Source organism: Nostoc sp. WHI (assembly GCF_015714725.1).
GTDB lineage: Bacteria > Cyanobacteriota > Cyanobacteriia > Cyanobacteriales > Nostocaceae > Nostoc.
In genome coordinates, this window is record NZ_WBKM01000146.1 from 1 (window position 1) to 57,671 (window position 57,671).

Annotated in this window: 51 protein-coding genes and 2 pseudogenes (1 of these 53 running past the window's edge); 24 read left to right on the top strand and 29 right to left on the bottom strand. The window is 40.4% G+C overall.

Features of this window, described 5'->3' with window-relative positions; all coding sequences use genetic code 11:
• The 8 genes and pseudogenes from F8S12_RS15005 to F8S12_RS15040 form a co-directional block, all read left to right on the top strand.
• A pseudogene (locus F8S12_RS15005) lies at window positions 1–644 on the top strand (photosystem II D2 protein (photosystem q(a) protein)); the annotation flags it as partial.
• Between the two features lie 858 nt (window positions 645–1,502).
• Window positions 1,503–1,784, top strand: coding sequence for a 4a-hydroxytetrahydrobiopterin dehydratase (locus tag F8S12_RS15010; protein WP_196516959.1), 282 nt, complete (start codon window positions 1,503–1,505; stop codon window positions 1,782–1,784).
• Between the two features lie 31 nt (window positions 1,785–1,815).
• Complete coding sequence (locus F8S12_RS15015; protein ID WP_196516960.1) at window positions 1,816–2,040, top strand: hypothetical protein; 225 nt, start codon at window positions 1,816–1,818, stop codon at window positions 2,038–2,040.
• Window positions 2,041–2,408: 368 nt separating this feature from the next.
• On the top strand, window positions 2,409–4,118 hold the full coding sequence (locus F8S12_RS15020; protein ID WP_196516961.1) for an iron uptake porin: 1,710 nt from the start codon (window positions 2,409–2,411) through the stop codon (window positions 4,116–4,118).
• A 346-nt stretch (window positions 4,119–4,464) separates the two neighbouring features.
• Window positions 4,465–4,902, top strand: a complete 438-nt coding sequence (locus F8S12_RS15025) for an RrF2 family transcriptional regulator (protein ID WP_196516962.1) — start codon at window positions 4,465–4,467, stop codon at window positions 4,900–4,902.
• Window positions 4,903–4,974: 72 nt separating this feature from the next.
• A complete protein-coding gene (gene cysK, locus F8S12_RS15030; RefSeq protein ID WP_196516963.1) occupies window positions 4,975–5,937 on the top strand; it encodes a cysteine synthase A in 963 nt (320 codons plus the stop codon).
• 15 nt (window positions 5,938–5,952) lie between these two features.
• On the top strand, window positions 5,953–6,657 hold the full coding sequence (locus F8S12_RS15035) for a J domain-containing protein (RefSeq protein ID WP_196516964.1): 705 nt from the start codon (window positions 5,953–5,955) through the stop codon (window positions 6,655–6,657).
• Window positions 6,658–6,772: 115 nt separating this feature from the next.
• Complete coding sequence (locus F8S12_RS15040) at window positions 6,773–7,645, top strand: 6-carboxytetrahydropterin synthase (RefSeq protein WP_196516965.1); 873 nt, start codon at window positions 6,773–6,775, stop codon at window positions 7,643–7,645.
• Between the two features lie 72 nt (window positions 7,646–7,717).
• On the opposite strand, the gene F8S12_RS15045 is transcribed toward F8S12_RS15040, so the two are convergent.
• From F8S12_RS15045 to F8S12_RS15070, 6 genes are all read right to left on the bottom strand, one after another.
• Entirely contained in the window at window positions 7,718–8,275 is a 558-nt protein-coding gene (locus F8S12_RS15045; RefSeq protein WP_196516966.1) for a Uma2 family endonuclease, read from the bottom strand.
• A gap of 32 nt (window positions 8,276–8,307) precedes the next feature.
• On the bottom strand, window positions 8,308–9,276 hold the full coding sequence (locus tag F8S12_RS15050) for a PrsW family intramembrane metalloprotease (RefSeq protein WP_196516967.1): 969 nt from the start codon (window positions 9,274–9,276) through the stop codon (window positions 8,308–8,310).
• Entirely contained in the window at window positions 9,269–10,189 is a 921-nt protein-coding gene (locus F8S12_RS15055) for a class I SAM-dependent methyltransferase (protein ID WP_196516968.1), read from the bottom strand. The genes F8S12_RS15050 and F8S12_RS15055 overlap by 8 nt, the downstream gene beginning before the upstream one ends.
• A gap of 135 nt (window positions 10,190–10,324) precedes the next feature.
• Window positions 10,325–10,537 (bottom strand): hypothetical protein, encoded by a 213-nt coding sequence (locus F8S12_RS15060; RefSeq protein ID WP_196516969.1) that lies wholly within the window; start codon window positions 10,535–10,537, stop codon window positions 10,325–10,327.
• Window positions 10,521–10,796 carry a BrnT family toxin gene (locus tag F8S12_RS15065; RefSeq protein WP_196516970.1) on the bottom strand — a complete coding sequence of 92 codons (276 nt, stop codon included), beginning with the start codon at window positions 10,794–10,796 and terminating at the stop codon, window positions 10,521–10,523. Before F8S12_RS15065 ends, F8S12_RS15060 begins: the two co-directional genes overlap by 17 nt.
• A gap of 67 nt (window positions 10,797–10,863) precedes the next feature.
• On the bottom strand, window positions 10,864–12,546 hold the full coding sequence (locus tag F8S12_RS15070) for a DUF3352 domain-containing protein (protein WP_196516971.1): 1,683 nt from the start codon (window positions 12,544–12,546) through the stop codon (window positions 10,864–10,866).
• 538 nt (window positions 12,547–13,084) lie between these two features.
• On the opposite strand from F8S12_RS15070, the gene F8S12_RS15075 reads away from it, so the two are divergent.
• The 5 genes from F8S12_RS15075 (at window position 13,085) to F8S12_RS15095 (ending at window position 21,158) form a co-directional block, all read left to right on the top strand.
• Window positions 13,085–15,724 carry a M1 family metallopeptidase gene (locus tag F8S12_RS15075; protein ID WP_196516972.1) on the top strand — a complete coding sequence of 880 codons (2,640 nt, stop codon included), beginning with the start codon at window positions 13,085–13,087 and terminating at the stop codon, window positions 15,722–15,724.
• A gap of 497 nt (window positions 15,725–16,221) precedes the next feature.
• The gene (locus F8S12_RS15080; RefSeq protein ID WP_196516973.1) at window positions 16,222–17,946 is read left to right on the top strand and encodes an ABC1 kinase family protein; all 1,725 of its coding nucleotides are present in this window, start codon (window positions 16,222–16,224) and stop codon (window positions 17,944–17,946) included.
• Between the two features lie 29 nt (window positions 17,947–17,975).
• Window positions 17,976–18,356: a hypothetical protein gene (locus tag F8S12_RS15085; RefSeq protein WP_196516974.1), complete on the top strand. Its 381-nt coding sequence runs from the start codon at window positions 17,976–17,978 to the stop codon at window positions 18,354–18,356.
• Between the two features lie 486 nt (window positions 18,357–18,842).
• A complete protein-coding gene (locus tag F8S12_RS15090) occupies window positions 18,843–19,727 on the top strand; it encodes a hypothetical protein (protein WP_196516975.1) in 885 nt (294 codons plus the stop codon).
• Window positions 19,728–20,033: 306 nt separating this feature from the next.
• On the top strand, window positions 20,034–21,158 hold the full coding sequence (locus F8S12_RS15095) for a glycosyltransferase family 4 protein (RefSeq protein WP_196516976.1): 1,125 nt from the start codon (window positions 20,034–20,036) through the stop codon (window positions 21,156–21,158).
• Between the two features lie 33 nt (window positions 21,159–21,191).
• On the opposite strand, the gene F8S12_RS15100 is transcribed toward F8S12_RS15095, so the two are convergent.
• Genes F8S12_RS15100 through F8S12_RS15140 form a run of 9 tightly spaced genes read right to left on the bottom strand, consistent with a single transcriptional unit; the run spans window position 21,192 to window position 31,617 of the window.
• Window positions 21,192–22,226, bottom strand: coding sequence for an Npun_R2821/Npun_R2822 family protein (locus F8S12_RS15100; RefSeq protein WP_196516977.1), 1,035 nt, complete (start codon window positions 22,224–22,226; stop codon window positions 21,192–21,194).
• Between the two features lie 16 nt (window positions 22,227–22,242).
• Window positions 22,243–23,133: an Npun_R2821/Npun_R2822 family protein gene (locus F8S12_RS15105; RefSeq protein WP_196516978.1), complete on the bottom strand. Its 891-nt coding sequence runs from the start codon at window positions 23,131–23,133 to the stop codon at window positions 22,243–22,245.
• Between the two features lie 3 nt (window positions 23,134–23,136).
• Window positions 23,137–24,114 (bottom strand): Npun_R2821/Npun_R2822 family protein, encoded by a 978-nt coding sequence (locus F8S12_RS15110; protein ID WP_196516979.1) that lies wholly within the window; start codon window positions 24,112–24,114, stop codon window positions 23,137–23,139.
• A gap of 3 nt (window positions 24,115–24,117) precedes the next feature.
• A complete protein-coding gene (locus F8S12_RS15115; RefSeq protein ID WP_196516980.1) occupies window positions 24,118–25,077 on the bottom strand; it encodes a glycosyltransferase family 10 domain-containing protein in 960 nt (319 codons plus the stop codon).
• 37 nt (window positions 25,078–25,114) lie between these two features.
• Window positions 25,115–26,326 carry a glycosyltransferase gene (locus F8S12_RS15120; RefSeq protein WP_196516981.1) on the bottom strand — a complete coding sequence of 404 codons (1,212 nt, stop codon included), beginning with the start codon at window positions 26,324–26,326 and terminating at the stop codon, window positions 25,115–25,117.
• Window positions 26,327–26,330: 4 nt separating this feature from the next.
• Complete coding sequence (locus F8S12_RS15125) at window positions 26,331–28,580, bottom strand: ATP-binding cassette domain-containing protein (RefSeq protein ID WP_196516982.1); 2,250 nt, start codon at window positions 28,578–28,580, stop codon at window positions 26,331–26,333.
• A gap of 41 nt (window positions 28,581–28,621) precedes the next feature.
• Window positions 28,622–29,785 (bottom strand): glycosyltransferase family 4 protein, encoded by a 1,164-nt coding sequence (locus F8S12_RS15130; RefSeq protein ID WP_196516983.1) that lies wholly within the window; start codon window positions 29,783–29,785, stop codon window positions 28,622–28,624.
• Between the two features lie 17 nt (window positions 29,786–29,802).
• Window positions 29,803–30,645, bottom strand: a complete 843-nt coding sequence (locus F8S12_RS15135) for a hypothetical protein (protein WP_196516984.1) — start codon at window positions 30,643–30,645, stop codon at window positions 29,803–29,805.
• Window positions 30,646–30,693: 48 nt separating this feature from the next.
• A complete protein-coding gene (locus F8S12_RS15140) occupies window positions 30,694–31,617 on the bottom strand; it encodes an alpha-1,2-fucosyltransferase (RefSeq protein ID WP_196516985.1) in 924 nt (307 codons plus the stop codon).
• 417 nt (window positions 31,618–32,034) lie between these two features.
• Here F8S12_RS15140 and gloB point away from each other — a divergent pair, with 417 nt between their 5' ends.
• The 3 genes from gloB (at window position 32,035) to F8S12_RS15155 (ending at window position 37,246) form a co-directional block, all read left to right on the top strand.
• On the top strand, window positions 32,035–32,808 hold the full coding sequence (gene gloB / locus F8S12_RS15145; protein ID WP_196516986.1) for a hydroxyacylglutathione hydrolase: 774 nt from the start codon (window positions 32,035–32,037) through the stop codon (window positions 32,806–32,808).
• Between the two features lie 182 nt (window positions 32,809–32,990).
• On the top strand, window positions 32,991–33,449 hold the full coding sequence (gene rplI, locus F8S12_RS15150; protein ID WP_196516987.1) for a 50S ribosomal protein L9: 459 nt from the start codon (window positions 32,991–32,993) through the stop codon (window positions 33,447–33,449).
• 128 nt (window positions 33,450–33,577) lie between these two features.
• Window positions 33,578–37,246, top strand: coding sequence for a replicative DNA helicase (locus F8S12_RS15155; protein ID WP_196516988.1), 3,669 nt, complete (start codon window positions 33,578–33,580; stop codon window positions 37,244–37,246).
• A gap of 109 nt (window positions 37,247–37,355) precedes the next feature.
• On the opposite strand, the gene F8S12_RS15160 is transcribed toward F8S12_RS15155, so the two are convergent.
• Together F8S12_RS15160 and F8S12_RS15165 are read right to left on the bottom strand one after the other, a co-directional pair.
• Window positions 37,356–37,877 (bottom strand): FKBP-type peptidyl-prolyl cis-trans isomerase, encoded by a 522-nt coding sequence (locus tag F8S12_RS15160; RefSeq protein ID WP_196516989.1) that lies wholly within the window; start codon window positions 37,875–37,877, stop codon window positions 37,356–37,358.
• A gap of 154 nt (window positions 37,878–38,031) precedes the next feature.
• Window positions 38,032–38,355 (bottom strand): phasin family protein, encoded by a 324-nt coding sequence (locus F8S12_RS15165; protein WP_196516990.1) that lies wholly within the window; start codon window positions 38,353–38,355, stop codon window positions 38,032–38,034.
• 136 nt (window positions 38,356–38,491) lie between these two features.
• Here F8S12_RS15165 and F8S12_RS15170 point away from each other — a divergent pair, with 136 nt between their 5' ends.
• Window positions 38,492–38,797 carry a TIGR03792 family protein gene (locus tag F8S12_RS15170; protein ID WP_196516991.1) on the top strand — a complete coding sequence of 102 codons (306 nt, stop codon included), beginning with the start codon at window positions 38,492–38,494 and terminating at the stop codon, window positions 38,795–38,797.
• 123 nt (window positions 38,798–38,920) lie between these two features.
• On the opposite strand, the gene F8S12_RS15175 is transcribed toward F8S12_RS15170, so the two are convergent.
• Both F8S12_RS15175 and F8S12_RS15180 read right to left on the bottom strand, forming a co-directional pair.
• Complete coding sequence (locus F8S12_RS15175; protein ID WP_196516992.1) at window positions 38,921–39,268, bottom strand: hypothetical protein; 348 nt, start codon at window positions 39,266–39,268, stop codon at window positions 38,921–38,923.
• An 83-nt stretch (window positions 39,269–39,351) separates the two neighbouring features.
• Window positions 39,352–40,839 carry a CIA30 family protein gene (locus F8S12_RS15180; protein WP_196516993.1) on the bottom strand — a complete coding sequence of 496 codons (1,488 nt, stop codon included), beginning with the start codon at window positions 40,837–40,839 and terminating at the stop codon, window positions 39,352–39,354.
• A gap of 211 nt (window positions 40,840–41,050) precedes the next feature.
• On the opposite strand from F8S12_RS15180, the gene F8S12_RS15185 reads away from it, so the two are divergent.
• Together F8S12_RS15185 and F8S12_RS15190 are read left to right on the top strand one after the other, a co-directional pair.
• Window positions 41,051–41,560, top strand: coding sequence for a HugZ family pyridoxamine 5'-phosphate oxidase (locus F8S12_RS15185; protein WP_196516994.1), 510 nt, complete (start codon window positions 41,051–41,053; stop codon window positions 41,558–41,560).
• Between the two features lie 62 nt (window positions 41,561–41,622).
• Window positions 41,623–42,525 carry an alpha/beta fold hydrolase gene (locus F8S12_RS15190; RefSeq protein WP_196516995.1) on the top strand — a complete coding sequence of 301 codons (903 nt, stop codon included), beginning with the start codon at window positions 41,623–41,625 and terminating at the stop codon, window positions 42,523–42,525.
• A gap of 475 nt (window positions 42,526–43,000) precedes the next feature.
• On the opposite strand, the gene F8S12_RS15195 is transcribed toward F8S12_RS15190, so the two are convergent.
• The 3 genes from F8S12_RS15195 to upp all read right to left on the bottom strand — a co-directional run bounded on the left by F8S12_RS15195 (window position 43,001) and on the right by upp (window position 44,467).
• Window positions 43,001–43,261 (bottom strand): YggT family protein, encoded by a 261-nt coding sequence (locus F8S12_RS15195; RefSeq protein ID WP_196516996.1) that lies wholly within the window; start codon window positions 43,259–43,261, stop codon window positions 43,001–43,003.
• 126 nt (window positions 43,262–43,387) lie between these two features.
• On the bottom strand, window positions 43,388–43,741 hold the full coding sequence (locus tag F8S12_RS15200) for a hypothetical protein (RefSeq protein WP_196516997.1): 354 nt from the start codon (window positions 43,739–43,741) through the stop codon (window positions 43,388–43,390).
• A 75-nt stretch (window positions 43,742–43,816) separates the two neighbouring features.
• Entirely contained in the window at window positions 43,817–44,467 is a 651-nt protein-coding gene (gene upp / locus F8S12_RS15205; protein WP_196516998.1) for a uracil phosphoribosyltransferase, read from the bottom strand.
• Between the two features lie 283 nt (window positions 44,468–44,750).
• Here upp and crtH point away from each other — a divergent pair, with 283 nt between their 5' ends.
• Together crtH and F8S12_RS15215 are read left to right on the top strand one after the other, a co-directional pair.
• Window positions 44,751–46,244, top strand: a complete 1,494-nt coding sequence (crtH, locus tag F8S12_RS15210; RefSeq protein ID WP_196516999.1) for a carotenoid isomerase — start codon at window positions 44,751–44,753, stop codon at window positions 46,242–46,244.
• Between the two features lie 539 nt (window positions 46,245–46,783).
• On the top strand, window positions 46,784–47,014 hold the full coding sequence (locus F8S12_RS15215) for a hypothetical protein (RefSeq protein ID WP_196517000.1): 231 nt from the start codon (window positions 46,784–46,786) through the stop codon (window positions 47,012–47,014).
• A 161-nt stretch (window positions 47,015–47,175) separates the two neighbouring features.
• Here the strand turns inward: F8S12_RS15215 and F8S12_RS15220 are convergent, their stop codons facing one another.
• Complete coding sequence (locus F8S12_RS15220; protein ID WP_196517001.1) at window positions 47,176–48,918, bottom strand: ABC transporter permease subunit; 1,743 nt, start codon at window positions 48,916–48,918, stop codon at window positions 47,176–47,178.
• Between the two features lie 44 nt (window positions 48,919–48,962).
• Entirely contained in the window at window positions 48,963–49,913 is a 951-nt protein-coding gene (locus F8S12_RS15225) for an ABC transporter ATP-binding protein (RefSeq protein WP_196517015.1), read from the bottom strand.
• 799 nt (window positions 49,914–50,712) lie between these two features.
• Between F8S12_RS15225 and F8S12_RS15230 the strand changes: the two genes are divergently transcribed.
• Window positions 50,713–51,603 carry a TIGR02587 family membrane protein gene (locus F8S12_RS15230; RefSeq protein WP_196517002.1) on the top strand — a complete coding sequence of 297 codons (891 nt, stop codon included), beginning with the start codon at window positions 50,713–50,715 and terminating at the stop codon, window positions 51,601–51,603.
• The gene (locus F8S12_RS15235) at window positions 51,600–51,998 is read left to right on the top strand and encodes a TIGR02588 family protein (protein ID WP_196517003.1); all 399 of its coding nucleotides are present in this window, start codon (window positions 51,600–51,602) and stop codon (window positions 51,996–51,998) included. Before F8S12_RS15230 ends, F8S12_RS15235 begins: the two co-directional genes overlap by 4 nt.
• Before the next feature lie 240 nt (window positions 51,999–52,238).
• On the opposite strand, the gene F8S12_RS15240 is transcribed toward F8S12_RS15235, so the two are convergent.
• The 3 genes from F8S12_RS15240 to F8S12_RS15250 all read right to left on the bottom strand — a co-directional run bounded on the left by F8S12_RS15240 (window position 52,239) and on the right by F8S12_RS15250 (window position 54,509).
• Window positions 52,239–53,006 (bottom strand): ChaB family protein, encoded by a 768-nt coding sequence (locus F8S12_RS15240; RefSeq protein ID WP_196517004.1) that lies wholly within the window; start codon window positions 53,004–53,006, stop codon window positions 52,239–52,241.
• A 150-nt stretch (window positions 53,007–53,156) separates the two neighbouring features.
• Window positions 53,157–53,696 (bottom strand): Dps family protein, encoded by a 540-nt coding sequence (locus F8S12_RS15245; protein WP_196517005.1) that lies wholly within the window; start codon window positions 53,694–53,696, stop codon window positions 53,157–53,159.
• A gap of 456 nt (window positions 53,697–54,152) precedes the next feature.
• On the bottom strand, window positions 54,153–54,509 hold the full coding sequence (locus F8S12_RS15250) for a hypothetical protein (protein WP_196517006.1): 357 nt from the start codon (window positions 54,507–54,509) through the stop codon (window positions 54,153–54,155).
• 486 nt (window positions 54,510–54,995) lie between these two features.
• Between F8S12_RS15250 and F8S12_RS15255 the strand changes: the two are divergent.
• Window positions 54,996–55,325: pseudogene (locus F8S12_RS15255) on the top strand (Mu transposase C-terminal domain-containing protein); the annotation flags it as partial.
• A 280-nt stretch (window positions 55,326–55,605) separates the two neighbouring features.
• On the opposite strand, the gene F8S12_RS15260 reads toward F8S12_RS15255, so the two are convergent.
• A complete protein-coding gene (locus tag F8S12_RS15260) occupies window positions 55,606–56,265 on the bottom strand; it encodes a DUF2290 domain-containing protein (protein ID WP_196517007.1) in 660 nt (219 codons plus the stop codon).
• 1 nt (window position 56,266) lies between these two features.
• Window positions 56,267–57,671, bottom strand: the 3' portion of a protein-coding gene (locus F8S12_RS15265) for a DEAD/DEAH box helicase (RefSeq protein WP_196517008.1). Its footprint extends 713 nt past the window's final position; 1,405 of the gene's 2,118 nt are visible here — the last part of the coding sequence; the start codon falls outside the window, past its right edge — the gene reads right to left on this strand; the stop codon is at window positions 56,267–56,269.

Sequence of the window (57,671 nt, forward strand, 5' to 3'; positions counted from 1 at the left end):
GTCCTTACAATGCTCTCGCCTTCTCTGCACCGATTGCGGTATTCGTCAGCGTATTCCTGATGTACCCCTTGGGACAGTCAAGTTGGTTCTTTGCACCCAGCTTTGGTGTCGCTGCAATTTTCCGATTCTTACTATTCCTGCAAGGGTTCCACAACTGGACACTCAACCCCTTCCACATGATGGGTGTTGCTGGTGTATTAGGTGGTGCGCTATTGTGCGCTATTCACGGAGCCACAGTTGAAAATACCTTGTTTGAAGACGGTGACGGTGCTAACACCTTCCGTGGCTTCAATCCCACCCAATCCGAAGAAACCTACTCAATGGTGACGGCAAACCGTTTCTGGTCACAGATTTTCGGCATTGCCTTCTCCAACAAGCGTTGGCTGCACTTTTTCATGTTGTTTGTGCCAGTCACAGGCTTGTGGATGAGCGCCGTCGGCATCGTCGGTTTAGCACTCAACCTGCGGGCTTATGATTTCGTCTCCCAAGAATTGCGGGCGGCGGAAGACCCTGAGTTTGAAACTTTCTATACCAAAAACATTTTGCTGAATGAGGGTATCCGCGCTTGGATGGCTCCTCAAGATCAACCCCACGAACAATTTGTATTCCCTGAGGAAGTTCTACCTCGCGGTAACGCTCTCTAATTATTAGAAGCCGCCCCTGACCTAAATAAGAATTGTAATTGGTGAGAATTGACACCACCCAGATGAAATAATCTCCTTGTTATAAGCCAAGAAGGTGTCAATGTTCCCAATTCTCCAGTAGTCTCCTGCCTTTTGGTGGGGGATTTTTTTTGTATATAGTTAACCTCTCTAGATTTATGTGTTATGTTGAGTAAAGGTTATAAACCCAGAGCAGATTGCTCTGCCCTTTTGAAACTAAGACCACTTAGGCAACAAGGAGGTGATGCCCATGATAGAAAGTAGTAAATGCATGGGTCATCAGGTTGTAGTTAGCCGGCTGTGTGCCGGGGCTGTTCTCTAAAAGTCAGCCTTAGTCATCTTGAGAGACTAAGTTAGCTCAAGTAGCTAGGCAAGCTTGGAGTTCCTTCCGGCAGTCTGGTTGCAATCTGAAGACCCGCTAGACCGCTCTGATTTAGATCACCTGATCTAAATCAGAGCGGATAGTTTTTTATAGGTGACTTTTGTTTTATTAATGGTTGCTTTTGAAAGCTTTAGATAGGGATTACATTAAAGTTTTCTTAAAAATAAATATCTTGGATCAAACCTTGGTGACTGACCAGATGTGAGCAATAACGTCTATCTACTAAGTCTGATTTAAATATGCACACATAAGTATTATGCCTTAACGTAAATTTGGTTTAGGAGTAATCATCGCTAGTTAAAGCAATAACGTCTATCTACTAAGTCTGATTTAAATATGCACACATAAGTATTATGCCTTAACCCATACTTCCATACTTTTTATGTGGAGAATAAAACGGGTTGGGCTTTGCAAGATACAAGATGTAACAAATATATAAAAAATAGGAATTTTTTAATATGGCACAACTCTTGACTAACGCGGAAATTCTAGAACGGGCAAAGGTTCTGTCAGGTTGGACTGTTGAAAACTCGAAGTTGCAAACCAGCCGCACATTCAAGAATTTTATCCAAGCAATTGAGTTTGTCAATAAGCTGGTAGAGCCGGCTGAGTCAGCAGGACATCATCCAGACATAGAGATTTCTTATAACAAAGTGAAGATTACACTTACAACACATGATGCAGGTGGGCTAACACAGAAGGACTTTGAGCTAGCTGAGGCGATTTCCCAAATCAAATAACTGATTTCTTCTGACATCTTGCACCAGGCGGTTGAAAGTTACCGTTACACAAACAAAACCTGCCTATCCTTCTGGTGAGATCCATACTGCGCGTACCTTATTTAAGATTAGCGGTACGGGTTATCTATTGAGTGAGCGGCTTTCAAAACTCTTGATTCCTGATATGTTTTTCATCACAATACCAGGCAGATTTCGCTTGTATGGCTCAACCAATGCGTTACAACTGGCTGGCGTGCAATTTGTACTAGGGCTGTGATTTTTCCTAGCAAGCTGCTAAGTGTCTAAAGCTTTCAGCAATTTAGCTTGCGTAGGCAGCGAATGCCCTAAACCCTACTCCCCGCTTAGATATTTAGATAACTATGTGTGACAGTTACTAAGGCGATCCCTTCAATCTTGTCATCTAAATTAAATGTTTTATAATCTTATGATATCAAGATATGTTTTTGCATAAGTTAATCACATAAGTGTTTAACCCTAAGTTAATCGTTTATTAGCTTTGCAAAAACTAGAATTGTAGTATAGGCGGCTATATCTCATCCACAGGTTTCAACGAGATGTCGCATTTTTAAGAATTAGGTGCAACGAAGACAATTATCTAAAAAAGGTGTGAGGAGTAAAGAAAAGATGTCTAATCTCTTGTGGAAATCCTTAGTGGTTAGCCCAGCAGTTTTGGGAGCAACATTGTTAGTTTCGGCAACAGCAATGGCGGCTCCGAACACAACCACTGAAGTATCACCAGCCGAACAACCTGCTGTAACTGAAGTTGTCCAACAGCCAGAAATATTGGCTCAAACAACGATAGATCAAGTTAATCGCTACAGCAACGAAGGCAACCAAAATAACTCTCAGTCTCAAGTAACATCGGTTTCCCAATTTTCCGACGTACAACCTACCGACTGGGCATTCCAAGCATTGCAGTCTTTAGTTGAGCGCTATGGTTGTATTGCAGGTTATCCAAATGCCACTTATCGCGGTAACCGTGCTTTGACTCGTTATGAATTTGCCGCAGGTTTAAATGCCTGTTTGGATCGGGTTAACGAATTGATTGCCACAGCAACAGCTGACTTGGTGACCAAACAAGATTTAGCTACCTTACAGAGATTGCAAGAAGAATTTGCCGCAGAATTGGCAACCCTACGCGGTCGTGTCGATTCCCTAGAAGCGCGGACTGCTGAATTGGAAGCTAATCAGTTCTCCACTACCACTAAACTAGTCGGTGAAGCTATTTTTGCCGTCAGTGATGTTTTTGGCGGTAACACTGGTGATAACAATAATACTGTCTTTCAAGATAGGGTACGTTTAGACTTGCAAACCAGCTTCACGGGTAGAGATGTTCTACATACTCGTCTCGCAGCAGGGAATGCAACAGCCTTTACACAATCTGATGACTTTGGTAATCAGATCGGTACTGCCGAAGGTACACAAACGTTCCAAATTGGTAGCACTGGTAATAACAGCGTCAGAATAGATCGTTTGACCTATGAAGCTCCCATAGGCCCAGCCCAAGTTTACCTTGCAGCTAGTGGTGGACGACATAGCCATTATGCAGCCGTCAATAACCCTTACTTTTTCGATAAAACTGACGGTGGTAATGGTGCATTGTCTACCTTGGCTTCTGAAAGTCCCATCTATCGGATTGGTGGAGGTGCAGGTCTAGCGGTCAATCTACCCCTTGGTAAAGGTGGCGGTATTTTAGGAAATAGCTCAGTCACTGCGGGTTACTTAGCATCGGAAGCTAATAATCCTGGTGTTAGTGCAGGTCTAACCAACGGCAACTATGCAGCTCTTGGACAGTTGAACTTTAGTGTTGGCGATCGCGTGGCTTTAGCTGCTACCTACGTCCACGGATATAGCGCAGGTGGTTCTTTATTCAACTCAGGTTCCACGACAGACGGAGATATTGTTCCAGTAGGTACTGGACAAGCTAACAGTTTACTCGGTGCAGGTGCCAGTAACTCTTACGGTGTGTCGGCTGCGTTTAGACCCAGCGACAAGCTCTCAATTAGTGGCTTCGTCTCTTACCATGATGTCACCGGCTTTGGTGTAGGTGATGATTATGAAGCCTGGAGCTATGGTCTTGGAGTAGCCTTACCTGATTTTGGTAAAAAGGGTAACGTATTAGGTATTTTTGCTGGTGCAGAACCCTATTCCTTTAACCGACCAGGTTTTGGCGGTAATAATGATATACCCTATCACTTTGAAGGCTTCTACAAGTATCGTGTGTCGGATAATATCTCTGTAACTCCTGGTGTAATCTGGTTGACTTCACCTGGTCAGAGCAGCGAGAACGATGATGCAATTATTGGTACGCTCAGAACAACTTTCACCTTCTAGAGTGTTGACTATCCACCGACAATTTTGAAATCTATTGCTCCCCGCCATGAGGCGGGGCTTTTTATTTTTAGTGGCAGCAAATAATAAACCCCAGTATATAACCGGAGTATAATAGAAAAGTTAGGAGATGTGGTTATGGCGGGTTTTATGTGAATAGACCACAGTAGGGTGGGCGTTACAATGCCCAATGCAATACGGTTCAATTAAGGGTTATTGATCTTTGAAGACGCGATAAATCGCGTCTCTACGTGAGGGCTATCGCGTAATATCCTAACTCTGCCAATTTTAGATTTTGAATTTTAGATTGAATGACTCCTAACTCCTAATTCCTAACTTATTGCTGCTTGTGGAACTATCGTGTAAATCGGAATACGCAATCCTGGCCTTATTAGAGATGGCCGCCCATTACGAAAGCGGCGAACCTCTGCAAATTCGACAAATTGCAGCTCAACAAAACATACCCGATCGCTATTTGGAACAGCTATTAGCAACCTTGAGGCGTGGAGGTATAGTTAAGAGTCAGCGCGGATCAAAAGGTGGCTATCTGTTAACGCGAGAACCTCGAAAAATCATCCTTTTTGAGATTTTTGAATGTCTAGAAGGGTTAGAGGTGAATACTTGTGAAGAAAACGTTAACTCCAAAAGGGTAGACAGTTTTGTTATAGAAGAAATTTGGCAAGAAGCAAGTCGCGCGGCAAATTCAGTGTTACAAAAATATACGCTCCAGGATCTTTGTGAAAAGCGAGATTCCCGGCGGCACTTGGATATCATGTATTACATTTAGTCAAGAGTCAGTAGTGAGTTGTCTAATGACTATTGCCTAATAATTAATAACTTAATAAGTAAGGACTAAATTATGCGAATTGCTCGTAACATTACAGAACTGGTTGGTCGTACACCCTTAGTGCAGTTGAACCGCATTCCCCAAGCGGAAGGATGTGTTGCGGAAATTGTGGTGAAACTGGAAAGTATGAACCCATCAGCATCAGTTAAAGACCGGATTGGGGTGAGTATGATTAACGCTGCCGAAGAGGAGGGGCTAATTACTCCTGGGAAGACAGTTTTGGTAGAACCCACCTCTGGAAACACAGGAATTGCCCTAGCAATGGCAGCAGCAGCTAAGGGTTATCGGTTAATTTTGACAATGCCAGAGACGATGAGTGCCGAGCGACGGGCAATGTTGCGGGCCTATGGAGCAGAACTGGAATTAACACCAGGGATGGAAGGGATGAGTGGGGCAATTGGGCGGGCACAGCAGATAGTTAATAGTACACCAAATACCTATATGTTGCAGCAGTTCCGTAATCCAGCCAATGCAAAAGTGCATCGGGAAACTACTGCCCTTGAGATTTGGGAGGATACCGATGGACAAGTAGATATAATTGTGGCAGGGGTAGGTACAGGTGGTACGATCACTGGTGTAGCAGAAGTGATTAAAGCACGCAAGCCTAGTTCTCAGGCGATCGCTGTTGAACCAGCTAATAGCCCAATTTTATCTGGGGGACGACCAGGGCCGCACAAAATCCAGGGAATTGGTGCTGGGTTTATTCCTCAAGTACTAAAGATAAAATTGATTGATGAAGTGATTACCGTCACCGATGAAGAAGCGATCGCTTATAGTCGGCGTTTGGCAAGAGAAGAAGGGCTACTATCTGGCATTTCTAGTGGAGCAGCTTTATGTGCAGCAATTCGCGTTGCCCAACGTCAAGAAAATAAGGGACGTTTAATTGTGGTGATTCAGCCCAGTTTTGGTGAGAGGTATTTGAGTACGCCGTTGTTCCAAGACTTGGAGGCAAGGTTAGCTGCTAGCGTCAGTTAACGATACATTGAATTAATGGTCAATTCTAAGCACGTTTCTAACCACTACGAAACTCTCAAAGTTAGTCCAAGTGCAAGCCTTGCAGAGATTAAGCAAGCTTATCGCCGCTTGGTTAAGTTGTTTCATCCTGACAGTAACGAGGAAACAGCCGATCACGAGCAGATTATCCGTATCAATGCAGCCTATGAGGTTTTAGGTGACAACCAAAATCGCCGCAATTATGACCAACAACTGCAAGATGACTCTCAAAAATTAAATAGCGATCGCCAACAGCGTACAGCATCAGCTCAAAAGCATTATCAGACAAGACGAAAAACGGGACGGGAAGTTGACGAGCAAGTTGAGGAATGGCTGCGCCAAGTGTATCAACCAGTAAATCGCTTGCTTTGTACCATTCTTTATTCGTTAGAAGAACAAATGGAGCTATTAGCCGCCGATCCCTTTGATGATGAGTTGTTAGATGAATTTCAGGAATACTTAAAAACCTGTCGAGATGACCTCAAGCAGGCACAAATTACTTTTCGCTCCTTACCGAATCCCCGCAGTTTAGCAAGAACAGCAGCTCACCTCTACTACAGCCTCGATCAAGCAGCAGATGGACTCGAAGAGTTGGCTTATTTTCCTTTGAGCTACGATGAGCGTTATTTACACACAGGTCAAGAACTATTTCGCATAGCTACGAGATTACACTGTGAGGCGCAAGCGTCTGTAAATAGTTAATAGTTATTGGTCATTAGTCAAATAACAAATGACTAATGACAACTGACAAAGAAATTAGTTTATCCTGGAAGCAGAGAAAGATTAAGAAATTTTAAATTCTGCTCCTAGTGTACTCATGCAATGTATTGTTAATCGCCGCGCCCAGTTTTCGGCAAGTCATCGCTATTGGTTGCCCGAACTGAGTGAAGCCGAGAATATTGAGAACTTTGGTGCTTGCTCTAGATTTCCGGGACACGGGCATAACTATGTCTTATTTATCTCCATAGCCGGAGAATTGGATAAGTATGGCATGGTGCTGAACTTGTCTGATGTGAAACAAGTAATTAAACGGGAAGTTACCAGTCAATTAGACTTTTCTTATCTCAACGATGTATGGACAGAATTTCAACAAACTCTGCCCACTACTGAGAATATTGCACGGATTATCTGGCAACGGTTAGCACCGTATTTGCCTCTAGCCCGTGTGCAGTTGTTTGAACATCCTGAACTTTGGGCAGATTATATGGGAAACGCAATGGAAGCCTATCTCAACATCAGTACTCACTTTAGCGCCGCCCATCGGCTAGCTCATCCTAACCTCAGTAACGAAGAAAATACTGAAATTTATGGTAAGTGCGCTCGTCCCAATGGTCACGGACACAATTATCATCTAGAAGTCACTGTCAAAGGGGAAATTGACCCACGCACTGGCATGATTGTCGATTTAGGTGCTTTGAATCAAGTGGTAGAAGATTATGTGGTAGAGCCATTCGATCACACCTTTTTAAACAAAGACATTTCTTACTTTGCTGAAGTTGTGCCGACTGCTGAGAATATCGCACTTTACATTAGTAATTTACTGCGATCGCCTATTCAAGAATTGGGAGCCAAACTTTACAAAGTGAAACTGATTGAAAGCCCTAATAACTCCTGCGAAATCTACTGTACTGAGTCTGAATCAAATTCAGTCAGCGAAGCCGTGAATCAGCCAGTATTAGCACGGGTTTAGGTGAAAATCCAGGCATAGGACATAGGGAATTGATATCATCCCAATGCCCAATGCCCAATGCCCAATGCCCAGCTAGAAAAGTTTACTAACTAAGCAGCTGAAACCAGGTAGCAAAGGACTTGTCAATTCATCTTGACTAAATAAAGTAACTGCTAACTTTAATGCAGCCTGCTCACGACGATAAACTTCAACTTTCTTCTGTATAAAATCGCAAATCCAATATTCTTGAACCCCTTGCACCGAGTACAGCTTTAGCTTTGTTTCCTTGTCACGGGTTTCATTTTTTGCACCGGGAGATAAAACCTCTACTACTAACTCTGGTGCACCCGTCAGATGTCCAGCTTCATCTAGCAGGTATTTTAAGCGTTCGTGACTTGCCCACACCACATCAGGGATCACATTGTCAGAATCTGAGAAAATAATTCCAGGTGCGATCGCAGGTTTACCTAAATCAGTTTCATCTGACCAAATCTTAAGAACTGTAGCAATATTGACGCAGCTCGTTTGATGATCCCAGTTAGGTGCTTTAGTCACAAATAGTTCTCCATCAATAATCTCATAGCGATTTCTGCGATCGCTAGCAAAGAACTCTAGATCAGCAGTCGTCCAACGCACTGGAGTCGTTTGCATAGAAACCCCCTAGCATTTTCTTAAATCATATTTTAAAAATACCGACGACGGGCGGAATGTCGCAAATAACGATAAATGCCCCAGGCTAAAACTCCAAAAAAGAGATTTAGCAAAAACCGAGTAAGTATAAACCACAAAATATCACTGTCAAACAGCTTCGACGGATTCAAAGGACTAATTTTCCTGGCTAAAAGAAATAGCCCAAAAATAGCATTCCCACCCAGCGCGAGGGCAAACAGTACTAAACTCCTTTGCAAGTAACGGCGCTGGGGTGTGCGGTTTGAAATCAGGGTAATTACAGGTTTACCTTGCACTTTTCGCAGTAATTGTTCCAGTCGCCAAAACATCCACAATAGAAAGGGAAATAAACCATAAGTAAGCAAACCTATGGGTATTGAGTAACGTCCAGCACTAGATAGGACATTAACTAGGGCATGACAGATTACAGAATTTAGCCAAGCCCAAAAAATGAACTTCCTGTCTCGATTTAACCGAGTGTGGGAGGAAATATAAATTCCTAAAGCATACCCCCAAGGTGCAGAGAACATGGCGTGGACTGGCGTGCCGATAGTCCGAGCAAGAATTGATGCGGTATCGTGGAAAAGGTAAATCCAGTTTTCCTCGGCAGTGAATCCAAGGGCAACGGCTATAGTAAACAGGAAAACTGTAGACTGAAATAATCGATATTTGCGTTGCAGATAGCAGGTTGGGACAACAACTGCTGCCAACTTGCAGCCTTCTTCAATTGGGCCTACTTCTACAAGCTGCCGCAAGGCTATACCAGGAAGCGATCGCTTCAACTGCTGCCAGTCTACAAAAGAGTTGGCTACGATTTCAAAAATCCATTCGAGGCTAAGGGCTAAGATACCAAATATTGCCCCGATGATAAAGAAAATCAGTAAATATAACAGAGGTGGAGCAAATGACACCCGGCAATAGTAGTAGCCTAGCAGCAGCAACGGTGGTATTGCTGCCCACAGTAGGAGAGAAAAATCAACCACTCACCTGAGCGATCGCTGTACGATGACGGTGGCTATTGTTAGTGATAGTGGGAGTTTGGAAACCCGCCTCAACAATAGCCTGCTCAATATCCAAAGCGAAATATTCATCTAAATACGGTTCAGTACTTTTAAGCAACGTCAAAATGTAGGCTGGCATTTTCTTGAAAACTTCAGATTTGGGATTCATGTCCATGATTGCCAAATAGCCACCTGGACGCAGTACGCGCCGCATTTCAGCTAAAATCTGTCGGGTTGCTGACTGGGGCAATTCGTGGCACATCAGGAAAATGGAGACTAAATCAAAGGAGGCATCTGGTAGTCCAGTTGATTCAGCTTGGGCATGAAGCCAGTTTATTTTAGCTTGACGTTGTTGGGCGCGGTAATTGGCAACAGCTAAGAAGTAAGAAGATAAGTCCAAGCCGGTAATTTTAGCTTGAGAATAAACTGATTGTAGGGCAAAACTACTCAAACCAACACTACACCCTACATCTAAGATGTCTTGCGGCTCGTTGGGGATTTGACTTTTTAGAATATTGTGGTAACTTTGGCGCAGCATGGGATCGCCCTGTGCTTGGGCACCCTGCCAAATCTTAGCATGGACAGCGTAGGCGGCAGGTTCTACCTCAAAAGCGGCTTGCCAACTGAGATTTCCGGTTTCGTAGGCATGGAATGAGGTGAGGTAATAATCAGGGTAGGAAAGCTGAGGATTTTCTACTTGAGCTAGATCAGCCTTCCAATCACGCGCTTGTAGTGTTTCGACTTCTTGCGTCCAAGGCACACCTATTCTTTCGGCACGTTTAATCATCATTTGTCTAGCTTGATGCTTGGCTAGGTTGGCTAAAGGCTGGATTGCCAGTATGCCATTCACCAAGCGGGAAGCTAAACCAAGATTAGTGTTTACAGCAGCAGTCATAAATCAGTTTACAGTTAACAGCCTTTTGTACTTATGACATACTTACTAGAGGCTAGTCTAGATGCAAATTGAAACTTGACATCTGGCGATCGCCGAGCTTCGCATCTCCAAAGAAAGGCCGATACAACGCGATTGTTAGATCGTGACAGACTTCGCAATCTTCGCAAGCAATCGCAATGCTTCATTGACGGAAGCCGAATCTCGAAATATCTCTGCTACATCTGGATCAAGAACCACAACATTACTTGATTGCACATAAGCTTCATAGTACTTGCCACGAACACCGCCTGAGAAATCGTACTCAGTTCTCATCTCATCATTGGCTGTTATTTCAGGTTCCTGACTCATAGCTTCTTCTTTCCTGTCGAGTGGCTAAACGAGCACTAATTAATCGCACCTCACCCTCCCGTTCCGTGTGGGACACAACCAAAAGCCTTTGCAACCTCGATTGACCCGTCGTAATAACACGGAATTCACCTATTGAGTGGTCAGGGTCAGAAATTGTAACAGCTAGTGGATCTCCGAAAATTGTGAAAGCTTCTTCAAAAGACACACCGTGTTTCTTGGCATTGCTACTTGCTTTGTCTGAATCCCACTGAAACTTCATAAAGCTATTCTACTCTCAAGGAGCAAAACAAGGCGGGCAAGCCGCATTACTGTCAATGCCCAATGCCCTATTTTGCAGTATTCGGCTTGAGAGCTAACAACATCTCCAATTCACTGGTGGATTTATCGCGGCTAGTAGCGGTAACACCAAAACCACGAATGGAACCCAGGATAGTGAGGGTATCGGGGTTAGATGAGATCAAACTATTGAGCATGGGTACAGTTTTAGTTTTATCCATATCCAGGTAGAAATAACCACCGTTGGGCTTTTGCAAAGAACCAGTCACGGCTTTGAAGGCGTCACTACTGTCGAGAGATGGATTTTTGCGATCGGCAACTGCGTCAGCAACTGGGCCACCAACAGCTAAAAATAGAGTATCTTGATCCAGCCAACCATGTGCAAATAAAGCTCCTTGTCGGGGGATTTGCCATTCAGTTACGTCTTTACCACCGATATTTCTGTTGGCGATGTTGATTTGTTGGGTTTTGGCAAGGGTATCCAATTTTGTCAAGGTGGCTTCGGCAGTTTTGCGATCGCTAGTATCAAATACTAAAGCACCTCCAAAACCAACACCTGCTAGCACCCCTTGATTAGATGGAATCGCACCAAAAGCAAATTCTCCATTCATCCAGCCAAAAATGTCTTTATCTAGGTCAATATTGACAAATTTCAGTTGTCCGCGCACTTGTTCCAGAGCTTGCTTCATTTCTGGATAATCTTTTGACTGTTCTACTACCGTTGTCCAACCACGGCTGATCCCATTTCCGCTAATCAGAGCAAAGGTATCAATAGGAAATTGCCCGACTATATTCCCAGGACTTGATTGATACTGAAATTTATTTAGTTGCGGATCTAAATTAGCGATCGCTTTTACTCGCACTCCTGCATCATCAACACCAACACCCGCCACTACAGATTTTATCTGCTTCAGTTGCGTCAAGGTTTGTGGAGGTAACTGCTTTGCCTGTGGACTTCCAGCTATTAATTGCTGTACCATCCCTGCATAGTCTGGTACATAAATTTGGGCGAGACTATTTTTGACATCCACTCCTTTGCTGAGAATGGTACCAGCACCTTCTTTACTGGCAAAAGAAGATTGTCCCTTAAATGTGTCAATTGCTTTTTCTACAGCTTGCTTTTCGGGGGCTAATACCAAGTGACTATTATTTAAAACTACGCTATACGTCGGCTTGCCATTTTGTGTAGTTTCGATAATTTTTTCACTTTGGTAGTCAGATTCCTGGAATTTTACCCCTTTCTGTGACTTTAATTTGTTAGCAAAATTCAAGGCACTGAGTTTGTCCTTGATTCCCACTACTATCAGGATATTTGATTGCTGCTGTAAATTTGTTGGTACATTAGGTGCCTCAGACGGCACAGTTAACTGTGCAGGTTTCACAGGATTTGGTGGCAGTAGAGCAATCATTACCCCACCAGCCCAAGGCTTTATGTCTTTTTCATAAGAAATGTTACTATCACTGAACATTTGCTTATTGAAATCTTCCAGACCTTTTGCCACTAACTTTTGTGCTTCTGGAGTGCCAAACTGCTGTAACTTTGCCCAGGCTTCAGGGTCGCTAGTAATATAAGTTGCCATCAATGCTGTTGAAGGTACTACTTTAGCACTGCCTAGAGCATCTGAGCTACTTACTGATGGGCTTTTGAAATACGTGTATGCAGCTATACTTCCTGCTACAACCACGGCAGCGCCAACAGCAGGAATGAGAAATTTTGATTTACTTTCAGGCATTTTGTTATCCTCTTTTGTTCAGATTGTCACCGAGATTTATACAAGTGTCATTGTAGAGTTTTCGGATTTATGAATAATTTCCGATAATCCATCGGTATTTACTGATAAAATTAGAAGTCCTATAAGTTAGCGGTCTAAAATTACTCTAAAGAATACTTCAAAGGGATGAAGAGCGAATCCGCAAATGATATGCTGTTCATCTTAAAGACAATAGCCTGCTCAACAGCGGCAAGTTATCCTAAGTTATAAGAATAATTAGGAGTATTTGTACTTAAGGAGAATCTATCGAGGTGCAAGAGACTCTTGACCCGATGACAAAAAAGTGCAAATTATCAGGAAAAACGAAGAGTGCTAAGTTCCGTTAGCGATAGCGGGGCGTTTAGCCCGTGCTGAGTTGAAAGACCGCTTACAAGGGGCTAAAACTAAAGTACAAAATCCTGGGTACTTCTTAATTCACTCAGGACTCAAGACTCAGCACTCAGGACTACATCCACCAGCCAAGCCAGACTTTTCAGGATTACAAGGTCAGTAAGGATCAATGTCGAAGTCTTATTTTGATACAGATAATAACGGACAAAAAGCTTTTGAGTTACCGGGAGCAAGACCACACTACAACCCCGATCGCCCCGGACAGGTAGAGCATATTTTTCTCGATCTCAGCTTGGATATTCCAAAGCTTTGCTATCAGGGCAGTTGTAGCATTCGCCTCTTACCAATCCGTAATGGCATTGACCGATTGACTTTGGATGCTGTCAACCTGAATATCGAGTCTGTGCAGGTGGATGAAGTGCCACAAAATTTTGACTACGACGGGGAACAGCTTTCCATTCAACTTTCTGAGGCGACCGAGATTGGTAAAGGCTTGTTGATTGCGATCGCCTACTCGGTAACAAAACCACAACGCGGTATTTATTTTATTCAACCAGACAAGCACTACCCAAACAAGCCCACTCAAGTTTGGACTCAGGGCGAAGACGAAGACTCTCGCTTTTGGTTCCCCTGCTTTGACTATCCCGGACAACTGTCTACTTCGGAAATTCGCGTTCGTGTTCCCAACCCTCTGGTGGCTATTTCTAATGGCGAACTAATTAACACCACAGAAGATGGTGATTACAAAATCTACCATTGGTCACAGCAACAAGTTCATCCTACCTACTTAATGACTTTGGCAGTAGGTGACTTTGCGGAAGTTCGGGATGAGTGGAAGGGGAAACCAGTCACCTACTACGTAGAAAAAGGACGGGAGGAAGATGCTAAACGCAGCATGGGCAAAACTCCCCGGATGATCGAATTTTTGAGCCAAAAGTATGGCTATCCATATCCTTTCCCGAAATACGCTCAAGTTTGCGTCGATGACTTCATCTTTGGCGGCATGGAAAACACTTCCACAACTCTGTTAACCGATAGATGCTTGCTGGATGAACGCGCCGCCTTAGATAACCGTAATACTGAAAGTTTAGTCGTCCACGAACTCGCACACCAATGGTTTGGTGATTTGGTGGTAATTAAGCATTGGTCTCATGCTTGGATTAAGGAAGGAATGGCTTCCTATTCTGAAGTGATGTGGACAGAACAGGAATATAGTCTCCAAGAAGCAGCTTACTATCGTTTATTGGAAGCTCGTCGTTACATTAGTGAAGATAGCAGCCGCTACCGCCGGCCGATGGTAACGCACGTTTACCGAGAAGCTATTGAACTTTACGATCGCCACATCTACGAAAAAGGGTCTTGTGTTTATCACATGATTCGATCCCAATTAGGAGATGAATTATTTTGGCAGTCCATCCAAACATTTGTCCAAGATAATGCCCACAAAACCGTAGAAACAGTAGACTTACTCAGGGCGATTGAAAAGGCAACCGGACGTAATCTTTTGTTCCTCTTTGACCAATACGTTTATCGTGGCGGTCATCCCGATTTTAAAGTAGCTTACTCTTGGGATGGCGATGCTAATTTGGCAAAAATTACAGTAACTCAAACCCAAGCTGCTGAAGATAAAAATGGCAGCAAGGATTTGTTTGATTTAAAAATACCTATTGGTTTTGGCTATACGCAACAAGAAGTGAAGAGTGAGGAGTTAGGCGTTAGGAGTAATGGAAAACTCAGCACTCAGGACTCAGCACTCAAAACTTTCACCGTGCGGGTAAATGAACGTGAACAAAGTTTCTACTTTCCCTTAGAAAATAAGCCCCAATTTATTAGCTTTGATGTTGGAAATAATTACCTAAAAACAGTAGCTTTGGAATATCCAATACCAGAGTTAAAAGCACAGTTAGAATTTGATCCCGATCCGATCTCGCGCATTTATGCAGCCGAAGCTTTGGCGAAAAAAGGTGGGTTAGAAGCTACCATTGCACTTTCTGCGTCGCTAAAAAATGATTCATTGCGAGGTGTGCGTGTGGAAATGGCGAAACAACTAGCCCAAATTAATTTAGATCAAGCCTTTGAGGGCTTAGTTCTTGGGTTAAAAGATAAGAATGCTTATGTGCGACGATCTGTAGTGGAAGCACTTGCTCAAATCAAAACTGCTGAAAGCTATAAAGTTGTGAAAGGGCTGTTACAAAAAGGCGATCCCAGCTACTATGTGGAAGCAGCAGCTTCTCGTGTGATCGGAGCAATAGCATCTGCAAACTTGGAAGAAAAACCCAAGGAAGATAAAGTATTAAAGCTGCTGAAAGGCGTTTTAGAAGAAAAAGCGGGTTGGAATGAAGTCGTGCGGAGTGGTGCGATCGCTGGTTTAGCCGAATTCAAAACTTCGGAAGCAGCTTTAAATCTGCTGATCGAATACACCAAACTCGGTGTACCACAACCCCTACGTTTAGCCACAATTCGCGCTTTAGGAAAGATTTCTGTAGGTCAAAGCCCGGTTAATTTGGAACGGATTTTAGAAAAATTAACAGAACTAGCCAAAGAAACCTTCTTTTTAACGCAAGTGTCAGTAGCAGCATCATTAGGACAAATGGAAACACCCAAAGCAGTTGGGATTTTGCGATCGCTAGTTGACCAAACAGCCGATGGGCGTGTACGTCGCTATGCTGAAGAAGAAATTTCTAAGGTGCAAAAAAACATTGGTTCAGAAAAAAACCTGCGTCAATTGCGTGAAGATTTCGACCAACTCAAACAACAAAACCAGGAATTGAGAAGCCGTTTAGAAAACTTGGAGGCCAAATCTAAATAGCACGACATGATAATTAAAAGTAGCTAATTGGTAATTGGTAATTGTGGCAAAATCACTACCAATTACCAAGGTTTTAGTTAACGCTGTAATTTTTATCGTGGAGACATAGAATATTTTATTTTCCACTTAAATGCAAGGTATAAATAAACATAATACCAAGATCCCGGACTTCTCACAGCAGTCCGGGATCTTATTATTTAATTGACGTTGTACATATAGGTAAATATTTATACTTAACATAAAATATAGTTAAAAAAAGATAAAATCATCGAAAAGACAGGTAAGTAGTTGTAGTTATATAAAGTATAATTAAGAATAAAGATAAACAAATCTAGGCACTAAATATAGGCTCGAATCGCCTCGAACAGTATCCCAAAAGGGTAAAGTTCTAGTTGTTTTAGATAAAAGACTACCGTTATCCTGTAACTGCAACTAATTTGTGGGTCAGGAGACAAGCAATCAATGTAAATTTCCCAGTCGAAGAGGCAAATAAAGGCGTGGGTCAGTATCAACCTGCCGAGCTAAAACTTTATAATCCAGATGCGATCGCTCGCTACTATAGTTACCGTCCCTGGCTAGCCTGGGGGCGATTGCTGAGAATTATCTGGTCTTTTGCAGGATTTATACTCAGTCTCAAGTGGGACGAATGGCAAGATAAAGTTGAGCAGAACAAGGCTAAGAGAGCTATCCAGTTACGAGAACTGCTCACCCGCCTCGGCCCGACTTTCATTAAAGTTGGTCAAGCCCTTTCCACAAGACCAGACCTGATACGCAAAGATTTCTTACAAGAACTGGTGAAGTTGCAAGATCAGTTGCCAGCTTTCGATAATGCGATCGCTTACCAAATTATTGAAACTGAACTAGATAGTCCCATCCACGAAAATTTTAGTGAGCTATCACCTAACCCGGTAGCTGCTGCTAGCTTGGGTCAAGTATATCGTGGTCGTCTGATTAGTGGCGAAGAAGTAGCAGTAAAAGTTCAACGCCCCAACTTACGCCCGATTCTCACACGCGACCTCTACCTATTGCGGTGGGCGGCGAGTTGGGTAGCTCCTTGGTTACCCCTGAATCTCGGCCACGACCTAACTTTAATCGTGGACGAGTTTGGCACGAAATTATTTGAGGAAATCGACTATATTAATGAAGGCCGCAACGCCGAAAAATTTGCTAGCAACTTTCGCAACGACCCGCAAGTTAAAGTTCCAGGCATTTACTGGCGTTATACCAATACCCACGTTTTAACCCTAGAATGGATTGACGGCTTCAAGCTGACAGACACCAAACGCATCCGTGAAGCAGGTTTAGACCCAGAGACGATCATTCAAATTGGCGTTACCTCAGGATTGCAACAGCTTTTAGAACACGGCTTCTTTCATGCTGATCCCCATCCCGGCAATTTGTTTGCTGTACCTGATGGTCGTATGGCTTATATTGACTTCGGCATGATGGATCAGTTGGAGGAAACCACCAAAGAAACACTGGTAGATGCCCTAGTACATTTGGTGAATAAAGACTTCACCGACTTAGCCGAAGATTTTGTAAAATTAGGGTTTTTGACTCCAGACACCGATATTTGCCCGATTGTGCCAGCATTAGAAGCGGTGCTAGGAAACGCCATTGGTAAAAACGTCAAGAATTTTAACTTCAAAACTATTACCGATGAGTTCTCGGAACTGATGTATGAATATCCTTTTCGAGTGCCGGCAAAGTTTGCCTTGATTATTCGTTCCTTGGTGACTCAAGAAGGTATTGCCCTTAGCCTCAACCCAGATTTCAAAATTGTTGAAGTGGGTTATCCCTACATAGCACGGCAGTTGCTGACAGGAGAATCGCCCCAATTACGGCGACGATTATTGAATGTGTTATTCAAAGATGGTAAATTTCAGTGGCAGCGATTAGAAAATTTGATTGCGATCGCTCGTACTGATAGCAACTTTGATGTATTGCCCACAGCGCAGATGGGGTTCCAATATTTAATTTCGGAAGAAGGCAAGTTTCTCCGGCGACAACTAGTGCTTGCTATCACCGAGGATGACCGCCTCCACACCGAAGATATCCAACGTCTGTGGAACCTGGTTAAAGATGACTTAAAACCGGATCGTTTATTAAATATAGCGATCGGTATTTTGACAGAGTTATCCAGAGAAGGCGCAGCTGCTATCCTCCCAAGAGCTACATCCCTTACGCCTTTTGCTGAAAACTACTTAGCAAACAAAAACTAAAAAATCTTTAATATAAATCAGGAGTTTTAATGTACTATTTTCCTCTGCAACCGCCTTATTTTCTATTACTTGTTGGTTTTCTAATAGCATTAACATCTGGTTTAGCATTATCTGGTACTTTAAAAGTAATTATGCAGAAATGGCCAAGCGATCGCGCAGAAAATATTAAACCGCGTTCTTCACTGAAACAATTGTTAGTGCCATTTATCGGTATAACTGGCGGTACTTGTCTATTTCTCTCTTCAGGTTTAGAGATATTTGGCTTTCCTTCCTTCCTCGCTTTAGCAGTTGGTCTACCAATTAGTCTGTTTACTTGTTTATTAGTGTGGTTGCAGTTGGGAAGTATGATGATATTTATAGAACGCGAAGGGATGCAATCTCTAGATTTAGATTCTGATCCTATGGCATAGATTTAAAACAATATGGTTTAGTTTTTATTAACTAGACTGTATTCAAATCTAAGACACTTCACTAATATACAAATCAACCTAAATATTCACCAACAATGGTGAGTATTTATATACAATTAATCATGTCTTCAGACATCTTAAAACTTATATGGAATTTAGCAATCTAATAAAAATAAGTACTATTACAGTAGTCAGTACCCGCATTATATATGTGAATATAGTGTTTGATTGAAATCGGAAGAAGCTGTATAATTCTGCTGTATATAAGAGGATGTTTGAAAAGTCCTCTTGTCGGTATCAAAAGTTTTAGCTCCCTCTAAATCTCCCGATAAATTGGGAGACTTTGATTCCGGTTCCCCCCTTTTTAAGGGGGGTTAGGGGGGATCTATAAAGTGCTTAAAGTCACAGCAAAACACTTTTCAAACAACCTCTAAACGTATTTTTGATGTTAGTTTAAGTTAAATTCTATTTAAAAAATAGACCCTTATGAACCAAGAAAAATCAGAAGTTTGTTTTTGTACTTTAGCTTTGGGTAAAAGATATCGCTCTCATGCTTTCCTCTTAGCTCAAGATATTGAAAAACATTCTCCAGGAATGTACTTAATTGTCTTAACAGATAAACCACAAGAATTTAAAAAACATCCTAATGTTTTAGCATTTAAACATGAACAACAGAGCATTGGTTGTTACCACGATAAAAGGTTTGTAATTGCCAAAGCAATATCACTGTTTAATACTTGTATATTTGTCGATGCAGATATCAGAATATTAGATAAGTTACAACCAGATATAAAATGGCTTCCTGGCATAACAGCAAGAAGTTGTACCAGTATTGTTAAACACAATCAAGAATATATTAATTCCGTAAATGATGCTCATAAAGCAAATAGAATTAGAGATTTGGACATTCTAAGCAAGCTAGCACAAAAGCTGGAACTGGATTTAGAAGATACTAATATCCAGTTTGTGATGGAAATGTTATTTGTAGTTACAAGGCAAAATGGGGATGAAATCGAATTTCTCAAGCACTGGGAAACCATTGCACTTTACTGTGAGTTAAATGGTTTTTATGGTGCTGAGGGTTATGCAATCGGATTAGCTGCTGCTAAAGCTGGATTACCAGTTCGATGGGATGCTATGGAGGGTATTGTTTATTTCAAGGATTGGGTAGAATACCAGAAAATCAAAAAGGGACAAGCAAATCCAGATGAAACGCTGATATATTTTCAGCAGCACGAAGCGATTGAGTACCGCCAAAATTCAATTTTCCAAAAGCTCGTGCGTAAACTGAATAAATTTACTGGTTATTACTATCGTTCTTTATGTTTAAGACTTGCGACATTGAGTAACTTTAATTTTTATTACCGCTAATCAACAAATGCAAGGTATTTATGCTGTAAAATAATTACAGCATTTTTCATGTGGATGGAATACATTAATCTTGCCCCTTTCCCTTATTAAGTAGTCAGACAGAATTAATTACACAATGTCATTGCGAGCGTTAGCGGAGCGTCTCGTAGAGAAGCAATCGCAAGGGTTGGGATTGCTTCGATTCGCTTGCAATAACTGTAAACATTTTGGTTCTATTACTTATGGTGTATCGCACCACAACCAAAAAGTGGTATAAGTTGTACATCTGTTTTTTGAAACCTATTATTTTAACTAAAGATTAAAATAATGAAACTTAAAGTCTTTTTGATATGTACAGGTATGGGTCGCGTTATGCGGGGATATGAGTCTTTTGCTGAACAAGCATTTCAGGCACTATCAAAAGAACCTTCTCTAGATATAATCCTTTTTAAAGGTGGTGGAAAAGCAAAAGCAAAAGAAATTCCTTTGTGGAATTTGCCCCGTCATACCAGAACAGCCTGTAGGATAGCTAAGTACACTAAAACTAGTGCCTATTTAATAGAACAAATATCCTTTTTTTTCAGCCTCATACCACACATCCAAACCGATAAACCAGATGTAATTTACTTTAGTGATAATGATATTGGTAATCTCCTCGCACATTGGCGGCGTTTAACCAAACAAAGCTATAAATTACTCTTTCGTAATGGTGGCCCAGTCCGACCAAAGGCTCACATTTTTAATAACTGTGACCTCATACAACAAATTGCACCTCAACATCTTCAGAATTGTTTAAAAGCAGGGATATCTGCTCAAAAACAGACTTTAGTTACTTCTGGGGCGGAAATAGCTGCTGAATTACAAATACTTTTGCCTTCTGAAAAAGAGGCTTTAAGAAATAAACTAGGACTACCAGAGAAAACACCTTTAATTCTTTCAGTAGGTTATATCAGTAAAAGCCATAAGCGCATGGATTATTTAATTCGTGAAGTTGCTAGTTTACCTGAACCACGTCCTTACCTTTTGCTGCTAGGCCACCAGGATGGAAATTCACCCGAAATTATTGAACTGGGTAACAGCTTATTAGGTGCTGAAAATTTTCAAGTCAGAACTGTAGCCTCTCATGAAGTTGCAAATTACTACAAAATTGCAGATGCTTTCGTGTTAGCTTCCGTCAGTGAAGGATTAGGAAGGGTGTTTTTAGAGGCAATGTCATACGGCTTACCCTGTATGGTTCATGATTATGGCGTTACCCGTTACATCTTTGAAAATAAAGGGTATTTTGGCGATTTTACACACAAAGGAAGTTTGGCAGATTTAATTAGTCAAATACTATCTGAAAATGAAGATAAATCTAAATTTTATCAGCGTCATCACTTCATTTATGAGCGTTTTAGCTGGGATAAATTGCTGCCAAGCTATGTTAAGATGATTCGCATGTTAACTAATTGAACAAAAAAAACTTTTAAGTTAATTTTTGCTCAATTATTGAGTAATTTTATCCTTAAAATTGCGATACTTCAGCTTAATATTATTAGCTCTTTGGTTCAGAAAACTTTTAGTAGTATTTTGTAACCGTGTGAGCAGAGTGGGACGCTTAAAGCTTTGAGGTCTGTCTACTGGAGATTTTAAATACCGATAATACAAAAACAAGTCTCGGTAAGGAAAACTAACATCTTCACCAGTACAAAGTTTAGTAAAACTTGATGAACTTATGCTCATGTAGTGTAAGTATGTTAACCGCCGCCCTTGGTCGTATAAGATATTATCTACTACATCAAATTGAGAACTCCAGTGGTTACCAGTTGCTTGTTCCGAGTCATGGTAAGCAAAGTTATAATATGAGATACCACTTCTCAATACCATGTAGTTAAATAAAGATTGGTCAGGTGCTAAAAAAGCCATGACATCAGCTTCACCTGAGATTAATTTTTCGAGTAAGTCCGCTCTTATCGCTGGAGAAAAAATATTTTTCTTCGTGGCAAACCAACCAGCACAAAATACTTGAGCCTGCAATTTTTCTGAGTTAAAAATTTGCTGTATCTGCTCTGGAGAGCCATCGAAAATAAATTTTAATTCCGACTTATACTGAAAATCATTAACTACCCAATCATAGGTGTCTAATTTATCAAATACATAATCTATGGGCCCCATTAACAACGTATCTGCATCAAAATAAATAAATCTATCAAAAGGGCCATCCACAGCACAAAATTTGCGGTGCATAGGTAATTCATAGAGTTCTGGAAAGCCCCACTCTCGCCAAGTTTTTTGTGCTCTGGGATAATTTTTCCATATCTGGATGGCAAAGTTATCCCAGTAAGCTATGACATCAGAATCTTCAAATAAGGTAACATTATCTCTAGATGCAATCTCTACCTTTACTTTGTCTAGCCGTTCATTATATGGAAGTATACAAATAGGAATTTTCCTACCAGCATTAGCTTCTATACTATTAAGCAACGCAACTAGTTGGTCATAGACAACATCATTTGCTAGGATGTAAATGCCATCAATCATTGGGATACTCCTAATATTAAGTGCGGGCAACAACAAAAGGAAAGAAACGGCGAGTTAGTTTGGAGATGAAAGCAAATTTTCCTTCATGGAGATAGCGATAGTGTTCCCATAATTGCCAATAGGGACTACCAGTTTTCATCCGCGTACCAGCCCAGTGGAGATATTTTAGTCGTTGTCCTCGGTCATATAAAGCGTATTCTTGCTGTTGAAAATTTTGTGAACCTGCCCAACTACCAGGCCCTCCCCCAGGAATTTTGACGAGATTACCACGTTTAGAAATTAGTTTGAGAACAAGATAATTTAAAATTGGTTGGTCTGTAACTCCTTCCGAAAAATCGAAATATTCTCGATGGGCTGCACACTCGCGCAAAGCTTCATCCATCTGTTCTTCGGTAATAATTCCTTTTCTCGAAGCCCAAAAGCCACTGTTGAAAACGTCTTGAAGTTGAGCATCGGAAAAAATTTGCTGCTCTTTCACAAATGGGGAAAAGATATTTCGCAGTTTGTCATTGGCATGATGGTAATCACAACAGAAGAAATCGACTTCTGAAAGTTTGTCTAAATTGTCGGCGATTTTTTCAAAAACGACAATATCAGTATCAATATAAATAAACTCATCTAAAGGGCCAAACCACGCCACCAATTTACGCATTTTGTTGGGTAAGGCAAGGAAATCTTTATCAAAAATTTCTCCTATCCGTTTGGTAAATTTATCAATAAGTTCTAAATCTGGGAAAATTTGGACGTTGTGTAAAGTAGCGAGCTGCTCTGCCACCTTGTGATAATTCTCATTAAAAGGTATGAGATAAATAGTAACTTCTCGGTCATGGAAACGAATGCTATTGAGTAAGGCAATAGCATTATCAATAACACGGTCATTGGCAACAATATAAATTCCCCTACTCATACATTATCCTTGGTTAATTAACTTAAGTTTTCGCAAAGCTCTCGTAAGTAAGTTTGGTGTTAGAGCGTCATTATAACTCTTAGGAGGATTTTTAAAGACTGGACGCTTCTCTGGTTCTTTTAGGTAACGATAATAGAGAAATAAATCTCGATAGGGAAACTCAATATTTTCTCCAGCACAGACTGCTTGATTGATATTCGGAGGAATCCCAATGTAATGAAGGTAAGTTAGTCTATTCCCTTTGTCATAAAGAATTTTATCTTTTTCTTCAAAATGATCAGAAGTAACAGAATTACCTGTAGTTTGATGATTTGGTAAGTTATGGGCAAAGTTATAAACTGGTATGCCAGACCTCATAAACATATAGTTTAGAACTGGTTGGTCTCCTGTTGGATAGAGTATTTCCCTCTCCCCTGCTCTCAAATTAGCTAATAGCTGATTTAATTTGTCTGGTTCAAACAAGCCTTTTTTAGAAGCGTAAAATCCTGAACAAAATATTTCTGTTCTGATTCGATTTTCATCAAAAACTTGTAGTAGTTTAACCGAACTAATGTTATAAACTTTATCTGGATGTTTAAACTGGAAATCGTAGACAACACAGTTATATTCATCTAATTTCTGAAAAATCAAATCTAGTGAATTCATTACTAGAGTATCAGCATCCAAATAAACAAACCGATCAAAGGGTCCATCAAACGCACAAAATCGCCGATGACCACCATAAATTCTGTATTTATTTTTGTTCATACTAGCAGGACTGGCCTCTAGCATAAATTGATCCCAGCGATTGATTGATTCCTGATTATCGTAAAGAAATACATTAGGGCGGTTAGCTATTTCGTCAGCAATTCGCTGTGTCTGATCATCGAACGGATAGATACAAACAGGAGTTTCTGGACCCAAGATAACATCAATACTGTTGAGCAAAGCCACCAGTTGATCGAAAACATAATCATTGCCAAGGGTACAAATACCATTCATAATTTATAAGTGTTGATCAACAAAGTTTGACAACCAGTTAAGTAGGTTTAATTTGTGTAAAATGATTTGACGCGCTTCTGCGATCGCATCTTTAGCAGCATACCAAGCATCAGGTGTAGCTGTCACTTCTTTGATGTAGGCAATGCCTTTTTCATCTAAACTCGGCAATCTTAAAAAACTACCCGGTGGCAATAATTTATCAGCAGCCGGGCCACCATAGTAAATTGGTAGACACCAAGCAAGCAAACTATCCCAAAGTTTCTCGCTCACATACAAATTATTATCAGCATAATTTTCAATCGCCAGATTGTAATAGTATGGTGCCATGCCATACCATTTGTTACCCAGTTCTCCCGACTTTTTAGCCCATTCTGGTAAGTTACGCCCATATAAATCAAACTTAATGCCACTAGATTGTAGGGACTGCAAAAAGTCTAAACGCTGGCGATGGTTGACTGTACGGCTAATTCCAGAAGTAATCCAACTACATGGGGCAACTTTTTCGGGCGGTGGCATTTCATTTAAATCTTGAAATGAATTTGAATGATACCAAATCGCAGGCATATAGTCAGGAGTGGGAGCAAAATCATCTGGGCCAGAAACGTAGCCGCAATACTTTTGGGCTTGTTGGTAATTATAATTAGCTTTTTTTACAACTTCATCTAAAGGTGGTTCTCTTAGTAAATAAATAATCCGCTCTTTATTGACACCACGCAGTAGAGAATCAACATTGACTACTTTTTTTTGCGGCCGTTTGCGTAAGCTAGCTAACCAAGATTTTTGTGGTGATGCTTGGGGAAAATCAAATTGATACATCAGCAGAAAATCTGGTTTGTCTGCTAGTGCTTGCATTTGCATATTGCCCCAAACTCCAAATTGATTTGGGGTTTGTTGCCACAGCCAATCGGCTCTGGTTTCTAAACCTTGATAGCTGCTAATCATACCTACTGTTGTAATAGTCATTTTAGTTATTATTTATCATGAATTATTCCTATTTTCCTTACGCAATCAGTTGGGGCAACAAAGATTTATCAACATAACTAAGGATTTTTGCCGCTCGATTTTCCCAGGAAAATTGCTTGACAAATTCGATACTATCTGGATAACCTTCTATCTTTCTAGGATAAGTTTCTAAAACCCGCTTTAGACATTCGGCAAATTTGCTGGGGTTATCTGGCTCACACCAAGCTGCGATCGCTTGAGTATCTTGAAACTCAATTAATGATTGAATTTCCGTGGAAACAATAGGAGTTCCAGAGGCGAAGTAGTCAAACAGCTTTAAGGGAGATGTGAAAGTTGCCGCTTTTCCCGAACAATGAGGGTGAGCTAAAACATCGGCTGCTTGTAGCAAAGATGCTAACTCATTATGCAAAATATAGCCCAAAAATTTAATATTATGAACCTGTTTTTCTTTTACCAATTGCTGATAATATTCAACTTCTGTTGGCTTACCCCCTGCACAGGCAAATTGCACATTGGGCATTTCTTTAGCTACATCAATTAGGACATCAATACCTTTAAATTGCTGTAGCGCTCCTGCATAAACTACCAATTTTTGGCTTTCGTCTTGCAATAGTTTTTGACGCCATTTTGCCGCTTTTTCTGGTTGTCTCTGCATAAACAACTGATTAAAACCATTATGCAGCTTAATTAATTTTTCTGGTGGCATCCCATTTTTAATCATGCTTTCGCGGATTGTGTCTACAACTGTGACAACAATTTGCAACAACGGATTTGTAACAATTTCTGGCTCAAATGCCTTGTCTTCGTGGTGGTGGTGTTCGTAAATTGCGGGAACGCCATTTTTAATCGCAGCTTTTACAAAATTCCAGTTGCGACTGTGGACAAGTTTAGTAGTTGGAACTATATGAAATGGTAAATAATACTTGCTGGCAATGGTGTTAGAGTTGGTAAATTTGCTCGGAAAATGATCAATCGGCCAAGGCATCGGTAAAGGAGCAACTTTTAACTTGTCATGAAGGTTGTAATATTCAATAAGTTCTATTGGTGTTTTTCTCGGTTGAAAAGGACGAGCTAGATTAGCTATATTCATAGCTTTTGCTCCTTTTTCCGGGTATACCAAAACTGTTGAATATCCCAAGTTGGCGGCGGCGTTAGCTGCATTTGTAGACTGCACTAGGTGAGCCTCTGGCTGCGGTAGCTCTTCACCAATAAAGAAAATATAGTGTTTTTTTAAATTCGGATTTTTCATAATTTTAGACATTAATACTATTTTCAAATTTTTCTAAATTATCGAGCAGATACATAGCAGATTCATAACTTTCAGTAATTAATCCATTTTGTTCTTCTGTGGTGTATACCAAATTATCAGCTAAAGAGCGGAGAGAGCTAAGTATGAGGTTAAGAGAAGTCCGAAACTCAACGGAGATATGATTAAATGTTTGATAATGGTTACTGATAACATTCTGATTTTGGTCAGAAATTGAGAGAGTTTGCCCCTTAATTTGTAAGTTAATAACATCCTCAAAAACATCAATGATGTTGAGAATTCTCCAAGCTGATTTGTAAGAGTCTTCAATTAATTCGTGCCGTTCTTGGGAATCATCTACCAGATCATCAAGCAATAAGCGGATGAATCCAATCATTGAGTTTAATTGAGTACGAATTTCGTGAGAGATGCGGAGCAAGCTTTGATTGGATTTGGTATCAGTTTCAGGACGTTCAGTAAATTGCATTGAGTACAAACGTGAGTAGTAACCCCCCTTTTGTAAAAGTTCTTCATGGGTTCCCACCTCTACTACCTGTCCTTGCTCTAATACAGCAATTTGATTGGCTTTTTGGACTGTGGAAAGGCGGTGAGCAATTACTAGGGTGGTACGATCGCGACTCAAATCATCGAGTGCAGCTTGTACTAAGCGTTCAGAAACGGTATCTAAAGCGCTGGTGGCTTCATCTAAAATCAGAATTTCGGGATTTTGGAGGAGGGCGCGGGCGATCGCTAATCTTTGTCTTTGTCCACCAGACAACATCACACCGCGATCGCCAATAAAGGTGTCAAATCCCTGAGGTAATTTGCTAATAAACTCGTATGCATTAGCCCGCTTGGCTGCTGTCAGAATTTCATTCTCAGTAGCCTCTGGTCGTCCATAGGCGATGTTATTCTGCACCGAGTCATTGAAAAGAAAGGTGTCTTGACTGACAATTCCCATCCGCTTTCGCAGGGATATAACATCGAACTCCCGTAAATCAGTACTGTCAATGGTAATACTGCCAGCTATGGGGTCGTAGAATCTGGGTAAAAGGTCTGCCAAAGTAGATTTACCAGCCCCAGAACCACCTACTAATGCTAAGGTCGTGCCACGCGGTAAATATAAATTTACATCTTTGAGTACTAATTTCTCATGACCAGGGTAGGCAAAGCAAAGAGAATTAAAAGATACTCCCTTTTGTAATTTTGTGTAGGGAAGCTTACCTTTGTCCATGAATGGCTTATCGTGCAAGCTTAAAAACTCATTTGTCACATCCACACTGGCGGCGGTACTGGCAAAGTTGCTACGAATAGTATTTAGCTGAGAAATCAACGGCAGCACTCGCAGCAGCACTAATAAATATGTCAGGAGTACAGTGGAAAGAGAAGAAACCTGTTCATTAAAGAAGGTTTTACTCAAAAGTACAATTAGCAGCAAAGCTGTAATACCCATCACCTCACTCACAGGTGCGATCGCTTCGGAATTAACTTGAGATCGGAAATCTGCTAATTCGCGATCGCGAATCAATTTTTTAATCCGTTGATATTCTCTTTCTTGATTTCCCGTCGCCTTTACCAGCCTAATTCCGTTCAGGGTTTCTAGTACAGAGATTGAGTATGCTTTAGACATCTCACTAAGCTGCTTCCCAAAACTTTTAGACCGAGAAATAGCATACTGATTTACTAAGGTCACCAAAAACAACAAAAATGTAGCGGCAATTGTTAACTGCCAAGAAATTGACAGCAATAAACCGACAAAAACTAAAATTGTGATTATCAGGATAACTATCTTTACTGTACTACCTATAGAACTTGCAGCCCTGCCAATTTCTCCACCAAGCCGGTTGATTAAATCACCAACCTTTGTCTTGGCATAATAATCTATATCAATTTCTAGTAATAGCCTTAATCCGGTTTCTCGCATGTCCGCAGTCAGCTTTCTGGTTAAAGAACTGGATGCTAAGGCGCTGGCATAAGTAGCTAAATTTTTTAAAATAATCGTGAATATAATTGCCCCAGCCATTACTCCTATCCGGTAAGTCTCTGGAGTATTATCAAAGGGAGAAAGCATCGTTTTAAGGATGGGTGGGGCGGTACTTAAATCTACTTCTTGCCCCACAATTTTTAAAACTACTGGCACAATTAAAGCTGTGCTGATCCCATTAAATAAAGCTCCAGAAAATCCTAACAATATTGTCAGCAGAATTAAACCTGGATAGGGTTTCGCGAATCTTAGTAGTAGCTTTCTGGTAGACATTGGGTATTTTTATGCCAATTTCACTTAATTATTAAGATTATTCACAACTGAGCAATTACTGACTTGAGTGTAGAAGCCATAGCCTCTATACTATAGTGTTCTACACATCTTTCTCTTGCCTTAAGGCCTTGCTGGTTTGCTGACTCTAAATTCTGAAATATGAATTGAATTTGTTCAGCAATTTGTTCAGGACAAGCAGGCTCGACTAAATAACCAGTATCACCTAAAATTTGGGGAATATCTCCGACACGAGTTGATAATACAGGTTTAGCCATTGCCATACCATCTGTCAACTTCAGGGGAAATTGAGCACGAGTTTCTGGAGTATCTCGTTGGGGAACAACAACAATGTGAGCAGCTGCTACCAAATCAGGCATAACATCGGCTGGATATTTTGGTAATTTGATAATCCAACGCCCCCATTGTTGTTGAAGTTGCTGATCATAATCATCATAAGGACTACCACCTACAATTACTAGTCTCAAGTCTGGCTGATTAATTTTATCAAGCGCTATGAGAACATCTTCTAAACCTTTATAAGGTCTTGGTGCGCCAGGAAACATTAAAATCCGATATTCAGATAAACCATAACGGTTTCTGCTAGACTCAGCATCATATTGAGCAGGATCAAATAAGGACGTATCTTTGCCATTAGGAACAAATATACCGCCAAAACGCTGTTGCAAAAAGTTAGTATGCACCGTCACAGCATCAGCGCGACTTACCAAACCTTCCATCCATTTCACATATAAAGGATGATGAGGATTTTTGAGTGCACCGTCTGGTTTCAACAAATCCCTAGCTAATTGTTTGGGTGTAGGACGATAATGCCAGTTATCACCACCATGCCAACTGAGTTCCCAATCATCTATGTCTAAAATTAACGGTTTTCTAGTGAATATTTTCTTTAATAGGGCAACTCCAAAACTTGCTAGTTGGGGTTTGATAGCATAAATTATATCTCCATTTATTTTTGGTAAAAATTTGCGAATTTCTCCAAAAAACTCTGGGAAGTCTTTGCCTGGTAAATCATAAACGTTTAATTCGGATGGTAGGTTTCGATATAAGTTATTTCCAAATAAAAACCCCATAATTTCGACTTCATATTCTAAACTCTTTAGGGCTGTTGCTATTAAGTATGCACGCAAAATAGCTGCACTTGATAAATCGGAAACTAACAGCGATATCTTGGAAAAGTTTTTCACTATTTTTATACTGATTTTTATTTAGTGCGCCAAGGATTTGTAACTTGATTCGGTAACAATACTTTAGCGAATCTGTCAAAAATCCTTGTGTATAATGAACGCGTAATATTTTTTGCATATTGAGGGCGATAAGGATAGGTACAGTGAAGAACTTTAATTTGATCCTGAATATTATAAGCATCCTGCCATTTACTGAGATAATTATAGGTAGGTGGTAGGATTTTTAGATGAGGACGTACAGATGCGATCGCAGAAGCAAAAGCTCCTTGGTCTTTTAAAAGTAATTTATCTTGGTTGTTTTTGACAATCTCAAAATAACGTTGAAATTCGTCAAAAAACACCTTGTTAATTTCTGTTTTCCGAAAAGCTATCAAACCGCTATTATATTGCACACTATCTGCTTGCAATGGTAAACCTATAGATTGCAGAATTGGCAAAACATTTGCCAAAAGGTCTTCTTGCTTACCACGCAACAAATTTGTGGCTTTAAGAATAGAAGGTTGCACATCTTCAGTTAATAGCAAATCATATTCATCTAAATACTCAAATACGTCGTTAATATCGGAAAGTAAGCAAATATCTGAGTCTAGGTAAATTGTTTTATCAAACTCAGAGGCCGCATATAAAGCCAGTTTTGCTTGCCTTGATGCTAAAACAGTATTTTCATTTGCCGGGGCTGGCTTTAAAATTACATTTTTGAAAGCCTTTAGTAAAGGATAAAGAACTGTTGGAACCTGGTCAATTAAAATAATGATTGGCTCCTGATGAAACTTTCTAATCGCTGCTAAGAAATGAATACAATCTTGAAAAGGGTAAAGTCCAGTTAAAATTGTAATAAATCCTCTAGTTTCTGTTTTCATAAATAAGTTAAATAATTATTCCTTTTAATCCTAGTCCGTAAATCTAATTTAATGTGTCCATTCCCAGACACCTTTACTCCAGTCTTCGTTAGGGTAAAAAACTCCTTGCCATTGGTAAAAGTGAACAAAATCTCCGATTTCTAACGTTTTATTCACATCCCTAATCATATAGAGGGGTCGCTCACCGTAAAATGATGCCCACATACTATAACTACTAGGAGGGCCAATAATATAATCACATTCAGCTAAAGAATACATGTCCTCAATTATATGATTATTGCCATAAACATAAGAAAAATCTTTGAAAGAATCATCATTGTGCTTTTGATTTGAGCAAATCAAAAATGTCACTTTTTTGTTAGGAAATAGCGCTTGTGCTGATTCCATAACTTTTAAATAGTCTTCAACTAAATAAAAAAATCTGCCATCTTGATGTTGCTGATAATCTCCATGACGGATGTGGACTCCAATGATCACATCCGTCTGGCTACGAATATTGGATATGAGTTTTGCGACATTTAACTGATACTTCTTTAAAGGTTGAAAATAAGCACGAATTTTTTCCCCATGTTTTTTTAGATTTGATATATCATCTACAAACCATCCATCCCGAAACAACCATCCTTGAAAAAAGTTAATTGACCCTGTTTTCAACTCTTTTGTGATGCTTGAATTACTCCAGCTAAAGGGTTGATCACGCTTAATATTAATTGTGTTAAAACGTCCGCTTTCAGCTAAATAACGATTGATATTATAATAGTATTTACGTATCAATTGGTTTCCGGCAATTGAAAATGGTGTAGAAGGGTAGCAACATAAAAAGTCTTTAGCTGTTGAGCTAAAAAAATCAGCATACTCTTCAAATGCTGGGTTTATAACTGTGAAATTATTTTCACTGGCAAATGCTATAAAATTAGCAGATAAGAATAACCTGTTGCCTAGTTGTCCAGATTTTGCAGATATTACTAACATGTATAAAACCTATAAAAATGAACAGTGATAATATTTGCTCAACCTTTCATACATGTATAAAGGAATCTACATAGAATTTAAATGATATTAAACCTAGAAGATGAAAGGAAATATCCACTATAATTAAAGAGATTTTTGGGTATCCGCATAACAGGAAATAACAAAATAAATCTAACTTTGTATTTACGGTTATTTCCAGAGAGAATTCACTGATAAATCCAGATACATTTTGCTGTTTTTCTGTATAGTTACCGTATAACTACGGTTGTATATTATCATAATGCTAATAACGCATTACATTTGTACTGAACAAAGTATAAATACTTGATATAGTTGATGCAGGTAGCCTAGTTACTTACTGAAGCTGAAGATTGCTATTCAATACCAAACATCTATGTTGTAAGGGAGGCAGAGGTAATGCAGGTAATCCGTTTAGAAGCACTCTCAGACAACTACATATTTTTGTTACACGACTACAAACAAAATATCGCTGCTGTTGTCGATCCCGCAGAGGCTCACCCAGTATTGAAGAAACTGGCAGAGCTAAAAGCTGAGTTGGTAGCTATTTTGAACACGCACCACCATAACGATCATGTGGGTGGTAATAAAGAGTTAATGGAACAATTTCCCCAAGTGATAGTTTATGGAGGAGCCGAAGATCGTGGTAGAATTCCTGGACAGCAGGTATTTTTGCAACAAAGCGATCGCGTCGAGTTTGCAGATCGCATAGCTGAAGTTATCTTCATTCCTGGACATACCCGCGCTCACATCGCTTATTACTTTCCCCCTGAAAAAGCTGGAGAGACAGGCGATTTATTTTGCGGCGATACCCTATTTTCTGGCGGTTGCGGTCGCTTATTTGAAGGAACACCGACCCAAATGGTGGACTCTTTAAGCAAACTGCGCTCTTTACCCGATGATACACGCGTTTGGTGTGCCCACGAATACACCTTAAAAAATCTGCAATTTGCCCTAACTGTGGATGGCGACAACCCCAACTTACAAAAGCGCTTCGATGAAGTGAAAGCTTACCGGAGTCGAGGAGAAGCTACTATCCCCTCACTACTGGGAGTGGAAAAGCGCACCAATCCCTTTTTACGTTGGGATCAGCGAACATTACAATCAGCTGTCAAGAGTAGCGATGCAGTGCAAACCTTTGCGCGCATCCGGGAAATGAGAAATAACTTTTAGGCATTGGAATTGGAGAATACCCAATCCTCATCAATTTTTAGCGCTAATAGTTGCGATCGCCCCCTGCCTTTCGCTAGGATCTATAAGCTTTAGGGTTATAGACAAAAAAGCTTGGAATACAGCATTGACATTGTGAGCTATTTTACCCAAACCCAAATTAATCAGATTTTACAGGAAAAACGATGGCGAAACGCGTGCAGTTAGTTTTAAATCAGGATATCAGCAAGCTGGGAAAATCTGGCGACTTAGTGGAAGTAGCTCCTGGCTACGCTCGTAATTATCTAATTCCCCAGAAATTGGCAACCCATGCCACTGCTGGCATTCTCAAGCAAGTAGAACGCCGTCGTGAGCAAGAGCGTCAACGGCAATTAGAACTCAGACAACAAGCTATTGAGCAAAAAGAATCTCTAGAAAAAGTTGGCAGTTTGATAATTGCCAAGCAACTTGGTGAAAACGAAGCAATTTTCGGTACCATCACTACCCAAGATGTTGTAGATGCAATTAAAGCTGCAACCGGTCAAGAAGTTGATCGGCGTGGCATTACCATCCCTGATATTAACCACCTTGGTACTTATCAAGCCGAAATCAAGCTGTATTTGGAAGTAGCAGCGCAAATTAATATTCAAGTCGTCGCTAGCTAACTGCAAAGAAGGAGTCAGGAGGGGGAAGAGGGGGATGAGCTAGCAGGAGAAGCAGGGGTAAATAACAACTCTTAACTCCTAACTCCTAACTCCTAACTCCCGACTAGCAAAATCTCAAAACTACGTTTATGGCTGAAGAATTAAGTTTTCAAGGCGATGGTAGTGGTCGCCTCCCACCCCAAAACATTGAGGCGGAAGAAGCGATTTTGGGGGGTATTTTACTAGATCCAGAAGCGATCAGTCGAGTTAGCGATCGCCTACTCCCTGAAGCTTTTTACATTAGCGCTCACAAAGATATTTATCAAGCAGCCCTGCGCCTTCATGCAGTAGGTAAACCCACAGACTTACTCTCAGTTACAAGTTGGCTGACTGACAATGACATGCTTGCCCGCATTGGTGGGAGAAATAAATTAGCAACTTTAGTAGACCGCACAGTGTCGGCTGTGAACATCGATGCCTTAGCCTCTTTAGTGACGGAAAAATACCTGCGGCGACAGTTAATTAAAGCCGGCAATGAAATTGTACATCTTGGTTACGAGACAGAAACCGAATTACCAATTGTTTTAGATCAGGCAGAACAGAAAGTATTCGGCGTTACTCAAGAGCGTCCCCAATCAGGTCTAGTTCACATTTCTGATACTCTAATTAATAATTTCCAGGATATTGAGGATAGAAATCAAGGCATTGCCTTACCTGGTATTCCTTGCGGATTTTACGATTTAGATGCTATGACCAGTGGCTTTCAGCGTTCTGATTTAATTATTGTCGCTGGTCGGCCATCAATGGGGAAATGCCTTAGTTATGATTCAGAAATTATCCTAGAAGATGGTCGAATTGCCACAATTGCAGAACTATATCAGCAACGTCAAGCCTCACTATTAACGTTAAATAACAACTGGAAATTTAGCTTTACTCAACCATCTGCTTTTGTGGATGATGGCATAAAACCAGTTTTTCGTGTCACAACGCGCTTAGGTCGGGCAATTGAAACTACAATCACTCATCCCTATTTAACAATTAGAGGCTGGCAAAGATTGGAGAATCTGCAAGTAGGTGATAAGATTGCTGTCCCTCGTAAAATAGATGTGTTTGGTACAGAAAACATCCGTGATTGTGAAGTCAAGTTATTAGCTTATTTAATTAAAGATGCTCATATTAAAACTATCCCACCAATTGTATTTCAATTAAAGCGATCGCAAATAGCCTTATTCCTTAATCGTCTCTTTGCTACTGATGGATGGGCTACGCTACTTACTAGCGGTCAATCACAGTTAGGCTATGCAACAGTCAGTGAGAAACTTGCAAGACAAATTCAACATCTTTTATTAAGATTTGGTATCATTGCCTCTCTTAAAAATCGTTCTGTAAAATATAATCAAACTCGCAGACCAGCGTGGCAATTAGATATTACTGATGCATTATCTATCAAAACTTTTATCTCAGACATAGGTATCTTTGGTAAAGAAGAAGCATTAGTAAAAGTTACAGATGTAATATCTCAAAAGCGATATCAAACTAATCGTGACTTAATACCTGTAGAGATTTGGGAACAAATAGCAGCAGAAAAAGGTAATGAAACTTGGAGTAGTTTAGCTAGACGTGCTGGTATTCAAGGCTATACAAATATGCATGTTGGTAAACGTGCTTTAAGGCGGGAAAGACTTTGGATACTAGCCACAGCTTTAGATAATTTCCCACTTCAACAGTTAGCGACGAGTGATATTTATTGGGATGAAATAGTTGCCATTGAGTCGGTAGGGAGCAAGCAAGTTTATGACTTAACAATTCCAGGAACACACAATTTTGTTGCTAATGATATCTGTGTTCACAATACTGCCTTTTGCTTAAACTTAGCTCATAATATCGCCGCTTCTTATAAATTACCAGTTGCTATTTTCAGCTTGGAAATGTCCAAAGAGCAGCTGACGCAACGATTATTAGCTAGTGAGGCGCAAATTGAAAGTGGTTATTTGCGGACTGGACGCCTCATTCAAACCCAGTGGGAACCTTTAAGTCGTGCTATTGGTGTCCTTTCTGAGATGCCAATTTATATTGAAGATACGCCGAATATTACAGTTACACAAATGCGGAGTCAGGCAAGGCGACTGCAAGCAGAACAAGGAACATTAGGTTTGATTGTCATAGATTACTTGCAATTAATGGAAGGAGCAGGCGATAATCGCGTACAAGAATTATCAAAAATTACACGTCAACTTAAAGGTTTAGCGCGTGAATTATCTGTACCAGTTATTGCCCTATCTCAGTTGAGTCGCGGGGTGGAATCACGCACTAACAAACGCCCGATGTTGTCAGACTTACGCGAAAGTGGTTGTTTAGCAGGCGATAGTCTGGTGACATTGGCAGATACCGGACTGCAAGTACCAATTAGGGAATTAGTAGGTAAATCTGGTTTTGCAGTTTGGGCGTTGAACGAAGCTACAATGCAGCTAGAAAAGGCAATTGTTAGCAATGCTTTTTCCACAGGTACGAAGCCTCTGTTTACTTTAACAACTAGACTGGGGCGAAAAATCCGTGCCACAGATAATCATAAATTTTTAACAATTAATGGCTGGAAAAGACTTGATGAATTAACTCCTAAACAACATCTATGTTTACCAAGACATCTCCCCAGCCCTGGTAAACAAACCATGACTTATGCCGAGGTTGCATTATTAGGACATTTAATTGGCGACGGTTGTACATTGCCACGTCATGCTATACAGTACACTACCAGGGAGATAGATTTAGCTCAGAATGTTGCTTTCTTGGCAACAGAAGTTTTTGGAGATTCAATTATTCCTAGAATTTCACCTGAACGTGGGTGGTATCAAGTTTACTTATCCGCAACACAACATCTAACTCATCGTGTGAGAAATCCAATAGCCAAATGGCTAGACTCTCTGGGTGTTTTTGGTTTAAGGTCTTACGAAAAATTTGTACCTAAAGAATTGTTCTCACAACCGCAAGAGTTAATAGCCTGCTTTATAAGACACCTTTGGAGTACAGATGGTTGTATCAACTTGGTTGCAGGAAAAAAGCCAAGACCTATTGCATATTATGCAAGCAGTAGCGAGAGACTAGCTTTTGATGTACAGACGCTTTTGTTAAGGCTTGGTATTAACGCAACACTCAAGATAGTTCCTCAATTGGGCAAAGGTAGAAACCAGTATCATGTAAAAATCACTGGTAAGCCTGACCTTGAGTTATTTATTCAAAACGTTCGAGCAGTAGGAGAATATAAGCTAGGTTCATTGCAACAAATTGCTGAACACCTTGAAAGCTGCATTCATAACACTAATAGAGATATAATTCCGAAGGATGTTTGGAAAATAGACGTTGTGCCTGCGATGCAATCTATTAACTTCACCACACGGATATTGCAAGCCACAATTGGAGTTTCCTATTGTGGCTCTACGCTTTACAAAGCAAATTTGAGTCGAGAAAGAGCTTTAAAAGTCGGCAACGTTGTTCAATCATCTAAACTGGTTACTCTTGCCAAAAGTGATGTTTATTGGGATGAGATACTTTCAATTGAATATAGTGGCGAGGAAGAAGTCTTTGATCTCACGGTTCCTGGTTTGAATAACTTTGTTGCCAATAATATTATTGTTCACAATTCCATTGAACAAGACGCGGATTTAGTAATCATGTTGTACCGCGATGAATATTACTCTCCAGATACTCCCGATCGCGGGATTGCAGAAGTTATTATATCTAAACACCGTAACGGGCCTACAGGGACTGTGAAACTTTTGTTCAATCCACAGTTTACAAAGTTTCAAAATTTAAAAATTTAGCTAGATAAGATAATTAGTAATTTTTTTGATAGAGGATTAGAGATTATAAATTAAAGATTGGGAATTGGGGATTTGGAATAATTTAATCTCCAATCCCCAATCCCAATTCTTACTTAACTCCTAGCAATTCCACGTCAAAATGCAGGATGGCGTTGGGGGGAATCACGCCACCGGCACCACGAGCGCCATAGCCTAACTCCGGGGGGATGATTAACTGACGCTGACCGCCGACTTTCATCGTGCTAAGTCCTTCGTCCCAACCTTTGATTACTTGCCCAAGTCCGATTTTAAAGTCAAAGGGTTGGCCGCGATCGCGTGAACTATCAAACTTAGTACCATCTTCTAAAGTGCCGGTGTAGTGAACCTCAACTGTTTGTCCAGTTTGAGGAGTTGCCCCAGTTCCTTCTTTTACCTCAATGTACTTCAATCCAGAGGAGGTAGTTACAACATTAGCATCAGACATAGTATCGCTCGCAATTAGAGTATTATTTTCAGTTAAAGTTGTTGGTGCTGGAGGCGTTTGGGTTAACTGGGAAGCAATGGCAGTATTCTGTTTACCGCCTACTTGTCCTACAACCAACAACGCAACACACACCAGCATGAACACCACGCTGAGAAAAATTGCTTTCAAAATCAGTTCTCCCTAGTTAGGTCGTCTGTCCATTTGGATCATTTCAGATATCGGGTTTGTTATCAAGCTTTTGTCCTTGCTTTCATCTCATGCCTACGACGAAGTGGTTCAAGTAAAGACTTCCCGCTCGGATTATTAAATCAGAAAAGACATCCTAACGCCAAAGTTTATTTTCCAAATCCCGCAGTTGACGTTCTAAACGGTCAATTCTACCCCGCAGTTCATCCACCTCAGACTGGCGAGCGACCCCCAAATCCTGCATCATATTTCGCATTTGCCGTTGCATTTGGGCATCTAAGTTACCATGTTCCAACTTTAGCTGCTGGGCAATATCATCTATAACTGCCTTGGCTTGCTCAGGATTGAGTTTCCCATCTTTCACTAAATCATCGCTGACTTGTCGCAATTTTTCTCCTACTAAGGACGTTGTGCCAAGACCCACCATCATTAATTGTTGCAACCAGTTGTTGCTGTCCATATTTCCTTCCTTTTAACTTATTTCAAACTAGCGAACTTTTGTTCCTGAGTGTACGCAATCAAGCTATGCTAAAAGCGTAGTTATTCTAGCCTACACTTCTATTTTGGCAAATTGACAAACACAGGGATCAAAGGGCGTGGTTATTGAACTTCTCAAATTTAAGGTTGCCTCCAATTTACGAGAAAATTATATCCAGAAGGACGCACAAATTTGGACAACAGCGCTAGCACAGTATCCTGGATTTCTCGGTAAAGAGGTTTGGATAAATCCCAATGATCTCACAGAAGTTATCCTCATTATTCGTTGGGCAACACGGGAGCAGTGGAAAGCCATACCCCAAAAAGATTTGCAGGCTATTGAAGACAAATTCGTTCAAGCAGTAGGAGAATCCTATCCAATTGTGGAGTCCGCAGAGTTTCAAGTACGGAAATCTCCCCATTAGGAGAAAGTTAAAATAATTCGTAGTTGTCAGTGTAATTTCTTTGCTTGACTGCGTTCCGTTGGCAATGACAAATTATGTTTTTACACATTTTGGATACTCCTCTAATAGACGCAATTGAAATATTCAGCGTGATTCTATTTTATAAACTCGCTCCTCTAATTTGTTAATTTGTTGCTTCAATTCAACTACTAAAGTTGCAAGACGATCAAACATCCGATCTTGCTGTGATAATTTTTGCCTAGAATTAGTTGACTGTCGTGGGGTAAGCGTTGTTCTTGACGATGGAAACTGGAGGTTTTGACCTAGTTGAGACTCTATCTGATTTAACCGCAACTCAACACTATTAAAGTCCGCCTCTAGGTTGTTGATGCGGGACTCCACTTGCTGTGATGAGGCAGTTTTGGAAAATAAGCTGCCCCAAATAATTGTTGCTAAAACTCCGGCGATGACTAGCACCTTGATTTGTTTCATGTCAGTAGATAAACTCTTACAACAGCTTATGTAAGTAGGCTTTTTTAGTACAATTACAGACTAAAAATCTGTATATATTTCATTTATTTATCTGGTTGTAAATTAGAAAATAATTTCTGCAAATTGATAGAATTGACAGTATTTTCTCCCTGCTTAACCTCAAAGGTAATATTACACATTTTTCCTAGTTCTTCTAACGCTTGTACGCAAAGTTCTGCTACATCCTCACGGCTGATTTTGCCCTTAATATTATCGCCTTGCTCAAATATTAATTCCTTACCCCCTGGTTCCTCAGTTAAAGCACAAGGTCTAATAATCATATAAGGAATTCCGCTTTCTCTTAAACTATCTTCTCCCTTCAACTTCCAAGTTAAAATTCCTCCCAATTGGTCATTTAATCTTACCGCAGGGGGTTCTTCATCTAAATTAATGCCGGCACGTCCGGGACGAGTCACGCCTGCTGAACTAACGAGGATAAATTGTGGTAAAGGTGTACCACCATAAGCTTTAATTGATTCTACTTGTAAAGCAAAACCACCAGGTGAAAATTTAGGATTTAAAGCGTTATCATATTCAAATTTGCTCAACATTAGTTGGAATGAACAAATTTTACTCTGCTCAATTGGCGGTGCGTCTTTGACAGTTTTTGCCCGAAATACGGGAATCAAATCTGCAAAAGGTACATAAATATCTATCCAAGTGTTAGCAACTGTGTCGAAAGAATAACCGTAACCAATACCATCCCATTTATCCTCTGTCCGCAGAAATATTTTATAACGCTGACCGTCGCCTTTGATACGCAATTTCACACCTTCATAACCCGATAAGTTGAAGGGTGGATCAAAATTTTTAGTTCTGACGGAAGCAAATCCGCCAGAATTAGCGGTGGAGACATTACCACCAAACAAAGCTGTATTTTCCACTAATTGCATATTACTTGCACTCACGCCGCCCATGACAACATCATCCACCGCGCCCCAGATAGTCTTTAATTCTGCTGATGGCTTTGTGAAATCAAATATTAATTGTTCGTTGGCTTGGGGTAGATATTTTGCTGCCGCTTGGACTAAGTTTTTGACACCTTGATATTCTACATTTTCTGGGGTATCGCCAACAATTTCTGGTTGGTAAAATTTAACACCTTGATAGTATTTGGCTCTATCTTCTGTGTCTCCCTCCACTGGTTGCACGCGTACTGCTGTGCAACAAATTACAGCTTGGATATCAGCCATAACTAAAGGAGTTAAGGTTTCTGGTTTGGTGATATCTGCAACTACCAAGTCAACATCATTACCAAGAATTAACCGTGCTTTGTCAATATCACGTACTAGCGCCCGAACTTTATAACCCCGTTTTAGCGATCGCATTACCACTCGTTTACCTACACCACCTGTTGCACCTGCTACTAATATTACACCCACGTTTCTTCCTCCATTGGGTCGATTTTGATTATCCTTAGGACGACCTTGGATTAACTGCTGTACCCAGTTAAGGAAAGGAATTACCTCAAAGTAAGTCAGGGTTTCGATAAACCTGCCTAAGTCCCATTGAGAACGATTTTTGTCAGTCATATTTCCGTCCTCGCAACTTTCTTAAGTCTAGCCCAATGTCTGTTTCTGCAAATCCTCCGGTACTCATAACTTGGATAATGCTAAGTTGCTTTAATTAAGCGAAAGGAGATACTTGTTACCTATTCCCTTCAATGAGGTAGCCCGTTGTAGACATCGCTCAATCACGCTAGAATACAGAATTAATTGTTACTAATAAAAAGGCAATTTACTTATGAGCCAACTTGAAAACATTCAAGCTGAGTACGAAAAGTTTCCTGAAGGATTTGAGAGTGTAGTTATTAGCACCGTCAGCGCACTGGCAATACCCAACGCTAGTTATGCTCCCATTGTGATGGATGATTCCAAAAATATCTATATTTACGTCAGTGGCCTTTCAACTCATACCAAAAATCTCTATGCTAATCCTCACGTTAGTGTCTTGTTTATCGAGGATGAGAGTAAGAGTAACCTAATTTTTGCCCGTCGCCGTTTGAGTTTTGATTGTACAGCAACTTTGATAGACCGTGAAACTGACAAGTGGAATCAAATTGTTGAGCAATTTCAAGGTCAGTTTGGTCAAATTATAGAGGTTTTGCGCGGCTTGCCTGATTTTCGGATTTTCCAGCTAACTCCTAGTGAAGGTCGTTTTGTAGTTGGTTTTGGGGCAGCTTATAATATCAAAGGTGATAACCTCCATCAACTTGTTCAAATCACAGGAGATAGTGACCAAAAGCAAGGTTAACAATTTAAAATTCAAAAGAGTTTCAGATTCTTATTTAAACTTAAACTAAACTTTTTAATTTTATGATTCAGTTTCAACCTCCTGGCTTTGGGCATAAAGTCATCCATACATCCTTGGGGGCGATGATTTACTATACCCAAACGAATGCACCTTGGGCGTTCGGGGTTGGCGGAGCGATCGCTGATGCTGAAAATTTACCCCCATTACTGTTTCTGCATAACTTTGGTGGTGGTGCATCTGCCTATGAATGGTCTAAAGTTTACCCAGCTTTTGCCTCTAATTACCAAATTTTAGCTCCCGATTTAATCGGTTGGGGAGAATCGGCTCATCCAGTCCGGGATTATAAAATTAGGGATTATCTCAGCACGATCGCAGAGTTTATCATCCAAACTTGTCGCCAGCCGGTGACGGTGGTAGCCTCGTCTCTAACGGCAGCTTTTGCGATTCGCCTATCTATTGTTCAACCCAATTTATTTAAAGCACTGTTTTTAGTGTCCCCCTCTGGATTTGATGATTTTGGGCAAGGTGCTGGACGCAGACTTCCGCTTTCGGTGATCAATATGCCTCTGTTGGACAATTTAATTTATATCCTTGGCGCTGAAAATGAAATTGCAGTCCGAAACTTTTTACAAAGTTTTCTGTTTACCAAGTCAGAACGAGTATCCCAAGAGATGGTGGAGGCTTATTTAACCTCTGCACAACAGCCCAATGCCAAGTTTTCCGCTTTGGCATTTTTGCGGGGCGATCTTTACTTTGATCTGAGTTTATATATTCGGCAACTGACAATTCCCACGGTGATCTTTTGGGGAGAGAAGGCACAATTTACCAGCGTCAAACTAGGACGACGCTTGGCAAATTTAAATACAGGCGCAATTAAAGATTTTTATGCGATCGCAGATGCGGGAATATTACCTCATTTGGAAATACCAGAAGTTGTCATTGGTCTATTACATCGGTATATTTAGGAGCTATGATATGAGTTTGAATTCCGGTAATGGTAAATGTATAGTAAAAATGGAGATTTACTAACTTAAATTATTTCTTTTTAGCTATTTAATTTTTTATGTTTATTTATCTGATTAATAAAAGTCGTAAGGGAAAATTGGTAATAATCTCCCAACTCAGCTTGAGTACTTCAAAGGAAATTCTGGAGTAAACCTAAGAGGTTGTTTGAAAAGTGTCCGGTAATGTATCAAAAATTTCAGATCCTCCTAAATCCTCCTTAAAAAGGAGGAATTTGAAAAGATTATTCCCCCCTTTTTAAGGGGGGCTAGGGGGGATCTCGATACAACCATAGACTTTTCAAACAACCTCTAAAGCCCACATCGTAGCCAATGATCGGGTCGTTGTTGGGTACTTGACGCTGTATAAGTCTGAGCTGGTTAGCCCAGACCTAAAATTCTTTAGTTGAACACGCAGCAAAATGCAAATTCTGTGTTATTACACAGATTGCAAACCACCACCTACTATTTGAAGCAGTATAATCGCTAACATAGGCGAAAAATCAATGCCGCCCAATGGGGGAATAATTCTGCGAAACAGATTCAAATAGGGGTCAGTTATCTGGCTCAAAGCAGCAAATGGTTGGTTATACCAGTTAATCGTCGGGAACCAGGTCAGCAGTACGCGAATCAGCAGCAGAAAAGTATAAATCTGGACAAAAGTAGCCAGAGTAGTAACCAGTAACTCTAAAGGATTCATGGATAGTTTGGTTTCCTGCTAAGTGTTAAACACGGTCTTATCTATTAATTTTAATTTAGTCGCTGTCATAGTGTCTGCGGATTCCGCACTTGTTACACTCGACACTTTTACCATACTTAACAAACATCAGGAGTCTTTAGTGAGGGAGCGATCGCCAACTGTCTGTGGTGAACCACCGTTAACATTCCCCAGTTGCTTTCGCACTTCATCAATTGTGCCATTTAACTGAGCAATTTTGTCTTCGAGCGATCGCCTGGCCGTTTCTATGCCAATGCTCTCACTTTCTGAGGCTTTCATCTGACGCCGCTTTGCTGCTATTCTCTTAGCTTCGCCTTGACTATCCGTCAGTTGTGTTTCCTCCTCTGCTAGCAATTGGGGATCGCGTCGAGAAGCAATCAGTGCGCCTATGACACCACCAAATACACCACCAACAAACGCCCCTGCTAAAAAACCACTGCTAAAACCATCTCGCTGACTCATATCTTTACTGCCTTCAACAAACCTTGCAACTCTTACAGTAGTTATGCTCTTTTTATGCCCTAGCTGCATAGTAGCTTAAGTTCCAAAGATGCGATCGCCTGCATCTCCTAATCCCGGCACAATATACCCCTTGCTGTTAACTTCTTGATCAATAGTAGCGGTGTAAATTATTAAACCTGGATAAGCTGCACTCAGTTTTTGCAAAGCTGGCGGAGCCGCCACCACACAAACAATCCGCGTCAAGGCTGGATCAGCACCCCGTTGTGTCAATTCTGTCATAGCTGCCATAATCGACCCTCCTGTTGCCAACATTGGATCGGTAATTAACACTCGTGTTTGTGGGTCAAATTTTTCTGGTAACTTGTTCAGATAACAATGAGGTTGCAGTGTCTCTTCATCTCGCGCCAAGCCAAAATGGTAAATCGATGCCAAAGGTAGTAAAGTCTGCGCTCCCTCAAGTAATCCTAGTCCAGCTCGCAGAATCGGTACTACCGCCATAGGTATCTGCGGATCAATCACGGTTGCTGGACACGAATCCAAGGGACTTTGCACCATTATCTCTTGAGTCGGCAACCAGTCTCGCGCAGCTTCATAAGTGAGCCATCTTCCCAACTCAGTCATAGCACTGCGAAATAATACTGAAGGTGTGCCTGCATCACGGGCGACAGCCAGCCAGTGTTTTATCAGGGGATGGGGTGGAACGTAAACGCGCAATTGTAGCGTCATAGCCAGAAATAGGCAACTTTTTATTGTACAAGCACTGAAACATCATAATACTCTTTCCTGCATCCGGCTGACAGCTAAAATTAACACTCTCAATTTTATTGATAAAGTTTTTCATTACCAGTTGACATTAATTCTCAATGAAGGCTATAGTCTTAGACAGTGTTCTCCTCTCTTTAAGGATCGGCGGGATTAGCCAGCGACAGCAGGCTCGTCCCTCTTTTTTGTCAAGGGTCAAAATAAGTTACTCTGGACTTTTGCCGTTTCATAAAGTTCAACGTCAAAAATGCAAAATATTGATGTGATTGTAATTGGGTCTGGTATTGGCGGATTAGTCACAGCGACCCAGTTAGCAGCGAAGGGCGCGACAGTGCTAGTACTGGAACGTTATTTGATTCCAGGTGGTAGCGCTGGTTATTTTGAACGTCAAGGCTATCGATTCGATGTTGGGGCATCAATGATTTTTGGGCTGGGACAAAACGGTACTACCAACTTACTTACCCGCGCCTTGTCAGCTGTGAATGTCAGCCAAGAGGCGATCGCAGATTCAGTTCAGATTCACTATCATCTACCTTCAGGTTTAAACTTGAAGGTAGATCGGCTTTATGAAAAATTTTTGCAAAATCTTATTGCTCATTTTCGCCATGAAGAGCAAGGGATTCGTCGCTTTTATGACGAATGCCAAAAAGTATTTAAATGCCTTAATAGTATGGATTTGCTGTCGCTGGAAGAACCTCGGTACTTACTGCGAGTATTTTTCCAGCATCCTTTGGCGTGTCTTGGTTTAGTCAAGTATCTGCCCCAAAATGCCGGGGATGTGGCGCGGCGCTACATCAAAGACCCCGAATTATTGAAATTTATTGATATCGAGTGTTATTGCTGGTCGGTAGTGACTTCTGACATGACACCAATGATTAATGCTGGGATGGTCTTTTCTGATAGGCATTATGGCGGAGTTAACTATCCTAAAGGCGGGGTGGGACAAATTGCTCAAAAACTGGTGGAAGGTCTAGAGAAGGCTGGAGGTAAGATTCAGTACCAAGCTAGAGTCACAAAAATTCTCACAGAACAAGGAAGAGCGGTAGGTGTGCAACTGGCTAATGGTAAAGTATATCGGGGTAAACGCATAGTTTCTAATGCTACACGCTGGGATACATTTGAACAATTATTACCAGCAGAAGAGATGCCGCGTAATGAGAAGAAATGGCAACAAAATTATCAAAAATCACCTAGCTTCTTGAGTTTGCATATAGGGGTAAAGGAGTCAGTTTTACCTGCGGGGACAGAGTGCCACCATATTTTGCTGGAAGAGTGGGAAAAGATGACAGCAGTGGAAGGCACAATTTTTGTTTCAATTCCTACATTGCTTGACCCAGATTTAGCACCAAGTGGATATCACATCATTCATGTCTTCACGCCTCACTGGATTGATGATTGGCAAGGACTTTCTCCGAGTGAGTACGAAGTGAAGAAAGAAGAGGCAGCTTGGCGAATTATTGACCGCCTAGAGAAAATTTTTCCAGGCTTAGATGCTGGATTAGATTATTTAGAAGTGGGTACACCGCGCACCCATCGCCGCTTTTTGGGTCGTGAAGATGGCACCTATGGGCCAATTCCTCGGCGCAAGTTACGGGGGTTATTAAGTATGCCCTTTAATCGCACCGCTATTCCAGGATTGTATTGTGTAGGAGATAGTACCTTTCCGGGTCAAGGGTTGAATGCAGTGGCTTTTTCTGGGTTTGCCTGTGCCCATCGCATTGCCGTAGATTTAGGATTTTAACTTGCATCGCTTATCTACAATAAAACCTAAAAATCTTGACTTTTGTCTCGTGTCTCGTTCCCAGTCTCCGACTGGGAATGCCTAACGGGAGGCTCCGCCTCAAGACTTGCGGCAGAGCCGCTTTTGATTTGCATTTCCAGCCAGAGGCTAGAAACGAGGTTTGAAAGGGATTTTGTCTCGTGTCTCGTTCCCAGTCTCTGACTGGGAATGCCTAACGGGAGGCTCCGCCTCAAGACTTGCGGCAGAGCCGCTTTTGATTTGCATTTCCAGCCAGAGGCTAGAAACGAGGTTTGAAAGGGATTTTGGCTTAAGTTGACACCAATTGCAGCGTTTGCCCGCCCTGATTATGCAACTTAAATGCCGATTAGCTTATCAGGCATTTCGTGAAATGGTATTAGATATTGTCAATTTGAAAATTATGGGGATTTTTCAGGATAAAATGATGATTGTCAACTTTTACCTGTGCAGCGAATTGGTAAACGTTCCTGATAGGCTTTGATAACTAAGAGGTAGAACAAAAAAAACAGGAGATTATACTCATGTTGCCGATTGAAAACTTGGGAGTAACTGTAGAAGAGTATTTGGATGGATTGGCAGCAGGTATTGATATTTTGGAATTGAGGCGGTTAGAAGCAAAGGGAATTCCAACAAATCTGGCTTTGGAAGTTATGGCGATTGTACCAAAGGTAATCAATGGCACGGCTACTCCTGAAGAAATTGTTAGAGGACTAATGATTCTAACACCATCGCTTAGGCAACAAGTTGAATAGTTCCTAATTAGCGATTAAAGGTCATAGTGCCAAAATAGTTGAACGTTATAGCAATCCTAAATGAGTTGTAAACAAGGTACAGTAATCCTAAATCATTTATCAAAAATAAGATCCCCGACTTCTTAAAGAAGCCAGGGATCTAACGTGTCTCAACTACTAAACTAACGTCCTGCTAGCAATGCTTTTGTAGCAGATTCGCCTGCTAATCTCACCTGCCTTGTCAACTGGAAGTTTAACAACGCTAGAACACTCAAATCAGCTAAGAGTGCCATAAAAACTGTTATCACCCCAACGTGTTCTATAGCTGCCCAAGGAGAAGTTGTAAACATCCATACAGTAGGATGTTTCCATGACGAGATACCAATAATTTCTAAAATCATTGGTGGTAAGAACGTTACAGCACCTAAAGTCCCAATTGCCCAAAAAGAACGTTTGGGAGTTTTCAGCAAAAGTATCAATTGGGTGATGGTAGCGTAAATCATCATTAAGCTAATAGACAAAGCTATAACTAAAAGTGTTTTAAACCTGTCAATCTCGTTACTCAGGAGAGTTCTAACACCGTTTGCATCAATAACAGATGTAACTGAAATCCAAACTAACCAGGGGATAGTAACAATTGTAAGATTAATAGCGATCGCTACGAGTGCAGGGCTTTTTTCAGCCCAAATTAAATCCTGCCAAACACTCTTGTGGCTAGAAACTTCCTGATGTCGATATCTTGCCCAATCTTGTACATCTTGACGGTGAGGGGAAAGAACCGCAATTAAACTTAAAATCAACGCCAAGTTATACAGTGCTAGCCAAATGTGATTTTGCCCAACTGCTTCATCCCATCTGTAATTATCTTTACGAAATTGTAGGGCAAATCCCCACATCATCAACTGGCAAAAAGCTACTAGTAAATAACTTTGCTTCTTGTTGATTATTGAGGCTTGAGGATTACGGAAGCAACGTTTAAGAGCTTGCAAAATACCGTAACTACACAATCCAAAGTTTAATAAATGGAAGCCAACAACACTAACAACATTTTTCCCTAATGGTAAATGGAAAAACTGCCAGTTTTGCATGTAATAACTAGTGTATCTATTGAACACATTCGGAAATAGATATCTTGTTGTATCCCAAGGACTAAAGAGTCTAAACCAAGCGGTTGAATTATTCAAACCGTTGCTATCATTCGATGCCAGCATCAGCGTTATGTACAAAAAAAGGAAAACTGCGCCACTACCTAACCAAGGCTGAAAACCGCTAAACCAACGACTCATTAAGCCAAATAGTAGGGCTGCACTATAGAAGAAAGTACAGCTAGCAGCAAGAATTGCGTAGTAGCTCAAAATGTAATTAAAGGCAATTTTAGCAGAAAGTCCAGACCACAAATGTAAAGGAACTGCTACTAAGATAATGAGATAAATTAAACTCGGAACTCCTAGCAACTTGCCAGTCAATATAGTTGTTTCTGATTGGGGACTGAGACGGATGAAATTCAGCGTACCGCGAGTTTCTTCTTTGGCTAAATCGTTGATTAGCAAATAAGTTCCTGCAACTAATAGTGTAAATACAAAAATTACACTAAATGTTAGGAATATATATTCCCAGTGGTCTCGCCACCACAACTGCAAATCAATTTCATTTTGGGGGCAAAAATTAGAAATTTTAGATTTATTTGATTGGTGGTGAACCCGGTTTTGTTGCTGTAGATATACTTGGCGCAAACGGCAGTATACGCCAGTTCGCGGGTATTCATCACCAGGAAACTCGCGTAACTGATATAAAAAAACTACTAGTTGCAGCAGTAAGGATGTTGCAACTACGATCGCTACATGAAAAAACTTGAATCGTCCTTTGAGTTCCCGCAATAGTTGCGGATTCCAATCGCCGATTTTGTCTATCAAATTGGACATCATAGGAAAAAAATCTCCAAAAATGGGGAGTAATATTTATTGACGAATTAAGACGCTTGTTTGTGACCTAATTTTAAGAAAATAGTTTCTAAGTCTTCTTGTGTGCAGTGAAAATCCGTCAGAGGAATTCGTGCTTGAATGAGCGATCGCAACAACTCAGCACTATCTGCTTCTTTGCCCGAAAAATTCACCCGGACACTGTTTTTTCCTGGAATCACTTCCCACTCATCTACTAAAGGATGATGTTTTAGTTCGCTCAAAAGTGTCTCTAGATTCCCCAAAGTTGATAACACAATTTGCTGGTGTGATAAACGTTGGTAAAGTTGCTCTAACGAGGTACTTTCTACCAAAAAGCCGAGTTCCATAATTCCCACAGAAGTACACAGTTCTGCTAAATCACTGAGAACGTGAGAGGAAATTAATATTGTCATCCCAGCTTCTCGCAAAGCTTTGATGAGTTCGCGGAAATGCATCCTAGCAATGGGGTCAAGCCCGGAAACAGGCTCATCAAGTAATAGTAAAATTGGTTCATGGATAATGGTTCGCGCTAAACTTAAGCGCTGTTTCATCCCTCGCGACAGAGTAGTAATCCGGCTGTGGCGTTTATTACCAAGTTGGATTAATTCTAAAACTTCATGTAAGCGTTGAGTGCGGCGCGGTTCTCGCAAACGATACAGACGCGCAAAATAATCTAGGTAGTCCCAGACTGTCAAATCCTCATATAGCGGGTAGTCATCGGGTAAGTAGCCTAGACGACGCTTGAGCTTGGGGTTACTCTTGTCACGGAGTAGGCGATCGCCATTAATATAAATCTCACCCGTAGTTGGTTCCTCAGCAGTTGCCAACATTCGGATGAGAGTTGTTTTACCTGCGCCATTCGGCCCAATCAGTCCATATACTTCCCCCGTCTGAATCTCTAAATCAACATCATTGACAGCAACGTGCCGGTCAAATTGCTTAGTTAATCCACGGGTGCAAATTGCTAATTCTTTTACCATTGCTGCTGGGGTGCGGCTTGTGATTAACATTTAACCTAGCCTTTTCTAAAGATTTTGTCAGGCTGGTTTCAGAAATTGAAACTGGCTTTCAGAAAATAGGTGACATAAAAAAGTAGGTAAGGCATATACCCTAACTACTTTTGCATATATTAATTGAGAAGCGTAAATGCGTTTGTAGTAAGCATTTTAGTGCTTGAATATTTGAGGACTTTAGTCTTCTTTACAAACCTACTCTTTTGCGATAGTTCGCTAATATCAAGTTACTTCCGAATGCTTGTATCCTGAGAGGATGTTTTAAAAGTCCTATTTTAGGTATCAAAACGTTCTAGATCCTCCTAAATCCCCCTTAAAAAGGGGGACTTTGATTCTGTTTCCCCCCTTTTTAAGGGGGGTTAGGGGGGATCAATAAGTGCCTAAAATCACAGTAAAATACTTTTCAAACAACCTCTGAGAGTCGCATCTTGATTGCGTTGGCGAAGTCTTGCCGAAGGCATCGCTCCTTTGACCTCACGCTTGTCTTAGCTATTTTCGATAAACTCTGTTAGCGATACCTTCTCATCCACATTGCCACAATCCCTTTATAGTCGCAAATACTATATCTCTCTTCAGCATTTTCTCGTGAATGATTCAGGATTACTATATAATTGTTCCTCAATGTAAATATATTATAAATAAAATTTATATATATTAAAAAAATAATATTATTTATAGGTGGTAATACTATTTTATAAAATATTGACCACAATTAATTGATATTAACTAAATCAAAGTAGATATTAAATAAAAGGGCAGTAAAGGAGTGGCAAAAAAGCGTCAGAAAAATATGTGGAGTAGCGAGATTAATGACATCATTCGGGGTGCTTGTGGAGGCTTTTTATTTGGCATCCCCTTGCTGTACACAATGGAAGTTTGGTGGATTGGATCATTGGTAAAACCACAACTGATGATGATGGCGATCGCATTGATGTTTATTGTGGTTTGGTTGCTCAATCAGACAGAAGGCTTTCGGAAACGCAGATATAGCGGACTAGCTTATCAAGCCGCAATGGATACTGTGGAAGCGATCGCGATCGGACTAGTTTGCTCTGCCTTTGTGCTGCTACTATTGCGAGAATTGACACCAGAAACTTCCCTAAAGGAATCTTTAGGGAAAATTATCTTTGAAAGTGTCCCCTTTGCTCTTGGTGTAGCTTTAGCTAACCAGCTTTTGGGAGATACTAGAAATAGCAATGCAGAAGAAGGACAAGCAAGCGATCAGGTAAACAACACAACCAAGAACAAAGAGGATGAGTTGCACGCCACCTTCGCCGATGTAGGTGGAACCCTAATTGGTGCAACTATAATTGCATTTAATATCGCTCCAACAGATGAGATTACCATGCTAGCAGCCGCAGCCTCGCCACCTTGGCAATTGGCAATGATCGCCACATCTTTGCTGATTTCTTATGGCATTGTATTCCAGGCAGGCTTTTCTGATCAGCAAAAGCGCAAACAGCAAAAGGGAATTTTCCAAGAACCATTGAGTGAAACTATTATGTCCTACTTGGTGTCACTGCTAGCAGGCGCTTTTATGCTGTGGTTTTTTCAAAAGTTAACTTTTAGCGACCCTTGGACGATGTGGTTAGATCGCACGTTAATACTGGGGTTACCTGCAACTATTGGTGGTGCAGCCGGAAGGTTAGCAATATGACTGAAACCCAACAACAACCAGAGCGCTCCATTGCTGAGTGGGTAACATTCAGCATCGCCTCTCTCATCTTGACATTGATTGTTAGTCTAGTGAGCTACACTTGGATAAACGAAAAAAATCAACCTCCCATTCTTTCTCTCACTAAAAAAGAAACTATTCGGGAAATTGATGGGCAGTTTTATGTTCCCTTTGAAGTCGTAAATACCGGAGGAGACACAGCCGAATCAGTTCAGATTATGGCTGATTTACTAATTAATGGCAAAGTTGCCGAATCGGGAGAGCAACAGATCGACTTTTTATCTAGTGGTGAACGTGAAGAAGGCGCATTTGTATTCAGCCAGAACCCGCGCCAAGGCCAGTTAAATTTGCGTGTTGGTAGCTATAAATTGCCATAGTACAGAATACATAATGCCCCTACCGTGCTTTTGCATCGACCTTGTATTCTAATTACCCAATACGCTTTGGTTAAGGCAAGAGACGCGATAAATCGCCGTCTCTACAATAATCAATCTTTCGTCGTGACGGCGATTTATCGCGTCTTTCCGATCTAGAATTTTCATCAAAAAACCTTAACCGAAGCGTATTGACTAATTACCAACAACACGCAAAGATCATAATTGCTGACACGCAGTAGTTTAAGCTTTGACTTTACCTTTTGACCAAACGCCGTTTTCATCTTCATCATATTGCTGATGAACAGACTCCCAGGCGGATTGTTCAGCCGTAAACTCGTCACTTCTCTCATTTAATACAACGTTATAGCGCTCAATAAATGTATTCTGAGCTTCTTGAGAAAGATGAGCGCGAACCTCAGGAGACAAATCCTCTGGACTGTTGCACAGCCCAGAGCAGGAACGAGCCAGGGTTTTTTCAATTGTGTGAATTTCTTCGCCACCAGCACTTTCAAGCAGCAATTGAAATTCACCGGCGCGATCGCTCGGAACTTCTGCCATCAAGAAAAACTCGCCAGCTTGTAAGCGGGTTTGGTAGATAGTCGCTTTATCTTCTGGCATCCCCAAAGTAGTCAGAACTGATACTAAACCTCCACCAGCACTACCTGCGATCGCTCCACTGGCAGCCCCCAGCAGCACTGCACCTATGGGCCCTGCTGCCACAATTGAGCCGACAAAGGGAATAACTAATAAGCCTACACCCGTGAGCAAGCTGAGGAAGGAACCAAACAAGGAACCAAAAATAGCCCCTGTTCTCAAACCTCCCAGAATTACATCCTTTTTAGTAATAAAGCCAGCGATTCTCGTTTCCGACTGGAAGTTTCTGCCCATTACCGAAATATGGTCTTTAGGCATACCCCTGTCTAACAAACGTCGAATCACATCATCAATTTGCTTCTGTTCTTTGAATACAGCAGATATAGTACGTTCTGCTTTATATACTTCTGGCACTTAAATACTCCTTGTATTATCTTGTTTTTGCAATGAATATGATGAATAGATAAATGCAGACAAATTAATTCTTTTACACCAATTGAGGCAGGAATTAATCCTCCCTCAATTGGTGTAACAGACTGCTATCCTCAACTCAGACGTTATAAGTTACACACCTACAGGTGTCTTAGCCTCTGACGCTGGCTTTCTACCATCTGGATCTAGTGCTTCCCCTTCAATAAATGAACGTAGCATCCAAGCTATCTGCTCATGCTCTTCTAGTAGTCCAGTTAAAAAGTCAGCAGTTCCTTGATCGTGGAACTCTTCACCAGACTGGTCTACATGGTCTCTTAGGTTACGAATAACCTGCTCGTGATCATCTACCAGATTAGCTACCATCCCCGTTGCTGTAGGAACATTACCAGCGTGTTCCTTGAGGGTAGCAATCTTGAGAAACCCTTCCATTGTGCCAATTGGGAAACCGCCCAAAGCACGAACCCGCTCTGCTAATGCATCAATATTTAGAGTCAGCTTTTGGTAGTGTTCTTCCCAAAGCTGGTGTAAAGAGCGGAACTGAGGGCCAACCACATCCCAGTGATACTTTTTGGTTTTCACCAACAGTAGATAGGCATCTGCCAAATCTTGATTTAATAGATTAATCACACCTTGACGCTGTTCTTCCGTCAAGCCAATGTTTATCGCACGCATTGTTTTCCATCCCTAAGCAAACTTATTTATTAACTTCTCAAATTTCCGACATAATCCACATCAACCAAAGGAAATATTGTAAGTTTAAAATAATTATTACATTCAGGATTATACCTATGCCTTAATAGGTAGTATTAAGCTAAGAATCTACTAGTTAGCGAACTTTATTGATTTTTTCAGCTTCAACAATAAAGATATTAAATAATAATTATCAAAACTATGCAAACCTAATTTCACCAAATATCCTCAGGAAGGAACATATTTATACCAATTCTTTGTGAAACTGCACAAAATCAGGCTTGGTGAGACAAGCAACTCAACCCCCTTGCTTTGTGCAACTTCACAGGTAATCGGTATTAATTGAAGTTGCCAGCTTAATATTGCTAATTAGTAATGGGTCACTGCTTTTATCCAATCACCCATTACTAACGAAAAATTACCAAAAGATTAATCTTGTTACTTACCTGTAACTTTATCCAACAAATTCTTTACATTTTCTTCCACTGAGGTTGAACTCTGTGAATTTTCAGGACGCTTCTGCTTGTCAATATCAGCATCCCCTTGAACCTCATTGAGTCCTTCGTTGGACTCCTTTTGAACTTTTCTCAATCCAAATGGTGATGCTTTAGCGGCTTCGTCAGTTTTGCGCTGAATGTCAAGCAGTTGTGTAGTAGCTTCGGTAGAGTCACTTTGGTAGCTATCGATCGCAAAAGCAGGAAAAGCACTAGATAACAATACCAAAGCACAAGTAAAAGCCACAACTAGAAAACGTACTGGACTTAAGATAGATAAAACAGAAGCAATAATCTTCATTGGAAATCCTCGATAACAGCCTTAACAACGTAGAACTTTTATTCAAATAGCGAAGCTTATACCTTTATTTGGCAAATTGGAGCAATAAAATTACAAGCTACACTTCCGTAAGTTCTTCAAAAATGAACCTTACAAAGAAATTATCTTTGCATTTGTGCACTAACTCAGGAGCGGTTAATGAGCAAATGCTCTTGACGAGTTCTTTGTTCAAAACTTTGACTGATCTATTTTTACTTTGATGATTATACAGTGTACATCAATCTGTAGAATGAAATTTTTGTTATCTATAGTTACAAAAACAATCACTCTTTAGGTGTATCGACTTAATATAGTTTTGGCAGGTTAACGGCTCTACTTACTTAGGTTTAGTCCCGTTAGGGAGTTTAACAAAAAAATAATCCCAAGTTAAGGTGCAACCTTAGCTCGACTTTAATGTGTCGCGGAAGTCCCCACCTTCAATGTACTCATAAGGTGGGGATAGGGAGCTTGCCCAAGCAATATGGTTCAGAATATGGGCTTAATGAACAATGGGGTACTTCTGGTTTGCCGCAACACTTTTATACGGATAGGGGTAAAGATTTTCGTTCTAACCATTTACAGCAAATAGGGGTGCAGTTAGGATTTGTTTGTCATTTGCGCGATCGCCCATCTGAAGGTGGTAGTGTTGAGCGTCCATTTAAAACTCTAAATACAGAATTATTCTCAACTTTACAAGGATATACAGGTTCAAACGTTCAAGAGCGACCAGAGGAAGCGGAGAAAGAAGCTTGCTTAACGTTGTGGCAGTTAGAGCAAATGTTGGTGCATTATACCATTTCTTTGTGAAGCTGCGCCAAATTTTCTTGGCTTCTTATTTCTTTCTTTGTGTCCTTTGCGTTCTTTGCGGTTCGTTCCTCATATAGGGCGCATCTTCATACAGAATTGGTATAACGACTATATTTTCGTACCTTATTGCGACTAAAGGTATGTTGATAAGCCAAAGTTGAATTTGAAACTGCCTCTGTCACTGGGTTTCAAACACTAAATCCTTACGGATTATTCACTTGGCCAACAGACTGTATGAGTTGGGCAACCAGCAAAGATTCTCTAAATTAAATTAATAAATAGCTATGTGCAATACTTTCTTCTCTGCAACAGTTATCGTTTTATCGAAAAGGTTACTTGAAAACGTAAGGTCATCTGTAAATTTCCTAAAAGCAGTATTGTAAAAACTACGAATAATAAAGGATATGAAAGTACTCGGTGCGATTGGGGAACAAACAGGTATTCTACAATTTTCAAACTGTCCCAAAGTTAGATGGCATTTGGGGTGATCTAATTCTTTATGATTGTCTGGATCATAATCGAATCTAATTGGTACTGGTAATATATTTTTTGCTATTATATCTGCATATATTTCGTCTGCTTCATAAATAGTAGGCTCATTCTGGAAAACTTCTAAAAATGGTGATGGTAAAAAGGCAAGCCTATGTGAAATCAATTCGGATTGTTTATAAGTATATAAAAGTTGTATTAACGCACCATCAATCATTTTGAAATTGTAGTTTTTACCTCTGTCTAGTTCATTGTATATGTTCTTATATTCAATATTTTTCAGTGCTATTGAGAGATTCTGCATACCAGAATATGCAATTTCATAACTATCTCTACCAAGAGATGTAGATGAGGGAAAATTTTGTTGATCGCATAAACTAACTTCTATTAGTTTTTGAGTAATGTATTCAATTTGTCTATAAATTTCTTGATGACTAGTCATTTTAAAATAGTTGATTTCTGAATTTTTCTATTAATTCTGGTGACAAATCTTCTTTCTGCATAACACCCTTCTCTAAATCCTCAACAATATCTTTGAAATTTCTTTGGTTCTGAATTTTACGCTCACGCTCTTTAGGGCTTATATCTCTATTGATAACATTCATTCTTATTCGTTCCTCTGCTGTAGGATAAGTAAATTGAAGAACAAAGTTTCTTCTTCTCACTTCTTCAAATTCTTTCACCAAACCCCTCATATCTTCGCCGTACCCCAATACTCTTAACCAAGCTTTGCTTCTTGTCATGGCAGTAAACAAGATATTTCTTTTTCTGGAAAGCTCTGTACCAGAGAAGCATTCATGAGCATTTATAACATATATCATCGCAGCTTCATTTCCCTTTGCTCTATAGATACCTGTGAAAGTAACTGCTTCTTCACTAAAAAAATCATCGCGGGAATTTGTGACTCCGGCTAGATTAGAATTAATCTTTTTTTCAAATAGTAAAGCCCTAGAGCTTCCAACGGCATCTTTAGTTGTAAACGGGTTAGAATGAATAATCATTATGTCATCATACTTTAATTCATCTTCCCTAATATTCTTCTCTATTTCCTTGACTAACCATTCATTTTGTTCGCGGTTATTATTAAAGGACTTAAATATAATTAAGTCATCAATAGGTGAGTGAGATTCGAGAAACATTGGACTAGTATTGCTAGTTCTAGTAAGCTTTACAGGCTTTCCATCTTCTAGATTTCCTTCTTCTAATTCATAACCAATATCTCTCCATAACCCTGCATCATCAAACATCTGGATTAATCCTTCATTTCTATATATTCCAAAACCCAAAGCATGTGCAGAAGTTAGGAGTGGGCGAGAATTTCTATAGCATTTCTCTAATATAATGTCTTGTTTTGGTTTTCCTGATCTGTTTTGAAGTTGAACATATGGATTACCGTAAGTATCTTTTCCAAAGATTTCTTCTGGTGATCCCATTGTCTTATTACTCAGACTTTGTAACTCATCATACGCATAAACTAGTCTTTTCGGCTGCTTCAGAATTTTGTAACAAAGTTGCAGGAAATGTTTAGAAAAATCTTGTGCTTCATCAACTAGTATGGCATCATAATACTGCTCAAAGCTGTGGATTTTATCGAGTGCTTCCTCACAAACTTTGTCAAATTCTTGACCAGATATATTAGTAAGATTTTTTGCTGCATTTAAATCTCTGAATTCAATATTATGTTTTTTACATATTTCATAATAAATTCCTTCCGTTGAGGGACTTCCCCAAGCGTGAATAATTTTTATTTTTTCCCAGTCCGGCTCTTCACTCGTATGTTCAATACTAAAAGTGTTAATAAAGTGTTTAAACTGATTTTTAAGAGAGCGAGTATTAAAAGTAACAGCA

What these genes read in the sequence shown, in the direction of transcription:
- F8S12_RS15090 (WP_196516975.1), top strand. Translation starts at nt 18,843, where the DNA reads ATGAACCAAGAAAAATCAGAAGTTTGTTTTTGTACTTTAGCTTTGGGT.
- F8S12_RS15220 (WP_196517001.1), bottom strand. Translation starts at nt 48,918, where the DNA reads ATGATGTCCAATTTGATAGACAAAATCGGCGATTGGAATCCGCAACTA.
- F8S12_RS15125 (WP_196516982.1), bottom strand. Translation starts at nt 28,580, where the DNA reads ATGTCTACCAGAAAGCTACTACTAAGATTCGCGAAACCCTATCCAGGT.
- F8S12_RS15010 (WP_196516959.1), top strand. Translation starts at nt 1,503, where the DNA reads ATGGCACAACTCTTGACTAACGCGGAAATTCTAGAACGGGCAAAGGTT.
- F8S12_RS15155 (WP_196516988.1), top strand. Translation starts at nt 33,578, where the DNA reads ATGGCTGAAGAATTAAGTTTTCAAGGCGATGGTAGTGGTCGCCTCCCA.
- F8S12_RS15120 (WP_196516981.1), bottom strand. Translation starts at nt 26,326, where the DNA reads ATGAAAAATCCGAATTTAAAAAAACACTATATTTTCTTTATTGGTGAA.
- rplI (WP_196516987.1), top strand. Translation starts at nt 32,991, where the DNA reads ATGGCGAAACGCGTGCAGTTAGTTTTAAATCAGGATATCAGCAAGCTG.
- F8S12_RS15245 (WP_196517005.1), bottom strand. Translation starts at nt 53,696, where the DNA reads ATGCGTGCGATAAACATTGGCTTGACGGAAGAACAGCGTCAAGGTGTG.
- F8S12_RS15185 (WP_196516994.1), top strand. Translation starts at nt 41,051, where the DNA reads ATGAGCCAACTTGAAAACATTCAAGCTGAGTACGAAAAGTTTCCTGAA.
- F8S12_RS15040 (WP_196516965.1), top strand. Translation starts at nt 6,773, where the DNA reads ATGCAATGTATTGTTAATCGCCGCGCCCAGTTTTCGGCAAGTCATCGC.
- upp (WP_196516998.1), bottom strand. Translation starts at nt 44,467, where the DNA reads ATGACGCTACAATTGCGCGTTTACGTTCCACCCCATCCCCTGATAAAA.
- cysK (WP_196516963.1), top strand. Translation starts at nt 4,975, where the DNA reads ATGCGAATTGCTCGTAACATTACAGAACTGGTTGGTCGTACACCCTTA.
- crtH (WP_196516999.1), top strand. Translation starts at nt 44,751, where the DNA reads ATGCAAAATATTGATGTGATTGTAATTGGGTCTGGTATTGGCGGATTA.
- F8S12_RS15075 (WP_196516972.1), top strand. Translation starts at nt 13,085, where the DNA reads ATGTCGAAGTCTTATTTTGATACAGATAATAACGGACAAAAAGCTTTT.
- F8S12_RS15235 (WP_196517003.1), top strand. Translation starts at nt 51,600, where the DNA reads ATGACTGAAACCCAACAACAACCAGAGCGCTCCATTGCTGAGTGGGTA.
- F8S12_RS15190 (WP_196516995.1), top strand. Translation starts at nt 41,623, where the DNA reads ATGATTCAGTTTCAACCTCCTGGCTTTGGGCATAAAGTCATCCATACA.
- F8S12_RS15165 (WP_196516990.1), bottom strand. Translation starts at nt 38,355, where the DNA reads ATGGACAGCAACAACTGGTTGCAACAATTAATGATGGTGGGTCTTGGC.
- F8S12_RS15175 (WP_196516992.1), bottom strand. Translation starts at nt 39,268, where the DNA reads ATGAAACAAATCAAGGTGCTAGTCATCGCCGGAGTTTTAGCAACAATT.
- F8S12_RS15110 (WP_196516979.1), bottom strand. Translation starts at nt 24,114, where the DNA reads ATGAATGGTATTTGTACCCTTGGCAATGATTATGTTTTCGATCAACTG.
- F8S12_RS15195 (WP_196516996.1), bottom strand. Translation starts at nt 43,261, where the DNA reads ATGAATCCTTTAGAGTTACTGGTTACTACTCTGGCTACTTTTGTCCAG.
- F8S12_RS15115 (WP_196516980.1), bottom strand. Translation starts at nt 25,077, where the DNA reads ATGACTATTACAACAGTAGGTATGATTAGCAGCTATCAAGGTTTAGAA.
- F8S12_RS15060 (WP_196516969.1), bottom strand. Translation starts at nt 10,537, where the DNA reads ATGAGTCAGGAACCTGAAATAACAGCCAATGATGAGATGAGAACTGAG.
- F8S12_RS15140 (WP_196516985.1), bottom strand. Translation starts at nt 31,617, where the DNA reads ATGTTAGTAATATCTGCAAAATCTGGACAACTAGGCAACAGGTTATTC.
- gloB (WP_196516986.1), top strand. Translation starts at nt 32,035, where the DNA reads ATGCAGGTAATCCGTTTAGAAGCACTCTCAGACAACTACATATTTTTG.
- F8S12_RS15085 (WP_196516974.1), top strand. Translation starts at nt 17,976, where the DNA reads ATGTACTATTTTCCTCTGCAACCGCCTTATTTTCTATTACTTGTTGGT.
- F8S12_RS15035 (WP_196516964.1), top strand. Translation starts at nt 5,953, where the DNA reads ATGGTCAATTCTAAGCACGTTTCTAACCACTACGAAACTCTCAAAGTT.
- F8S12_RS15200 (WP_196516997.1), bottom strand. Translation starts at nt 43,741, where the DNA reads ATGAGTCAGCGAGATGGTTTTAGCAGTGGTTTTTTAGCAGGGGCGTTT.
- F8S12_RS15105 (WP_196516978.1), bottom strand. Translation starts at nt 23,133, where the DNA reads ATGAGTAGGGGAATTTATATTGTTGCCAATGACCGTGTTATTGATAAT.
- F8S12_RS15260 (WP_196517007.1), bottom strand. Translation starts at nt 56,265, where the DNA reads ATGACTAGTCATCAAGAAATTTATAGACAAATTGAATACATTACTCAA.
- F8S12_RS15055 (WP_196516968.1), bottom strand. Translation starts at nt 10,189, where the DNA reads ATGACTGCTGCTGTAAACACTAATCTTGGTTTAGCTTCCCGCTTGGTG.
- F8S12_RS15135 (WP_196516984.1), bottom strand. Translation starts at nt 30,645, where the DNA reads ATGAAAACAGAAACTAGAGGATTTATTACAATTTTAACTGGACTTTAC.
- F8S12_RS15215 (WP_196517000.1), top strand. Translation starts at nt 46,784, where the DNA reads ATGTTGCCGATTGAAAACTTGGGAGTAACTGTAGAAGAGTATTTGGAT.
- F8S12_RS15070 (WP_196516971.1), bottom strand. Translation starts at nt 12,546, where the DNA reads ATGCCTGAAAGTAAATCAAAATTTCTCATTCCTGCTGTTGGCGCTGCC.
- F8S12_RS15095 (WP_196516976.1), top strand. Translation starts at nt 20,034, where the DNA reads ATGAAACTTAAAGTCTTTTTGATATGTACAGGTATGGGTCGCGTTATG.
- F8S12_RS15180 (WP_196516993.1), bottom strand. Translation starts at nt 40,839, where the DNA reads ATGACTGACAAAAATCGTTCTCAATGGGACTTAGGCAGGTTTATCGAA.
- F8S12_RS15020 (WP_196516961.1), top strand. Translation starts at nt 2,409, where the DNA reads ATGTCTAATCTCTTGTGGAAATCCTTAGTGGTTAGCCCAGCAGTTTTG.
- F8S12_RS15065 (WP_196516970.1), bottom strand. Translation starts at nt 10,796, where the DNA reads ATGAAGTTTCAGTGGGATTCAGACAAAGCAAGTAGCAATGCCAAGAAA.
- F8S12_RS15250 (WP_196517006.1), bottom strand. Translation starts at nt 54,509, where the DNA reads ATGAAGATTATTGCTTCTGTTTTATCTATCTTAAGTCCAGTACGTTTT.
- F8S12_RS15045 (WP_196516966.1), bottom strand. Translation starts at nt 8,275, where the DNA reads ATGCAAACGACTCCAGTGCGTTGGACGACTGCTGATCTAGAGTTCTTT.
- F8S12_RS15100 (WP_196516977.1), bottom strand. Translation starts at nt 22,226, where the DNA reads ATGATTGATGGCATTTACATCCTAGCAAATGATGTTGTCTATGACCAA.
- F8S12_RS15225 (WP_196517015.1), bottom strand. Translation starts at nt 49,913, where the DNA reads ATGGTAAAAGAATTAGCAATTTGCACCCGTGGATTAACTAAGCAATTT.